This window comes from uncultured Pseudomonas sp. (assembly GCF_913777995.1).
GTDB lineage: Bacteria > Pseudomonadota > Gammaproteobacteria > Pseudomonadales > Pseudomonadaceae > Aquipseudomonas.
In genome coordinates, this window is record NZ_CAJYVE010000019.1 from 1 (window position 1) to 53608 (window position 53608).

Genomic DNA, 53608 nt, shown 5'->3' on the forward strand with positions numbered 1-53608 from the left:
CGAAGCCTTCATGCAACAGGTCGACGCGACGGTTGGTGCTTTCGATGAACAGCTCCACCTGTGGGTACTTGAGCATGTAGCGCGTGAGCATCGGCCCGACCCACGAGTTGAGCAGGGTAGTGGGGCAACTGATACGCACCAGGCCACGTGGTTCGCTGCGGTTGCGCTCGATGATCTCTGCCGCGCCCTCGGCTTCCACACGCATGGCCAGGCAACGGTTGTAGTAGGCCTGGCCGATCTCGGTCAGCGAGCAGTGGCGGCTGGTACGGTGCAGCAGGCGAACGCCAAGACGGTCTTCCAGGTCGGCGATGCGCCGGCTGAGTTTCGACTTGGGCATGTCCAGCGCCCGGCCCGCCGGGGCGAAGCCGCCATGCTCGACGACCTGGGTGAAGAAATAGAGGGAATTCAGGTCTTCCAAGATCGTTCTCCAGATAGAACGCTACAGACAATTTTTGCAGTCTACCGCATCAAAGGTGATGTTTTTAATCTGTACTCATCAACGCGCACTACCCCACCTACCGCACATCGAAGACACATTTGGGAGTACAGACCATGAGCCAATTCACCTACAACCGCCTGAACAAAGACGACGCCGCCGTACTGCTGGTGGACCACCAGGCAGGCCTGCTGTCGCTGGTCCGCGACATCGAGCCGGACAAGTTCAAGAACAACGTGCTGGCGCTGGCCGACCTGGCCAAGTTCTTCAACCTGCCGACCATCCTCACCACCAGCTTCGAGCAAGGTCCCAACGGCCCGCTGGTGCCGGAGCTGAAAGAGCAGTTCCCGGACGCGCCGTACATTCCACGCCCTGGGCAGATCAACGCCTGGGACAACGAAGACTTCGTCAAGGCGGTCAAGGCCACCGGTCGCAAGCAACTGATCATCGCCGGTGTGGTCACCGATGTCTGCGTGGCGTTCCCGACGCTCTCGGCCATTGCCGAAGGCTTCGAAGTGTTCGTGGTCACCGACGCCTCCGGTACGTTTAACGAAACCGTACAGCAGGCTGCCTGGGCGCGGATGACTGCCGCAGGTGCGCACCTGATGAACTGGTTCTCGGTGGCCTGTGAGCTGCACCGCGACTGGCGCAACGACATCGAAGGCCTGGGCAACCTGCTCAGCCAGCGCTTGCCCAACTACCGCAACCTGATGAACAGCTACTCGGCGCTCAGCGCTCGCTGATCTCGTCCGGCGGCGGCCCGCGCCGCTTCTGGAATACGCGGTCACAGGCAGACTGACAAGTTTTGTAGTGGTCTGAAATATTCACTACAAAACTTGTTGACGTCTGCCTTTTCGTTTTGCATGATGAGGCCATCTCCCCGATCGGGAGTGCTGCAAAGGTGTACAGAACAGGCCCGACAAGCCGTCGGGATGTTCCAGGATGTAGGCTGCCCACAAGGCAGATTGACGTAGATGACCCGGCCGACCGTCGTTACAGGCGAGAGCTGGCGAACCGACCTCATGACGCGCTTGTGGCTGATCTGTTCCCGATCGCCAGTCGAGTAATCGGCTTTCGCTGTTCTTCCTCTGGATCCGACGCCGCGCTGTAGTGGCTTCCCGTCAAGGCTACCTGCATCTCCTTCAAGCCCGGATGGTTCCGGTGGCACGCCACGTATCGTCGCGTTCACCGCCTGTTCGGCGCCGAGTCGATGTATCAAGCCATTTGATTTGAAACAGTGAACGAGCGAAGGAGCATCAACATGACTATCAACACCCTGACCATTGATGAACTGGCTCGTCTGTTTGCCGCCCGCAAGGACACCCTGGACAGCCACGTACTCTGGATCACCCGCGCGGGTGAAGTCCGCCTGGACCCCATGACACCGCATACCGAGGAACAGGCGTTCCGCGATGCCCAGCCGCAATTGTGCGCGGCATTGCCGATGTACCGGCGTGGTCTGGGCTATGTCGGCAAGAAGGCCGCCGCCGACCGGGACTTCATCGAGGAGCAGCTGGGCTGCCTGCGCCACGCTTGGCACCAGGCGCGTCCCAGTGCCCGCGTCGCCTAGTCCCGAGGGGACGGCGCCACGGTTCTGGTGGCGCTGTCTTCATTCTGTTGCAAAACCGGGACATGTAGCACGTGCCGGTTGTATCACCCGGCCATAATGGGATAGCGTTGATCTCATGGAGCCAGCGCGCGGCGCTGAAGTGACCAACGGGTCTAGACCACGTCGCTGGCTCTTCTGTCTATTTTCCCACCGAGCCTGCGAGCCTGCGAGCCCGCCCTCGACCGAACCCGGTCGCTGTCACAGTAACCGCTACCCGCACAACCTTGTGGCAAATGACGCCGGTCAGCCGCCGGTCATGTTCATGAAACGCACCACCTGTACTTCGTCATCGAGCCGGAAATCGTGGCTCCAGGGCTTGAGCTGCATGGCCTGGACGATGGCCTCGCGCAGCACTTGCGGCTGGCCGGGGTTGGCGCGCAGCACGGCTTTCAGATCGGCCGAATGCTCGTTGCCCAGGCACAACAGCAGGCGGCCTTCGACGGTGAGTCGTACGCGGTTGCAGGTGGCGCAGAAGTTATGGCTGTGCGGCGAGATGAAGCCGATGCGGATGGCCGGTGCCTCGGCGACGCGCCAGTAGCGCGACGGGCCCTGGGTCGACTCGGTGGAGGGCAGCAGCGTGTAGCGCTCGGCGATACGCTGGCGCACCGCTTCGCTGGAAAAGAAAGCTTCCTTGCGGCTGTGCTCGCTGATCGCGCCCAGGGGCATTTCTTCGATGAAGGAGATGTCCAGCTGGCGTTCGGCGGCAAACGCCACCAGGTCGTTGATCTCGTGATCGTTGCGGCCTTGCATGACCACGCAGTTGAGCTTGGTATGGGTGAAACCGGCGGCGATGGCGGCATCTATGCCGGCGATGACCTGCTGCAGGTCGCCGGTACGGGTCAATTCACGGAAGCGTTGCGGGTCGAGGCTGTCGAGGCTGATGTTCAGGCGCCGTACCCCGGCCTGATACAGCGGCGCGGCCAGTTTGCCCAGTTGAGAGCCGTTGGTGGTCAAGCACAGTTCGCGCAGGCCGGGCAGGGCGGCGATGCGCTCGCACAGGCCGACGATGCCGGAGCGTACCAGGGGTTCGCCGCCGGTCAGGCGGATCTTGCGGGTGCCCAGGGCGACGAAGCTTTCGGCAACCTGGTAGAGCTCTTCAAGGCTGAGGATCTGCTGGCGGGGCAGGAAGGTCATGTCTTCGGCCATGCAGTACACGCAGCGAAAGTCGCAACGATCCGTCACCGACAGGCGCAGATAGTCGACCTTGCGTGCAAAACGGTCCATCAGGACAGATTCAGCCATTTCACCCTCACCACTCATGACAACCGCCAGCTTGCGGGGCGCCTGCGCAATCGTCCAATCGCTTGTGACGATAGCATGATCGACCGGCTCTATGCCCGGCGTAGCGCCGCCTTTCAGGGAGTCTGACCCGCGTACTGGACGGAGGTTGTCGGTTTATTCGCCGGCCGCTTCGCGCAGCTGCACCACGTTGCCCTCTGGGTCGAAACCGTCGCAGGCCCTGAAGTTGCGTGCCTCCCACTCCTGGGCGGGGGTGCCAAGACCGCCGCCGCACTGTTCAGCCTGTTGCCGGGCGGCCGCCAGGCTGGCGACGGGGAACACCAGCTTGACCGGCAGGTCCTGGCGCAGCGCCGGCGGACGGGTGATCTCCAGGCGTTTGGCGACCTCTGCTGGCACCGCGTGCAGGACCAACTGATAGGTGGCCGATTCCATGACGATCAATCGCGCTTGCTGCACAGTGACCTGCAGGCCGGCGACCTGCCGGTAGAACTGTGCCAGGCCTGGCAGGTCCTTGCCGAACAACACGGCGCCGTGCTTGGGAAGCTGAGTCATGCTTGAAACTCCGGTTCGGTTGACGGTGCGTTCTCGTCCAGAGCGAAGACCAGCACCTTGAGGCTGCCATCGACACTGGCATCGGGAAACTCTGGCGGGTTGTCCAGGCGTTCGACGAACTGCAGCTGCGGCGCCTCGCGGGCCGTCTGCTCGATGAGAAATTGCGGGCCAATGGCCGGATCGTTCATGCACGCCAGCACCCGCCCATCGGGGCTGAGCAGCTGCGGCAGACGGCGCAGCACCCGCTGGTAGTCCTTGTCGAGCACGAAGCTGCCTTTCTGGAAGGACGGCGGGTCAACGATGATCAAGTCGTAGGGGCCGCTGCGGCTGACCTTGCCCCAGGAATTGAACAGGTCATGGCCGAGAAAACTCACCCGGCCCAGGTCGTGGTCGTTGAGCTTGTGGTTTTCCCGGCCACGGCTGAGCGCGGCCTTGGCCATGTCCAGGTTGACCACCTGCTGCGCGCCGCCGGCGATGGCGGCCACGGAAAAGCCGCAGGTGTAGGCGAAAAGATTGAGTACGCGCTTGCCTGCCGCCTGCTGGCGCACCCAGTCGCGACCAAGGCGCATGTCGAGGAACAGCCCGGTGTTCTGCTTGCGGCCCAGGTCCAGCTTGAAGCGCAGACCGCCTTCGCTGATCAGCCAATGCTCGACCGGCTCGCCGAGCAGCCATTCGCTGTCGCTTTGCGGTTTGTAGCGGTGCTGCAGCAGCAGGCTGTGCGCCTGGCTGTCCCGCCATGGCGCGGAGGTGGTCCACTCGTGCAGCTGCTGGCGCAGGGCATCCAGCTCGTGCGGCTCAGGCTCGCGGAACAGTGCCACCAGTACCACGCCCTGCAGCCAGTCCACGGTGATGTGCTCCAGTCCCGGCCATACCCGGCCACGGCCATGGAACAGGCGGCGAGTTTCGGTCGGTGCGGGGGACAGGGCATCGAGCAGATGCTGGTGCAGGACAGCGAGGGATTGCGGAGTCATGGCGGAAGTCGTCGACAAACAAGCCGCACATCTTAACAGCTCAGGCCCGCCGGGCGTCGCCCGCGGGCCGATGAAAAAGGAACGCAAGAAAAAGGGGAAGCGTCATGCTTCCCCTTGTGGGCCTGGCGGGCAGCCGCGCGTCAGAGGTTCTGCGCGCTGACGATCATTGCCTGGGCCATCTGTTCCTTCTGCGCTTCGCTCATGGTGTCCCAGATGTGCGTCTTGGCGTAGTAACCCAACCCACCCAGGCAGTAGGCGCTCAGAGCCACCACCAGCAGGATGCTCGACAGGCTCCAGCTGGCCTCGCGCTCCTGTTCGCGGGTGAAGTCGCGAGCATAGCGTTTGTCGGCATGGTGACGTGGGTCCTGTTCCGAGGAAAAACGTTTAAGCCATTGGGACAGGTGGGATACTACATACCGCAGCATGGAAATGGGCCTCGATGAGTTCGTATGAAAAGGATGGCCAGCCTGGCAACGCCGGGTCGACCGCAATTTGCAGATCCTGAAAACGCAAAAAGCCCGTCATAGGGACGGGCTTTCTTATTAGTCTGACGATGCACCGGATCTGCGGTCGCTGCCAGAAAGGCAGTTCGCGACACGGGGTCATTCGTCGAATTGGCAATATCTTAAAACAAATCAGGCCTTGATCTCCAGCGCTGAAGCACTGTTGTCTGACAACTGGTCGCCGCAGGACTGTGGCTTATTGTCGCAGCAGGGCCGTGATCGCGATCATCTCAGTGTCTCGGTCAAGCTTTGTAATACTTATCCGAACATTGAAATGTGACTCGCTGTTGTAGGATTTGCTCCCGTATTGAATTTCAGGATGCCATGAACACCCTCCAGGAACCTCCCAATCGCCGCAATCGCGTTTCCACGCCATTCTCGATCGCTCGCTGCGCCCGCAGCGACAGCTTGCGGCACGGCCAGTCGGCCTGCCTTTCCCGTATCAGCGTCTCTGTCCTCGAGCAAAGCCCGGTCCTGGCTGACCGCGTGCTGACGTCTGCCCCTCATATCTGCCAGAAGAACTGACCTCATGGAATGGATTGCTGATCCCACGGCATGGCTTGGCCTGCTCACTCTCATCGTGCTGGAACTGGTTCTGGGTATCGATAACCTGGTGTTCATCGCCATCCTCGCCGACAAGTTGCCACCGCACCAGCGCGACAAGGCGCGGATCATCGGCCTGACCCTGGCGCTGTTGATGCGTCTGGGCCTGTTGGCCAGTATCTCGTGGATGGTGACCCTCACCACGCCGCTGTTCGAAGTGTTCGGCCAGAGCTTCTCCGGGCGCGACCTGATCATGCTGTTCGGTGGTGTATTCCTGCTGTTCAAGGCCACGATGGAATTGCATGAACGCCTGGAAGGCCATGTCAGCCAGCGCGCCACCACCGGTAGCTACGCCCTGTTCTGGCCGATCGTCGCGCAGATCGTGGTGCTTGATGCGGTGTTCTCGCTCGACGCGGTGATTACCGCCGTGGGCATGGTCGAGCACCTGTCGGTGATGATGATCGCCGTGATCATCTCCATTGGTGTGATGATCGTCGCCAGCAAGCCGCTGACCAGGTTCGTCAACGCACACCCGACGGTGATCATGCTGTGCCTGGGCTTCCTGATGATGATCGGCTTCAGCCTCACCGCCGAAGGCCTGGGCTTCCACATTCCGAAAGGTTACCTGTACGCGGCCATCGGCTTCTCGATCCTCATCGAGCTGTTCAACCAGATTGCCCGCAAGCGCCGCAAGGCTTCGGCGCATGGCAGCCTGCCACGCCGCGAGCGTGCCGCCCACGCGGTGATGCGCCTGCTGGGTGGGCGCAAGCTGGAGGAAGGCTCGGTGGACGAAGAGATCAGCGACCTGGTCGAAGATGCCTCGGGCAGTGAAGAAGCGGTGTTCGACCGCCGCGAGCGGGTGATGATCAGCGGCGTGCTGCAGCTGGCCGAGCGCCCGATCCGTACGGTGATGACCCCGCGCGCCGAGGTGGAATACATCGACCTCAAGGATGACGCCGAGAAGATCCGCCTGAAGCTGATGCATTCTTCGGTGTCGCGCCTGCCGCTGGTGGGCGAGGGCGGCATCGACGAACCGCAAGGCTACGTGCACAAGAAAGAGCTGCTGCGTGAGCTGTTGGCCGGCAATGAGCCGGACATGGCCCTGATGGCGCGCAAGGCGATCAACCTGCTGGAGAACTTCTCGATCCTCAACGCCCTGGAGCAGATGCGCAAGGAGTCGACGCACATCGCCTTCGTGGTCAACGAGTTCGGTGATTTCATCGGCATCCTCAGCATGACCGACATCCTTGAGTCCATCGCTGGCCAGTTGCCCGACGCCAGCGAAATGGCCGGCCCGGATGTCGTCGTGCAAGGCGATGATTTCCTGGTCTCCGGTGCCCTCAACCTCAACCTGATCCGCGAGCGCACCGGTTTTCAGGCGCGTGTCACCGAGGACTACCAGACCCTTGCCGGCCTGGTGATGAGCCTGCTCGACCGTCTGCCGGTGATCGGCGACAGCCTTGAATACCAGGGCTGGAAGCTGCAGGTCGCCGCTGTCGAAGAGCGACGGGTCACCCGCGTACTGCTGCAGCCGCCCGCCGCGCTGCAAAGCACCCGATGATGGCCAGCCGCCCAGCCTGCAGGCCCCGGATGACGGGGCGTGCAGCTGGTCGGCTGGTTTAAACGGGAGGCCTTGAGGCCGGTCTATCCTGCCTCATTCCCCGTGGCTTCAACGTGCAGTCAGCCACCTCACCGCACACGGAGCCAGCCATGACTGCCGCAGCCCTGTTCAACCCCAACCTGACCTACGACGTGATCTCGACCCGCAAGGCCCATCCTGTGTGGCGCATCCGCGAGCGCAAGGTGTACGCCTACCTGGAGCACGATCCGCGCCGCGACTGGAGCGGTGAAATCGGGACCCTGAGTCTGGGCACGCCGCAACGCCTGGTCGATCACGACGGCCATACCATGGCCTGGATCGTCGGCAACGAGGTGCGCGACATCAAGGGCCAGCGTTTCGCGCTCAGCGAAGTCAAGGAGTGAACGGGTGTCACCTCGTGCCGGATAGCCACAGGGTGCAGGCGCGCTGGCCCGGTGGGACCGGCTTCAGCCCGGAAGCTTTTTGCGACTGAGGTCCCCTGTGCCGAAAAGAGAGGCGCGAACGACCGTGCGCTCAACGCCGCCGTGGCCGGGAGACCACCGACTCGATGTTCTTGCGCCCGATCAGCATCGGCCGTTCGGGTCGAGTGTCAGGGCCCAGCCACTTGTACATCACCAGGCAGTCCACCAACCCCTGCCGCGCATGCCGGTAGGCCTTGGGCAGACGCCCGACGGTCTCGAAGCCCAGACGGGTCCATAGCCCGACTGCCACCGTATTGCAGGCCACCACGGAGTTGAACTGCATGGCCTGGAAACCGCTCTGCCGCGCCAGCTGCTGCGAGTGCTCGCACATCAGCCTGGCCACACCGCGACCTCGTGCGGCCTCGGCGACCATGTAGCCGCAATTGCACACATGATTGCCGGGCCCGGCGGCGTTGGCCTTGAGGTAGTAGCTGCCCAGCAGTTGGCCGTCCTCTTCGGCGACCAGGGTGTGCAGCGGCAGGTCCAGCCACAGGGCGGCGGCCTGCTCGGCGTTCAGCGCGGGGTCGTAGGCGTAGGTTTCCTGAGCGGCGACGACGGCCTGGAAGGTTGGCCAGAACAGCGCGAAGTCTTCGCGGGTCATGGGGCGGATGCTGATCATGGAAGTCCTTGCAGTTTCAAGCGTGTGGCGCACCTTATGCGTCAGAGGCGCCGCCCTGCAAGCCTGGCTTGCCGAGCTTCGGGCTTGGCGTTACCGTCACGCCAGGAGTGCGCCATTCGTCATGCAAGGAAGACCATGCCCAGTCACGCTTCAGATTCCCCCTCCGTACCGTCCAGCGCCGCCGCAGGCGCGGGCCACGTATTCTGGCTGACCGGACTGCCGGCAGCGGGCAAGACCACCCTGGCCAGGGCGCTGGCGCAACGTCTCGACGCGCAGGGCCTGCGTGCCCTGGTGCTCGATGGCGATGAGTTGCGCCGTGGGCTGTGCGCCGACCTGGGCATGAGCGATGCCGACCGCCGCGAAAACATCCGTCGTGCTGGCGAAGTGGCGCTGCTGTTGCAGCGTGCCGGGCTGCACGTGATCTGCGCGTTCGTTTCACCGTTCGCCGAGGACCGTCAGCGGGTGCGCCGGCTGTTCGCGATCGGGCAATTTACCGAGGTGCATGTCAGCACCTGCCTGGAAGTGTGCATGGCGCGTGACCCCAAGGGGCTTTATGCCAAGGCGCGTCGTGGCGAGTTGCACAACCTCACCGGCTGGGACGCGCCGTTCGAGGCGCCTGTCGACGCGGAGTTTCGCTTCGACAGCCACAGCATGGCCATCGCGCCGCTGCTCGAGGCCTTGTGTGAACGCGCTGCGGCCAGCGCTCAGTCGGCCGGCTTGCCCCACTGTTCCAGCACGTAGTCGACGAAAGCGCGCAGTTTTGGCAATCGATAGCGATCCTGCGGGTAGATCAGGTGCATCGGGCGGCTGGGCAGGCCGTATTCGGGCAGCAGGGCGATCAGACGGCCGCGGGCCAGGTCCTCTTCGACAAGCGCATCGGGCAGCATCACGATACCCATGCCACTGCGCGCTGCCTGGTACAGCGCGGCGGTGTTATTGAGGGTCAGGGGGCCGGAAACCGGGACCTCGATCTCGCCATCCATGCCATGAAGCCGCCATTTTCGTTCGACGGTGCTCCAGTCGTCGCCGGCCGGGTAGGCGAAGGCCAGGCAAGCGTGCTGGCTGAGCGCTTCGGGGACCTGCGGGGTGCCGTGGCGCGCCAGGTAGGCGGGCGCGGCGCAGATGGTCAGGGTGTAGTCCTGCAGCGGCCTGGCCACAAGGCGCGTCGAGGAGGGCAGCGTCCCCATGCGGATGCCGGCGTCGAAGCCGGACTCCAGCAGGTCGGTGCGCTGGTTGCTGAGCATCACGTCCAGGCGGATGCGTGGATAACGCTGGTGGAAGCCATGCAGGGCCGGGGCCAGGCGCTCGGAGCCGAAGGTCAGCGGCGCGGTGATGCGCAGCGTGCCGATGGGTTCGCCGACGGTCTGCTCGGCGAGCTGCTCGGAGTCGGCGACCAGGCCCAGCACCTCGGTGCAACGCTGGTAATAGGCCTCGCCAAACTCGGTGAGACGCTGGCGGCGCGTGGTGCGCTTGAGCAGGCCGACCCCCAGGCGTTGCTCCAGCGCGCGCAGGTGATTACCCACCATTGTGGTGGAAATCGCACATTCGCGGGCTGCGGCGGTCATGCTGCCGGACTCGACCACTTTGACGAACACCGACATGGCCTGGAATAGATCCATTGACAACTCACACTTGAAAGATTTTGAAGTTTTGCCGGGTTTATCCAGCAAGGGTGGCTAACGATACTGCAAGGCAACCCCGTACCACCATGGAGCCCGCCGTAATGACCGCCGATTGCCTGATGAGCACCTACCAGCCGATGCCCTTGAACTTCGTACGTGGCCTCGATACGCGCCTGTGGGACCAGGACGGGCGTGAATACCTTGACGCGGTGGCCGGGGTCGCGGTGACCAACATCGGGCACGCACACCCCGCGCTGGTTGAGGCGATCAGCGAGCAGGCCGGGTTACTGTTGCACACCTCCAACCTGTACGGCATTGACTGGCAGCAACGTCTGGCGCGTGCCCTGGTACGCCTGTCCGGACTGGAAAAGGTGTTCTTTTGCAATTCCGGTGCCGAAGCCAACGAGGCGGCCCTCAAGCTCGCCCGGCTGCACGGCTGGTACAAGGGCATCGAACAGCCCCTGGTGGTGGTCATGGAAGACGCCTTCCATGGTCGTACCCTGGGGACCCTTGCCGCCAGCGACGGCCCGGCGGTACGTCTGGGATTCGCGAAGTTGCCGGGGGATGTGCTGCGCGTGCCGTTCGGCGACCTGGCGGCCTTCGACCAGGCCTGCGCCCGTCACGGCGCACGCATTTCGGCGGTGCTGGTAGAACCGGTGCAGGGTGAGGCCGGGGTGCGGGTCGCCCCGGCAGGTTATCTGCAAGCGCTGCAGGCGCGCTGCGCGCGGCGCGGCTGGCTGTTCATGGTCGATGAGATCCAGACCGGGCTGGGGCGTACCGGTCGGTGGTTCGCCACCGAGCACGCCGGCATCGTGCCGGATGTCATGACCCTGGCCAAAGGGCTTGGCAACGGCGTGCCCATTGGTGCCTGCCTGGCCAGGGGGCAGGCCGCCGGCCTGTTCACCCCCGGCAGCCACGGCAGTACCTTCGGTGGCAACCCCCTGGCCTGTCGGGCAGGCTGCACCGTGCTGGAAGTCATCGAGCGGCAACAATTGGTCAATAATGCCCGCGAGCAGGGCGAGTACCTGCTGGCGGCCCTGCAGGCGCGCCTGGCGGATTGCGCGAAGGTGGCCGAGGTGCGCGGGCTGGGGCTGATGATCGGCATCGAGCTGCACTCGGCCATTCCGGGTCTGGCCCTGGCGGCAGCCCGTGAGCAGGGCCTGCTGATCAATGTCACCCGTGGCCGGGTGGTGCGTCTGCTGCCGCCGCTCACCCTGGCGCGCGCGCAAGCGCAGAGGATCGTCGAAGCACTGCACAGCCTGCTGGCCTGAGGCACCACTGGCCGGGCGGGTGAAATTTGCGCTGTACCGAAAGGACTCACATGGGGTAGAAACCCACATGGGATTTGCGAATCACATCGCAACATGCCGACCCATGGATTTACAAGGAGCTCCCCATGCCTATCCGGTCACTGACCCTTGCCACCCTGTTGCTGGCCGCCGCGCCGGTGTTCGCCGCCGATGGCGACACGCCGCTGGCGCAGGAGCGCGGCAAGGCCAGGCCTCTGATCATCATCGCGCCCAGCCCCACCGACCCGACCCTGGTGCATCTCAAGAAGGCCCTGGAAGAACCGGCCAATCGCGAGGCGTTCGCGCAGCGCAACATGGTGCTGTACACCGTGGTGAACACCATCGGCGAGCGCAACGGCAAAGGTATGGACGCGCAAGCGACCATGGCGCTGATCCGTGAGCTGAAACTGGGCGCGGGCAACAAGACCCGCGTCATTCTGGTAGGCAAGGACGGCGAGAAGAAGATCGAGGCCGACAGCATCGAGCCCAAGGAAATCTTCGCCACCATCGACCAGATGCCGATGCGCGAGAAGGAAGCCGCTGCACCGGCTCCGGCCGCTGCGGCCCCAGAAGCGCCAGCTCCGGCGCCGAAAGCGGCGAAGAGCGGCAAGGGCGCTGCGGCGGCCCTCGACGACTGAGTTTTCCATCAAGCCTCGCCAGCACAGGTTCAGCCGCACTGGACTTGTGCCTGGGCCGGCCTTTCTTGCGGCCAGGCCGCTGCGCCGGATTCCGCTAGCGTCTGCACGACCCCAAGCAGCGGCCTCAGGTGGCGTCACTCCCCGCGAATATACTGCTCCAGCTGCTGAATCAGGCTGGCCTGTTCCGCGATCGCTTCCTTGACCAGGTCACCGATCGACAGCAGGCCGAGCAGTTCGCCGTTGTCGACCACCGGCAGGTGTCGCAGGTGGTGGTCGGTCATCAGGTTCATGCAGGTCTCGACGTTCTGCGCCGAGTCCACGGTGATCACCTTGCTGCTCATGATGGCGCTGACCGGTGTACCGACCGAGGAGCGGCCCAGCAGCACCATCTTGCGGGCATAGTCACGTTCGCTCACCACGCCGATGACGGCACCGTTCTCGACCACGGCCAGGGCGCCGATGTTCTTCTCGGCCATCAGGCGCAGCGCATCGATGACCAGCGCATTCGGGGCGATGCTGTGGACCTGGCGGTGCGCTTCGGGTTTGAGTTTGAGCAGTTGGGCAACGGTCTTCATGGTGCTCTCCGGGTACGGGGCTTGTTGTCGGTAACCTTGCCGGGCAAGCATCGGACAAGCCAGTTCGGGCCGCAAGCCTGAAAGCGGCGTATACCGGGAAGAAAACGTCAATCGGGTTGATAGGCGCTGTCACTTTGCCGGGCAATGGCCTCCAGCAGGGCCGCCAGGGGCATGGGGCGGCTCAGGAAGTAGCCCTGTGCTTCATCGCAGGCGAAGGAGGCCAACTGCTGCAACTGCTGTTCGGTCTCGACCCCCTCGGCCGTGACGCTCAAGGACAGTGCCCGGCCCAGGTCGATGATCGCCTGGACGATGCAGCGGCCCTGGGCGCTGCGGTCGATCTCGTTGATGAAGCTGCGGTCGATCTTCAGGGTGTCGAACGGGTAATCCTTGAGGTAGCTGAGCGACGAATAGCCGGTACCGAAGTCGTCCATCGACAGGCGCACGCCCAGGGCCTTGAGTGCCAGCATCAGCTCCAGGCTGGATGGCGCATCGTCGATCACCACCCGTTCGGTCAGCTCCAGTTCCAGCCGCGCCGCCGGCAGGCCGGTGGCGGCGAGTACCGAGCGGATGCGCTCCACCAGCCCGGCGGTGCGAAACTCCACGGCGGAAATGTTCACCGAGACACGCAGCTCGCCTGGCCATTGCAGCGCATCGGTGCAGGCACGCAGCAGCACCCAGTCACTGAGCGGCACGATCAGGCCCTTTTCCTCGGCCAGGCCAATGAACTGGTCGGGCATGCACAGGCCCAGTTGCGGATGTTCCCAGCGGATAAGCGCTTCGGCGCCGCTGATGCGGCCGCTGCGGATGTCATAGCGGGGCTGGTAGCGCAGGCTGAACTGGCCGTGCTGCAGCGCCTTGCGCAGATGTTTTTCCAGTTCGCGCTGGCGCTCCATGAGCTGGGTCATGGCGGGCTCATAGAAGCGCCAGGTATTGCGACCGCCTTTCTTGGCCTGGTACAGCGCCAGGTCGGAAAAGCGCAGCAGGTCTTCAGCCAGCGTGCCATGGGTCGGCGCGCAGGCGATACCGATGCTCAGACCGATGACCACTTCCTGGCCGCTGACCACGAACGGCTGGTCGATGGCGCCGATCAGGCGCTGACACAAGGCTTCGGTGGCTGCCTGGTCAGGCACCGTGTCGAAGAGCATCACGAACTCGTCGCCTCCCTGGCGTGCCAGCAGTGCACCCTCGGGTTGGCAGCGCGTCAGGCGCAGCGCCACCTCACGCAGGACCTGGTCACCGCCACTGTGGCCGTACAGATCGTTGACCGGCTTGAAATGGTCCAGGTCCAAGGTCAGCAACGCCAGCGACTCAGCCTCGCCCGTCAGACGCTCAAGACGCGCTTGCAGCGCCTCGCGCAGGCGCGAGCGGTTGGCCAGGCCGGTGAGGGCGTCATGCTCGGACAACTGACGCAGACGTGCCTCGGCTGCCACCTCACGGGTGATATCCGAGGCACTGCCCTGGTAGCCCACCACCTGGCCGGCGTTGAGCACCGGCCTGGCGGCGAGCAGGCTGGTCAGGGTGTCGCCGTGCAGCGTGACATGGGTACAGCGCAGCACTGCCCGCGGCCCGCCGGTATGCTGGTTGGCGATCCACGTGCCCAATGGCTGTTCCAGACTGTGCAGCAGGTGGTCGAGACGCTGGCCCAGCCAAGCCTGGGCCGGCTGTCCGGTGATGGTTTCGAAGCGCTCGGACAGGTAGAGCAACCGCAGTTCCAGGTCGGTTTCCCAGAACCAGTCGGAAGCGGCCTCGGCCAGATTGCGAAAACGCGCCTCGCTGTCGCCGAGGGCGGTGCGGCTGGCCTGGATGACGGTGTATTGATGATCGAGCAGGCGGGCGTTGTTGAGGGTTCGGCGCGCAATGCGCACGGCCATGAAGAGCAACACGACCAGTGAAACCAGCAGTGTCGGCAACAGGACCTTGAGCAGGCGGTTGCCCGGCTGCTCCGGGTTCCAGCGCAGCACCCACTGTGGCGCGATCCGCAGCTGTGGCTCGGCGGTCGTATCCGTGCTGTCGATGGCAGCACGCAGTTGATCGATCTCGTAGCTGTCACCCATTGCCCTGAGCTTGCCTGGATTGAGCAGATAGGCCAGGACCAGCACCGACTGCTCGCCGGTGACGTCTTCCACGTCGACCCTGTTACCGGGGCCGAGCCGGGCGGCGCTGAGCAGCACGGGCTGGCCATAGCGCTCGACGATACGCAGGGCGACATCGTCTTCGTCGTTGGCCTCGCGGGCCTCCTGTATGAGGTCTTCAGGAAAGACCTTGAGCCAGGCCTGCAGGCTGGCGTCACTGAGTTGACCTTGCTCGACGGCATAGGTGGTACGGTTGCCAGGGCCAATGACGAAGATGCCCTCGAAACCGAAGTGGTTGAATAACGACGGGCCGAGGTTGTCGCGGGTGAACGCCCAGTCCAAGTCGGTTCGCAGGTGCAGGGCACTGTAGGCGTCGCCCCAGTTGGCGTTGTCGCGGGTCGTGGTGGTCAGGCGCTGCTCGGTGGCTTGCCAGAGCTTTTCCGCCAGGCGCTGGCTGTGGGCGCTGGTCTCACGGTTGAGCTGCCAGGCGATCGACAGCACCATCGCGATCATCAGCAGCGAGATGGCGCCCAACAGCCCCAGCAGCACGAACAATGTGCGTCTGACCAGCAGGGCATTGCGCGAGGGCGCGGTGCCGAGCGTCGAGATGGCTGGAGATTGGGCTGCAGTCATAGTGCTATTACCGGGCGCTTTTAATGAACAGGTATAGACGGCTGCCCGTCGCCCTGCCGACTTCATGCCTCTTGCCCGGTTTATCGGCAGCACCGGGTGGTCCATGAGGTTTTCTGCGAATGCCCGGCGTGTGCCGCAGGTAGAATCCGTATCCAGTTCAAGCAGGCGAGGCAGCGTTGGATCTACAACAGGGTTTCATTCTCAGCCGCCACTGGCGTGATACGCCGGAAGGCACCGAGGTCGAGCTGTGGCTGGCCACCGACCAGGGGCCACGCCTGATACGCCTGGTCCCGCAGGTGCAGGTGGCGTTCGTGCCGGTCGTGCAGCGTGAACGCGCGCAAGCGCTGTTGCGCGACGAGGCCGGCATCGAGTGGCGGGAACTGGCGCTGCGCGATTTCCGTCAGCGCCCGGTAGTGGGCCTGTACTGCAAGCAGTACCGGCAGTTGCTGGCGGTCGAGAAGCTGTTGCGCAAAGGCAACCTGGATGTCTATGAAGCCGACATCCGTCCGCCGGAGCGCTACCTCATGGAGCGCTTCATCAACGCCCCCGTGCAGTTCAGTGGCCGTGACGACGGCAGTGGAGTACTGCTGCAGGCACAGCTACGTCCGGCGCCCGACTACCGCCCGCGCCTGCGGCTGGTCTCGCTGGACATCGAAACCACCGAGCGGGGCGAGCTGTATTCCATCGGCCTGGAAGGTTGTGGCCAGCGTGTGGTGTACATGCTCGGACCGGCCAACGGTGACGCCAGCGGCCTGGATTTCGAGCTGCACTACTGCGCCAGCCGCGCCGAGCTGCTGCACGCCTTGAACCGCTGGATAGCACAGCACGACCCCGACGCGATCATCGGCTGGAACCTGGTGCAGTTCGACCTGCGCGTATTGCAAGAGCATGCCCGGCGCCTGGGCATTGCGCTGATGCTCGGGCGCGGCGCCACGCCACTGGGCTGGCGCGAGCACGGCAGCCGCCAGCACTTCTTCGCCGAGGCTGCCGGCCGTTTGATCATCGATGGCATCGAGGCACTGCGCTCGGCCACCTGGAGTTTTCCGTCGTTCAGCCTGGAGTCGGTGGCGCAGACGCTGCTGGGCGAGGGCAAGGCCATCGATACGCCTTACCAGCGCATGGACGAAATCAACCGCATGTTCGCCGAAGACAAGCCGGCCCTGGCGCACTACAACCTCAAGGACTGCGAACTGGTCACGCGGATCTTCGCCAAGACCGAGTTGCTGAGCTTCCTGCTCGAACGCGCCACGGTCACTGGCCTGGCCGCAGACCGCAGCGGTGGCTCGGTGGCGGCGTTCTATCACCTGTACATGCCGCAGATGCATCGCCTGGGCTTCGTCGCGCCGAACCTTGGCGAACGCATGCCCGAGGCCAGCCCCGGTGGCTTCGTCATGGATTCGCGGCCTGGCCTGTACGAGTCGGTGCTGGTGCTCGACTACAAGAGCCTGTACCCGTCGATCATTCGGACCTTTCTCATCGACCCCGTGGGGTTGATCGAAGGCCTGCAGCATCCGACCGACCAGGACTCGGTGGCCGGCTTTCGTGGCGCACGTTTCTCGCGCACCCGACACAGCCTGCCGAGTATCGTCGAGCAGGTCTGGCAAGGCCGTGAGGCGGCCAAGCGCGAGGGCAATGCGCCGCTTTCGCAGGCGCTGAAAATCATCATGAACGCCTTCTACGGGGTGTTGGGTTCCAGCGGTTGCCGATTCTTCGACACGCGCCTGGCCTCGTCGATCACCCTGCGCGGACACCAGATCATGCAGCAGACCCGCGAGCTGATCCAGGCCAGAGGCTACGAAGTGATCTATGGCGACACCGACTCGACCTTCGTCTGGCTGGGCCGGCCGCACGGCGAGCAGCAGGCCGAGGCGATCGGCCGCGAGCTGGTGGCGGCCGTCAACCAGTGGTGGCAGACCCACCTGCGCGAGACCCACGGCCTGCACAGCGCCCTGGAACTGCAGTACGAAACCCATTTCAGCCGCTTCCTGATGCCGACCATCCGCGGTGCGGAGGAGGGCAGCAAGAAGCGCTACGCCGGCCTGGTGACACGCGCCGATGGTCAGCAGGAGATGGTCTACAAGGGCCTGGAGTCGGTGCGTACCGACTGGTCGCCGCTGGCCCGCGAGTTCCAGCAGCAGTTGTATCTGCTGATTTTCCAGCGCCGGCCTTACCAGGCGTTCGTGCGCGACTACGTGCAACGCACCCTGGCCGGCGAGCATGATCAACTGCTGGTGTACCGCAAGCGCCTGCGCCGCCCGCTGGGCGACTACGAGCGCAACGTGCCGCCGCATGTACGCGCCGCGCGCCTGGCCGACGAATACAACGACCGCCAGGGTCGCCCGCGGCAGTACCAGAACGGCGGCTGGATCAGCTACGTGATGACCACTGCCGGGCCTGAACCCCTGGAAGCTCGCCAGGCGCCCATCGACTACGACCATTACGTGACGCGTCAGCTGCAGCCGCTGGCCGATGCGATCCTGCCCTTCGTCGACGATGACTTCACCACGCTGGTCGGCGGCCAGCTCGACCTGTTCTGAAGGGCCGTAATGCCGAAGGCTGTTCGCTTCGGTTGCTTTTGATCCTGGTGGAGCGAGCGATCAGTATGGGGATCAGCCCAGGGCCTGTACGACGCTTGGCAGCAATAGCTCGCACGGCTGTGCCGTGCGTGCGGTGATCAGTGGGTCGGCGCGGGTCTTGCCCTGGTTGATGGCCAGAATCGGCTTGCCGTCTTCGGCCATCGCCTTGCACAGGCGAAACGCCGACCAGGCCATCAGCGAGCTGCCGACCACCAGCAGACCCGTCGCCGCGCTGGCCTGGGCCGCCGCCCGGGCAGCCGTGGCGCTGGCGACGTTTTCACCGAAGAACACCACATCGGGTTTGAGTCGCAAGCCTTGGCAGGCCGGGCAAGGCGGTACTTGGAAATCCGCCACGTAGACAGGGTCGAGCAGGGTATCGCCATCGGGAGCCTGCCGCGCCTGGACGTCGGCCATGTAGGGGTTGTCGGCAAGCATACGCGCCTGGATGTCGGCACGCGGAAAGCGCCGGCCGCAATCCAGGCACAGCACTCGATGCAGGCTGCCGTGCAGCTCGGTGGCGTCGCTGCCGGCGCGCGCATGCAGGGCATCGACGTTCTGAGTAATCAATCCGCCGATGCGCCCGGCCTGTTGCAGACTGGCCAGTGCCTGATGCGCGGCATTGGGCTGTGCGGCGAGGATGCGGGGCCACCCGAGCAGGGCGCGGGCCCAGTAGCGCTGGCGGGCGGCGGGGTCGTTGAGAAATTCCTGATACATCATCGGTTGCTTGCCGCGCCGCACGCCGTCGCGGTCGCGATAGTCCGGAATACCGGAGGCGGTGCTGATTCCGGCGCCGCTGATCACCAGCAACGGTTGCTGCAGGTAGTCACAAAGCCGTTCGAGGGTCAGGCTGTCAGGCATGGATAGGTACTCCTTCATCAGGCTGCTGAGAGCTTAACCGCTCACACATGGCTTTACCCGCCTGTCGTGGCTGTGACAGGCTCGCGGGTTCTGAATGGACGGGAGCTTCAGGATGCGCCGCTATGCCTTCAAACAACTCGATGTGTTCACCGACCGCCCTTTGCTGGGCAATCCGCTGGCGGTGGTGCTGCAGGCCGACACGCTGAGCGAGCAGCAGATGGCGGCACTGGCCAACTGGACCAACCTCAGTGAAACCTGCTTCCTGTTGCAGCCCACCGATCCACGTGCCGATTATCGGGTGCGGATCTTCACCACCGTCAAGGAACTGCCCTTCGCCGGGCATCCGACCCTCGGCAGTTGCCAGGCATGGCTGGAGGCCGGTGGCGTAGCCAAGGGCGAGGAAATCATCCAGCAGTGTGGTATCGGGCTGGTGCGCATTCGTCGCGATGGGTCCCGGCTGGCCTTTACCGCACCGCCCTTGCTGCGCAGCGGCCCGTTGCAGGCCGAGCTGCAGGCGCGAGTCTGCGCGGCGTTGGGATTGGCGACCGGACAGGTGCTCGACGCGCGCTGGGTTGACAATGGCGCCGGCTGGATGGCCTTGCGCCTGGCCAGCCGCGCTGAGGTGTTGGCGGTGAAACCGGACTTCAGCCAGCTCGACGGCCTGGCCGTGGGCCTATTCGCGGCCTGCGACCCGGCGACAGAGGGTGAGCAGGCGGACTTCGAGGTGCGCGCCTTCATCGGTGGCGACGGCATGCCGGAAGACCCGGTGACCGGCAGCCTGAACGCCGGCATCGCACGCTGGCTGTTCGACGAGGGGCTGGCTGCGGAGCGCTACGTGGTTTGCCAGGGTACGGCGATCGGTCGTGATGGCCGGGTGCACGTGCAGCGGGTGGGCGATGACATCTGGGTGGGCGGCGATGCCGTCGCGTGCATCGACGGCCATATCAGTCTTTAGCGCAATACAGTACAGGCTTCACCTTGCTGCCAGGCCGGACTGACTGGCCTTTAGCGCGGTGGACCGGCTGCGCGGATCCGTTTGCCGGGGCGCGCCGCAACGTCGCGGGCCTGGCCGTCGCGCTGCTTGCCGGTGCGCGCCTGGCTGATCAGCTCTGGAATCAGCGGGCCTTCCGGGAGGTTCTTCCAGAAGCGTGTCGGCAGGTGGCCTTGCATGACCTTGGGGTTCAGGCGTGCCGGGTTGAAGATGTTCTGGTAGTAGGTCAGCCACAGCTCACCGCCCGGATCGTCCGCCTGGCGGGCCATGGCCTGCCAGGCGGGTGGGCAGATACGTTCGTGGCGCAGGCGCTCGCCGTCGTAGAACACCCCGTCGCGGGGCGTGGCGATCATCCAGCGATGACGCCCCATGCGGCCGATGAAATGCCGACTGGCGCAGGCCAGGATGTCGTGGGCCGGCTCGTGCCAGGCCACGTACTCTGGCGGCAGCGCGTCGGCATGCGGTGCTTCGGCGGGCAGCGCCACGAAGCGCAGGAAGGCGTGCAGGTGATGGGCCTCGCGGTTGACCTGCTTGAGCCGCCGTTGCAGCTCGCTGCCCAGTCGGTCGCCAGCCAGCATGGCGGTGCGGTCGCCATGGCAGACCCGCCACAGCACTTCGTACAACAGGCTCCAGCGCTGCTCGCCACGATACTGCGACGCAGCCTGCAGCTGCTCGACCAGCGCCAGGGGCACCTTGGCCTGAAACGGACCGGCACCCTCTGGCAAGGCCTCATCGCTGCCGAACAGATCAATATCGTGCTCGCCGCCCCAACTGACCCGGCTGGGGTCTACCCCATGGCTGAGCAACCAGCGTGCCTGTTGCCGCCAGGTGTCGAACAGGTCGTCGCAATCCAGGCGGATCATGCCCACAGGCCCATTTGCTGGGGTTGCGGGCGGTCGCGCAATTGCTGGTACAGGTGGTCGCTGGACGACTCGGCCTGGGGCGGACGGTAGTCGCTGGTGATGATGAACGGCCGCGCCTTGGCCAGCACGCAGCGCATGCGCGCCAGGTCTTCATAGCGGATCCGCCGCTGGCGGCGCAATTCCACCAGCCGCTGTGCGGTGCGCAGGCCGATACCGGGAATGCGCGCGATGAGGTTGGGCTCGGCGCGGTTCAGGTCCAGCGGGAAGACCTCGCGATTGCCCAGCGCCCAGGCCAGCTTGGGGTCGATGTCCAGCGCCAGGTCCCCCGGCCCCTTGAGCAGCTCGCTGGCGCTGAAGCCGTAGCCGCGCAGCAGGAAATCCGCCTGGTACAGACGATGCTCGCGCAGCAGCGGCGGGGCGGCCAGGGGCACGCTGCCGGGGCTGTTGGGGATCGGGCTGAACGCCGAGTAATAGACCCGGCGCAGTTTATAGCTGCTGTAGAGGGTCTGCGCGCTGCGCAGGATGGTGCTGTCATCGGTGGCGTCGGCACCGACGATCATCTGCGTGCTCTGTCCGGCGGGGGCGAAACGCGGCGCGCGCGGTTCGTCGCGCACCTGCTGCTCGCCATCGTGGATGATGTGCATGGCCTTGCGGATGGAGACCACGTTCTTCTCCGGTGCCAGGGTCTGCAGGCTGCGGTCGGTGGGCAGCTCGATGTTGACGCTGAGGCGGTCGGCGTAGCGCCCGGCCAGGGCGATCAGCGCCGGATCGGCATCCGGGATGGTCTTGAGGTGAATGTAGCCGCGGAACTGGTGGTCTTCGCGCAACTGGCGGGCGACCTCGACCAGTTGCTCCATGGTGTAGTCGGCCGAGCGAATGATGCCGGAGCTTAGAAACAGTCCGCTCACGCAGTTGCGCCGGTAGAAGTCCAGGGTCAGGCGGACCACTTCCTCGGGGCTGAAACGCGCCCTGGGTACGTCGCTGGAGCGGCGGTTGACGCAATACTGGCAGTCGTAGAGACAGAAGTTGGTGAGCAGCACCTTGAGCAGCGACACGCAGCGGCCGTCCGGCGTGTAGCTGTGGCAGATGCCCATGCCATTGGTGGCGCCGAGCCCGGCCTTGCCCTGTGAGCTGCGCTTGGGGGCGCCGCTGCTGGCGCAGGAGGCATCGTACTTGGCGGCGTCGGCCAGAATGCTCAGCTTGTCGATCAACTGCATGAAAAAGCCCGATACTGTTTTTATGTACAGTATCGGGCTTCTGGCTATCACTCAATAGGGTGTGGACGGCTTGGTCAAGGTTGCGGATAGGCGGTCACATAGCGGCGGTTGATGCTCACGCAATCGGCGTACACCTTCAGCGAACGTCGGTATTCGTTGCCCGGCTTGCCAGGATCGGTCGACGGCTGTAGCGCCTGGCCCTCCCAGAACGGGCTGAAGTCGCTTTCCGCAGTGGTTTCGCAGTGAATGGTCTCGATGAACTCGTCGAGGGTGTACCACTGCGGCTGTCCATTGCTGTAGCTCATGATCCGGCTGTTGGGGTGCATGGTACGACGCAGCAGGGATTCATCGGCGAACACTAGGCCCGAAACCAGATTGCCTACGGCCTGTTCGATGTAGTCGTCTTCCAGTGGTGTCAGCATTTCAATAGTCCTTTAAGTTGAAAGGCAGGAAGGAAGTGGGTTGAAAAAGTGATGTCGTACACGACCGGCTAAGCATAGTTGCCGGTCACGGTCTGCCAGAGCCGTGCGACCAATGGCCGTTGGCAGAAAATTCAGATTGGCGGCGACGGGTAAGTTAAATAGAATTATTCGCATTTCAATAGCTGACTTCCTGGTGCCGCTGGCATGACCGACGCAGTCCATCCTCTCCAGCCTGGCCTGGACGCTTTCTATCGAGAACACAGCAGTTGGCTGGAGTCGTGGTTGCGCCGCCGCCTGGGCAATGCCTGGGATGCCGCCGACCTCAGCCAGGAAACCTTCCTGCGCGTGCTGCTGGGGCCGCAAGGCCAGGCCCTGGAGGCGCTGCGCGAGCCGCGGGCCTATCTGGCCACGGTGGGCAAGCGCCTGATGCTCAACCATCACCGCCGCCGTCAACTGGAGCAGGCTTACCTGGATGCACTGGCCACCTTGCCCCAGGAACTGATTCCCTCGCCGGAGCAACGCTGGATGCTCCTGCAGACTCTGCAGGCCCTCGACGAGCTGCTCGACGGTCTGGCGGGCGGGGTGCGCCGGGCGTTCCTGTGGGCCCAGCTCGAAGGCCTGGGCTACGCGCAGATCGCCGAGCGCCTCCAGGTGAGTGAGCGTACCGTGAAGCGCTATATGGCCCAAGCCTACGCCCACTGCCTGATGGCCGACCTGTGAGGCGGCCGCACGACGATCAGGCCCGTGAGCTGGCACAGGCTGCCGCACACTGGTTGGCACTCATCGAGTCGGGCGGTGCCAGTGCCGAAGACCACGCCCGCTTGCAGCAATGGCGGATGCAGTGTCCGCGCCATGAGCAGATGTGGCAGAAAGCTCAAGGGCTGCGTCAGCGCTTCGCGCAGGTTCCGGCGCAACTGGCGCTGGCCAGCCTCGATCGTCCATCTGCCGAGGCCGGGCGCCGCCGAATGCTCAAGCAGGCCCTGGTCTTGGCGGGCTGTATACCAGGCGCCTGGCTGCTCGGCACGCAAACCCCCTGGCGTGCCTGGACGGCCGATCTGCGCACCGCAACCGGCGAGCGGCGTACCCTGAACCTTCCGGACGGCAGCCGTCTGCAATTGAACACGGCGTCGGCGGTCAGCCTGAGGTTTCGCGATGGGCTGCGTGCCTTGAACCTGATCGAGGGCGAGGTAGCGCTGGACGTCGTCCCCGGTAACACGCCGCTGACGATCGCCACCCGCCAGGGCCAGGTGCTCGTTGACTCGGCGCGGTTGTGCATTCGCCTGGACGCGCAGCATTGCCGGGTCGCGGTGAACACGGGCAGCGCCCTGTTGCTGGCCGAGGCAGGGGCCAGCCAGTCTCTATTGGCGGGCCAGCGCGCAGCACTGAGTCATGGCGGCATCGGCGCTGTCGAGCGCTTCGACCCTGCGCAGCCTGACTGGCGCTCTGGCGTGCTGAGCGTGGAAAACCGTGCGTTAGGCAGCTTTCTCGGTGAGGTTTCACGCTATCGCCCCGGCATCCTGAACTGGAATGCGAGGGTCGAGAAGCTGAAGGTCACCGGCGTGTTTCGCCTCGACGACACCGAGGCGATCCTCGACCTGCTGGCCGCCAGCCTGCCAGTCAGCATCGAACGTCGCACACGTTACTGGGTGACCGTGGTGCCACGCTTGGCATGAGGGTGTGTGTTTCAGCCAATACTGATCAGTTAGACCGGGTGGGAGCGGCTTCAGCCGCGAAGCGATCGCATGTTCACAACAGATGCAGTAAGTTTCCTGGCGCTTTCGCGGCTAAAGCCGCTCCCACCGGGCCACATGCCGCTTAAGCGAACAGTATTGGTGTTTCAGTCGATGCTGGCCAGTGAGACCGTCGAAGCGAGCCTGCTGGTAATTCAGCGGGTTCTTGCCGTGTTGTAGATGAGCCTTACCGCCGCCAGGCTGATCGCCTCGGCGTCCTTGCACAGGTTCTGCACGTACTCGTGGTCGAAATCTTCGTCCTGGTCTTGCCGGGCCTCGAGCAGCCGCGCCAGCTGATAAAGGTGCTGGTTCATGCCGTGCAGGCTCGCATGCAGACCCGACACCGTCTGTTCCAGCAGGCTTTCGGATTCAGCGGTGGCGTTGTCGTTGGCGGGCGCCGGCATCTTGCGGCCGGTGATCACGTAGTTCACATCGATCCCGACTTCCGACAGCTTCGACAGGTAATCGGCGCGCGGTGAGCGCAGGCCGTTCTCGTAGTTGCCTTGGGCGTTGGCCTCCACGCCGCCTATGGCGCCGAGGGCGCTTTGGGAAAGTTTCAGGCGTACGCGTTCGCGTTTCAGGCGGGGACCGATCCCTGTCATCCGTTTGTCCTCGAAAATCTGCCGCATAGGGTGTAAGCCTTGCGTATAAATTGACGTAAGAAGAAGCGAACAGACCTGCTAGCTGGAACAGCAGCAACTGATGGTCGTATGTGGGAGTTCGCAGAACAATGTTACAGAGCGCGAACATTACCCGGAAATCAGCGAGGACAGTAGGGGGGATTTGAACTTTTTTGTACGATTTTGAACGCGGCCTGGTTAATTCTTGGTAACAGAAGTATTACACCCCTCGAGCGGCACCTGTTCCCGGGTATCGCTCGACGCTGCGACGCTCATGGGCAGCCTTTGGCCTGCTGGCTGACCCATGCCTGTGTGCCGCGGGCGATGCTGTCAGCTAGGCGCGAGATAGCCTTCTGATGCGCGATTACCAGACTGTCCAACCCGCTACCGGCCTGCTCGCGAATCACGCTGCTGCAGGTCAATGTCTGGCGTTTGCCGCCCTCTGCGCCACCACGCAGGCTGAGGTTCCAGACCACATCGAGCAGTGCATACTGGCCGGGCACCGACTCGAAGCGACGCACGTCGGTGCGCAGCGACAGCACCGGCAGGTCGCCTTCCTTCGGCAGGCCGGCCATGTCACGGCGGCCCCAGCGCTGTTCGAGCTGTGCGGTCAGGGCGTCATGGAATTCATCCCCCAACGGTGCACCCCAGCGTTCGGTATCGAGAATGGCCAGGCTGCCGTCACCCTGGCGCACCACCAGCGGTGGCTGGTCGACCTGGACGGGTAGCAATACGGGTAGCATCTCGAACTGGAACGGCGCAGGCGCGCCGCTGGTTGCTTCGCTGTGCAACGGCGCGACCAGCGTGTAGTAGTGCATGGTCGGTGAGGAACAGGCGGCCAGCCCCAGGGCCGTGGCCAGGACAGCGAGTTTCAGGCGCAGGGTCATTGTTGCGGCTCCAGGGTCTTGGTGCGTGACGAACTCTTGTACGACGCCGGCGCGGCATCGCCGCTACGGCCACGGATGAGCGATTCGGGCTGGCGGCTGAGGAAGTCGGTGAGCACGCGCATCGAGCGTGCGGCCCGTTGCACTTCTTCAAGCATCTGGCCGAGTTGCTGGCGGCCTGGCGAGTCCTCGGCCAGGCTGTCGTTGGCGCTGGCCAGGGTCTTCTCCGCCTGCTGCAGCGTACCGCGCACATGCGGCAGCACGCTGCCGTTGACGGTCTTGAGGGTCTTTTGCAGTTCGCTCAGGCTGCCGTTGAGGTTGGCGGCCAGTTCGTCGATCGGCACCCGGCCGAGCTTGTCGACGAAGGCCTGCAACTGCTCCTGCAGCTTGTCGAAACTGCCAGGCACCGTGGGAATTTCCAGAGGTCGTGCACGGGGGTTGAAGGTGACCTTGGGAGCCTTGGGATCGAACTCCATCGCGATGTACAACTGGCCGGTGAGCAGGTTGCCGGTGCGTACCTGCGCGCGCAGGCCGTTGCCGATGAATGAGCCGAGAATACGTGCCGACTGCTCGTCGGGATCGCCGTTGCCGGCCAGGTCGCGAAGTTTTTCTTCGGCGGCGCCCAGGCGCTTTGGGTAGATCAGCGCACCGACCACCCCAGGGAACGTGCGGGTATCGCCATCGTAGTCGAGGTCAACGGACAGCACCTTGCCGATGTTGACGCCCAGGAAGTCCACCGGCGCACCGACCGCCAGGCCACGCAGCGACTGCTTGAAGCGCATGCGGATATACAGCGGGTCGCCGTCTGGCGGCGCCAGCGCGGTGGCCTGGTCGTCGAAGATACGGAACTCCGCGTTCTCGGCGGCGGGCTTGGCGTCGGGGCTCCAGTTCGGTTCACGGAAGGCGATACCGCCCGATACGATGGACGCCAGTGACTGGGTGTCGATCTTCAGGCCCGCGGTACCGACCGTGACGTCCACGCCACTGGCGTTCCAGAAGCGCGTGTCGGTGGTGATGTATTTGTCGTTGGGAGCATTGATGAAGATCTGTACGTCGACACCCTTGCCGTCATCGGACAGGTTGTAACCCACCACCTGGCCGACCTGGATGCGCCGGTAATAGATCGGCGAGCCGATATCCAGTGAGCCGAGGTCGTCGGTGTGCAGGATGAAGCGCTTGCCCTTTTCCCCGAAGGTCACCGGCGGCGGGGTTTCCAGGCCGACGAACTCATGAGTGGTCTGCTCGGCGTTGCCGGCGTCGGCGTTGATGAAAGCTCCCGACAGCAGGGTGTCGACCCCGGAGATGCCGTGTGCGCCGATGCGCGGACGGACCACCCAGTACTGGCTGTCGACGCGGGTGAAGGGGCCTGCGGAGTTGTTCAGTTCGATGGTGGCCAGGACGTGCGTGCGGTCCTCGCTGAGGCTGATGGCGGTGACCATGCCGATCACCACGTTCTTGTACTTGACCTGGGTCTTGTTGGCTTCCAGGCCCTCGGCGGTCTCGAAGCTCACGGTGATCTTCGGACCCAGGTTCATCCAGTCGTGCAGAGCCATCGACAGGCCGATCAGGCCGGCGACGATGGGCACCAGCCATACCAGCGAGATACGCGCCTTGCGTTGCCTGATCTGCGGCTGAGGGGGTGTAGCGGCCGTTTTCGGGGGGGCATTATCAGACATCTTCAACCTCTGCGTCCCAGATGAGCCGGGGATCGAAACTCATGGCGGCGAACATCGTCATCACCACGACCAAACCAAAGAACAGGATGCCGATGCGCGGCTCGATGCTGCTGAGCTCGCGGAACTGCACCAGCGAAGCCACCAGGGCCACGACCAGCACGTCGAGCATCGACCAGTAGCCGATCAGCTCGATGAAGCGATACAGGCGGGTGCGTTCGACCATGGCCCAGCGGCTGCGTCGCTGGCAGGTCACCAGCAGCATGCCGAGCACGGCGAATTTCAGGCATGGCACCAGCACGCTGGCGATGAAGATCAGCAACGCGATGTCCCAGGAACCGTGATGGAAAAAGTCGATCACGCCGCTCATGATCGTGCTTTCGCTGCTGTTGCCGAGCATGTTGGTGTACATCACCGGCAACACGTTGGCCGGTATGTAGAAGATCATGCCAGCGATGAGAAACGCCCAGGTACGGGCAATGCTGTTCGGCTTGCGATGATGGACCGGCGCGTCGCAGCGTGGGCAGCAGTGGGCGTGCTCAGGGCAGGCATAGCCGCAGAGGTGGCACAGGTTGAGCCGATGCTGCCAGGCATAGGGGATGCGGCTCATGTCGGCCGTACCTCGAGCAGGTCCCAGAGGCGACGGATGTTGCGGTTGGCGATCAGCAGGATGAGCACCATGAGCATCGCCATGGCCCAGAGCCCGACGCCGGGATGCACGTCGAGCATGCCGGCCAGCTTGATGATCGCCACCAGGATCCCCAGCATGCACACTTCCAGCATGCTCCACGGTCGCAGGTGTTCGAGCGCCCGCATGCAGGCCTTGAAGCCCGGCGCGACGATGCCGCGTTGAGCATGCAGCAAGACCCAGAGCAGCAGGACGATCTGCAGCAGTGGAGCGAAGATGATCGATAGCCCGGCGACCAGGGCGATCAGAGTAATGCGGCCCTGGGCCAGGGCTTGCACCGATTGCCACAGGGTCACTTCGTTACTCAGGCCCTGCATGCTGATGCTGATGACCGGGAATATGTTGGCCAAGATGAACAGCATGGCCGCCGTGAGGGTGAGCGCCAGCCATTGTTCGAGCGACATGCGCTGGCCACGGCTGAGCAGCGCAGCGCAGCGCAGGCAATAGGCGGCTTCGCCGGCACGCAAGGGGTGGATCTCATACAGCGAGTCGCAATGTTCGCAGATGATCAGGCCCGCTGGCGGGTGGCTGGGAGGTTCGATACTCATCGGCACCGTGAATACTGGTTCTGAGAGAGTCATGCAGGGCAGGGGAAGATACCCTGTTACCGTGGTGACGGCTTGTAATTATGCACACAGGTTCATCACCGCGCGGGGGCGACTACATGATGGACCGCAGCCGCAGGGCGACGTTCGCCTGGCATCGGGCGGATATTCTGAACTGCCGGGCGGCGGACTGCCAGCCCGGCATGGGCCGCTCAGGGACGGTCCGGACGGGCCTGGCGTTGCAGAAAGCCCAGCAGAGGACGTACGGCTTGGGGAATGTTGTGCTCGTCGAACACCAGGCACAGGGTGTTGCTCTGGTCTTCGATGGTCAGCTCGTACTCCCGGGCATCGCGGTTCTGGCTTTCGGTGACCTGGTCCGAGGGCCGCAGGCCACTGTCCAGCACCAGTTGGCGCAGGTGCTGGGCCTGTTCGTCTGGCAACTGTTCCGTGTCGACCTCGTAGCGCCGCACCGCACCGACGAATCCGCCGGACTGGACGAAGCAGACTTTCATGAGCGGATTCCTCCTCGGAGTCAGGTCAGGATGCCGACTTCGCGCCAGGCGGCTGCCACTGCCTTGCGCGCTGCGGGCCCGTATGGCTGGCGACCGGCAATCTCGATACTGAGTCGCGCGCAGTCAATGAACTGACTGTCGGCCGGCAACTGCAGAAGTGTGTCATACCATATCCGCCCGGCTTCGTCCCAGGCATTACCGCCCAGCGCCTTGGCCACCAGCACGAAGGCGCGGTTGGGAATTCCGGAATTGATATGCACGCCGCCCCGATCTCGCGCGCCGGTGTAGAGCTCGTTCATGTGGGCCGGCTGCGGGTCGTCGCCCAGGTCGGGGTCCTGGCGGTAGGCGTGGCCCGGTTGTTCCATGTCGCGGATCCCGCGTCGTGTGGCGGCCGGCACCAGCAATTCGCGTCCCACCACCCAGCTTGCCTCGCGAGCCGGTGTGCCCTCGTGCCAGTGGCGCACCAGAATGCCGAACACGTCGGCGAAATGCTCGTTCAGTGCGCCGGACTGGCCCTGGTAGGTGAGGTTGGAGGTGAAGCTCTGCAGGCCATGGTTGAGTTCGTGGCCGATCACTTCCAGGCTGCCGGTAAAGCGCCGGAACACCTCGCCGTCGCCATCTCCGTAGGCCATCTGCCGACCATTCCAGTAGGCGTTGTTCAATGGCACCGTATCGCCTTGCAGGTCGACCTCGCCCACATGAACGGTGGAAACCAGCGCCATGCCCTGGCCGTCCAGCGAGTCACGCGCGAACAGCTTGTCATAGAAGTCATGGACCAGGCCCGACCCGTCGTAGGCCTCATCCACTGCCGGATCGCCGCTGTCGGGCTGGCCTTCGCTGCGCGCCAGGCGTCCGGGCAGCCTTGGCGTACCTTCCGCGTCGTAGATCAGGCGGTGTCTGCCGCCTGGGCCGGGCTGGACGGGCAGCAGGCCGGGGGTGGCCTGGGCGGTAAGGCGGCTGGCGAGAAACGCCGAGCCGCCGGCCAGGTTGGCGATTGCGCATTGGCTGACCCGGCGATGGGGGGACTGGGTCATGTGTTCGAGAATGTAGGGCGGTACGAAACAGTGAAGCGGGTCATGGTTGCACATCGATGGACTCCTGCCGACAGGCTTGAATGAAGCAGGTGCGCTGCTGAGCATAGACCGCCGTCACCGGCGCATTGCCCGTGCGGCCGTTTTACCGGCGTGTCGAAACATCCGATTACATCATTGTCGTTCCCGCTTCAGCCTCAGGCTTCCCGAGGCGCGGCGTGCTCGGCGCGCTATCCAGGGGCTGCGGCACCTTAACGCAGGGCGTCGAGCGACCCGTCAGGGGTGATAGACTCGCGCCTCTTCAATCAGGAGCGATCCCACGTGCGCAAGATGGTAATGATGATGGCGATGCTGGCATTGGCGGCGTGCGATGCCGGAAAGCCCGAGGCTCCGGCCCGTTCCGACACGGCCAATGCGCCAGCGGCGGCAGCGCCGGTCAGCGAGCCGAAGTGGTACATCCAGATGAATACCCGTGAGGCGGTGAGTGACACCAGCGCTTGGCTGTTGGAACGGCACTACGCACCGACAATCGTCAACATCGAAGGCAAGCAGCAGATCATACTCGGCCCCTACGCCACTGAAGCGGAAGGCCAGGCCCAACTCACCGAGCTGCAGGCCAAGGTGGACAAGTCGCACCGCTTCACCAAGCCGACCCTGGTACATCGCGCACTTTAGGACGTCAGGCCCGGACCGACCGTTCAGGTACTGGCTGGAGCGGCCTTGTGTTCATGGCAGATGCAGTGAACTTCGGGGCCTCTTCGCGGCTAAACCAATACTGTTCGCTTAAGCGGCATGTGGCCCGGTGGGAGCGGCTTTAGCCGCGAAAGCGCCAGGAAATGCACTGCATCTGTCATGAACATGCGGTCGCTTCGCGGCTGAAGCCGCTCCTACCCGGTCTAACTGAACTGTATTGCGGCCAAAGCCGCTACCTACCGAACGACATGCCGCTTGGCCGAACGGTAGGGCGGCTGAAGCACCCTCCGGTCAGCGACGGCCCAGCAGCAGGCCGACCACCAGGCCGAATCCGGCGGAGACCGCCACGGTCTGCCAAGGATGGCCGCCGATGTAGGTCTCGGTGGCTTCGACCACCGGGCGGGTACGCTCACGTACGCTGGTCACTGCATCCAGGGCCTGGGTGAGCTTCTGGCCCAGTTGTGCCTTGAGGGTCTCGGCGTCTTCGCCTACCAGCGATGCGCTGTCCTTGAGGAGTTTTTCCGATTCTTCGATAAGCGCCTGCAGTTCGCTGAATGCCTGGTCCTTGATCTGGTCGGCGGTGTTTTGCGCGTTGGTCTTGCGAGCCATGATGGTTTCCTTTCAGTGGATGGCATTTGAGCAATGGAGTAGGGCGGCAAGGCAAAAGTTGCAACGCGATGAACCTGCGCGCCACCCCGTGTAAGATTGCACCCGGTTTTAGTAGGAGGTAACCGCCATGAGTTTCAATCTCGCCAATCTCAGCCTGCCCGAACGTGCGGCGATCGAAGATGAAAAGGCGCGCCTGTTCGAGCTATGGCAGAGCAATCTGGGCAAGGCCAAGGGTGAAGCGGCACGCCTGATCGGGGAAAAATCCAAGCGCAAGGGCAAATGGGCCGAATGGGTACGTGCCGAACTCGACGCCATGAGCCCGCCAGAGTTCGCCAACATGGTGCGTAGCGAGGTCAACCGGCTCATGGCTGCGGCTCGCTGAGCCAGCGGCCGTCGGGGCTCGATGCGCGGGGTCTCAGGTCCAGGGTGCCGCTGGCTTCGAAGCGCTGGGTGGCGAACGGACCCGCGGAAAGCTTGCCGTGCAGCGTGTAGGGCAGTTGCTCGATCTGCTGTCCCTGGGCCAGCCCCAGCGCCTGGCGCAGGGCGGAAAAGGCGCTGATGCTCACCGGCACCACGACCAGGCTTTCCGAAAAGCGCGGCACCCGACCCGACCGATCACTGACCCCGGAGGCCAGCAGTCGGTCATTCACCTCCAGACGCAACGCCACGCCGTTGTAGTCGATGTCTCGGTCATTGGGGTTCTGCACCCGCAGCGTGACCGCCATCCGCACTTCCAGGTCCTGGCCCGGCAAGGGCTCGACCCCGGCCACGTCGATCAGCAGCGGGTCCTGGTCGGGCAACAGTGCACAGCCGCCGTTTCCGAGCATCAGCGTGGTGAGCAACAGGTAAAGTAATCGGCGCACGTCGAGTTTCTCCGCAATGGTCGTCAGGCATCTGACCGCAACGGGACGGCGCGATTCGCTGCCGGTGATGAGGCGTTCAGGGCCGTCTTCTTCCGCTACGCTCAAGACATGGCCATCGCATTGGTCGATGGCGTTGCTGTGTCGCCCGACGGCGGCATCGCTGCCCCATCTCGCAAGGAGTACAGCATGTCCGTTCAAGCTCAGCAGGATCCGGTGGTCATCGTCAGTGCGGCGCGTACGCCCATGGGTGGTTTTCAAGGTGACCTCAAGGGGCTCAGCGCGCCGCAGCTGGGCAGTGCGGCGATCCGCGCTGCGGTACAGCGGGCCGGCATCGAGGCCGGAGCCATCGAAGAGGTGTTGTTCGGTTGTGTGCTTCCGGCAGGTCTCGGCCAGGCCCCGGCGCGCCAGGCGGCACTGGGGGCCGGGCTGAGCCTGGCGACACGCTGCACGACGGTCAACAAAATGTGCGGTTCCGGCATGCAGACCGTGATCCAGGCTCATGACCTGTTGCTGGCGGGCAGTGCCAGCGTGGTGGTGGCCGGCGGCATGGAGAGCATGTCCAACGCCCCCTATCTACTGGACCGCGCCCGTGAGGGCTATCGCATGGGCCATGGTCGAGTGCTCGATCACATGTTCCATGACGGGCTCGAAGACGCCTTCGAACCGGGTCGACTGATGGGCACCTATGCCGAAGACTGTGCGCAACGTCACGGCTTCAGCCGTGAAGCGCAGGATGCCTACGCGCTGTCGTCGTTGGGCAGGGCGCAGGAAGCGATGGACAGCGGCTGGTTCGACGAAGAAATCGTGCCGTTGCAAGTGCCCCAGGGCAAACAGACGGTCACCATCAGCCGCGATGAGCAGCCCCCCAAGGCGCGGCCGGAACGTATCGCGACGCTCAAGCCGGCGTTTCGCGAGGGCGGAACGGTCACCGCGGCCAACTCCAGTTCAATTTCCGATGGCGCGGCGGCGCTGTTGTTGATGCGCCGTTCCGAAGCGCAGCGTCGCGGCCTGGCACCCCTGGCGGTGATCCATGGCCACGCTGCCTATGCGGATCAGCCTGGGCTGTTCACCACCGCGCCGATCGGCGCCGTGCGTGCGCTGTTCGCGCGTACCGGCTGGAGCGCCGAACAGGTCGATCTGTTCGAGATAAACGAGGCTTTCGCGGTGGTGAGCCTGGTGGCGATGAGCGTACTGGAGTTGCCCCATCACAAGGTCAATGTCCACGGTGGAGCCTGTGCGTTGGGGCATCCGGTAGGTGCCTCGGGCGCGCGGATCCTCGTGACGCTGTTGTCGGCACTGCGCCGCCGTGGCCTGAAGCGAGGTGTGGCGGCCATTTGCATTGGTGGTGGAGAGGCGACGGCAATTGCGATAGAAATAACCCAATAAATCAATTAGTTGTGGTTGTTTTTGAAGGTGATTTGTCTGATTTGCTGCATGACTAAGAAAAAGAAAAATAAGGAACTAATTCAATGAGTTACAAGGCTATTCTCACAGAGATTAGAGGAAGGGTCGGCGTAGTCACGCTGCATCGTCCACAGGCCCTGAATGCGCTTAACGCACAGTTGATCGAGGAGCTCAATCAGGCCCTCGACGCCTTCGAACGCGATGCCCAGATTGGCTGTATCGTCCTTACCGGTTCTGAAAAGGCCTTCGCGGCGGGGGCCGATATCAAGGAAATGGCCGAGCTGACCTACCCGCAAATCTACCTCGACGACCTGTTCGCAGCCAGCGACCGGGTCGCCAGTCGTCGCAAACCGCTCATCGCAGCGGTGGCTGGCCACGCGCTGGGCGGTGGCTGCGAGTTGGCCCTGATGTGCGATTTCATCCTTGCGGCGGACAACGCGCGTTTCGGTCAACCGGAAATCAATCTCGGTGTTCTGCCGGGCATGGGCGGCACCCAGCGGCTGACCCGCGCCGTTGGCAAGGCCAAGGCTATGGAAATGTGCCTCAGTGGCCGGCTCATGGACGCCGCCGAGGCAGAACGTGCCGGCCTGGTTTCGCGGGTGGTACCGCTCGGGCAATTGCTCGACGAGGCCGTGCGGGTGGCTGGGCTGATCGCGGAGAAATCCCTGCCGGTGGCGATGATGGTCAAGGAAAGTGTGAATCGGGCCTTCGAGGTCAGCCTGGCGGAGGGTGTACGTTTCGAACGTCGCGTGTTTCACGCGGCGTTCGCCAGCCATGACCAGAAGGAGGGCATGGCCGCGTTCATCGACAAGCGGCCACCCTCTTTCAAGGGCCGCTAGCGAGGTGAATCACGAGTCCGCCGCACAAGTGCGCCGTGATCTTCGTTGCGAAGCTGCGTTGCTACGCCTTGCGGCGGCGCTCTGCCTGACATCAAGAGTATCGCCCGAACTTGTGAGTCACCCCGCTAAGGAGCAGGCTGCAAACGCCCGACTTCCAGAAGCGCGACGTGCAGGTCCTGCTGCTCGCTGCGATGCAGGTGCTCGTACAGCGTCACACAGCGGCCCGGTTGGAGCAGGCACAACTGCCCCGGTGTACGGGCATACTCGACGGCCAGGCGCTGGCGATCGATGGGCGTCAGCCCCAGGCAGCCATTTTCGTCGCTGCGGCCCTCGAACAGCACATCCTCGGCATTCAGTCGCGAAAGGTGCTCCAGCCCCGGTTCGGCCATGCGCACGATGTACCAGACCTGTCGGCCTGGCGCGCATTCCGCTGTGTCGAGCCGCAGGTCCTGCAGGGCGGCCTGCAGAGGCTGCTGCCCCAGGCGCAGCGCCTGACTGCCCTGTACCCCGATACCCTGGTCGGTCATCGTCAGGGCTCCCGCCAGACCCTCCACGACCAGCTCCTGACAACCCCGTACCGTCAGGGACTGCCCGGCCTTCACTTGCAGCGCCTCGGGTAGCGTGCTCACTTCCTGGCCATCCAGCCACAGGCGTGGCGTAGCATGCTGCCCTGCTGCAGCGAGCAGGGCGCAGATCACCGGGCGGTCGGGGTCGTTGTCCAGGCAGGCTATCAGCACCCGGTCGCCCTCGCTCAGCCGGTGTCCCACAGGAATGCGTTCAACGGCCAGTTGTGCCCGTGGCCAGGTTGGCGGCATTGGTGCCGAGAGCTGCCAGTCGAAACGCACTGGCAGGCAACCGCTCGCATCAGGCGTACCGCCCATCAGCGTGGCAGGCTGCACACCGCTCGCCGGTGGCCTGGGGTGCTTGAGCTGGGGGCGGAAGGCATGCGTCCATTCGATCACTTCGAAGTGATTCACATAGTTGTCCAGGGCGTCCTCCTGCGTGCTCTCGGGTACTGCCAGCTGGGCAACGATCGCGGCGATGTCGTAGGGGTCATGGCCTTCGAAGACTTCAGGCTGGCGGCCGACGTGGCGCAGCCGGGTGACCAGCCAATGGTCATTGAAGCGCGGCTGCGAGTGCCCGACCACCCGTACCACCTGTCCGCAAGTCAGCGCCGCGTCGCGGCTCCACCCCTGCACTTGGCGGGTTTGCCCGCGAAGTCGTTCGAGACGCCGGGCACGACGTTGCAGGTCGCTGTCGGGACCCTGCCGTTCACAGGGCTGATTGTCAGCCTGTGCACAATGCTCGCCCGCTGGGCAGGCCAGTTCGCCAGGGCTGGCAGGCTCGGGCGTGGCGCTGCGGATGGTCAGGCTTTCGACGAGATCGCCAAGTGCCTGCCCGCTGGCCGGGCAGGGCCCTAGCGGCAAGGCGCTGGAGCGCTCGGCAAAGCTGCACGGGTCATCGGAAAACACCAGTTGTGTGTCGACGAAGCGGAAATAGAGTCCTTCCTCTTCGCACAGCCGCTGCAGCAGATGCAGGTCGCTTTCCCGATGCTGCATGCACAATGGGCGAGTCTGGTAGAGCCCTTGCAGGGCCTCGAAGCTGTAGTCCTGCACCGTGAAACCATGCTCGCCGAGCAGTCGTTCGATGATCTGCGGTGCGCTGAGATGGTGGAAAGCGCGCTGGCATGGCGGGCCATTCAGGCGCCCGAGTGCGGGACCCAGCGTCAGGCGGTAGTGGCTCAGGCAGGTGCCGGCGTAGACCTGGGTGACACGGGTGATCTCGCCTGACACGCCGGGGTGTCCGCCAGCGAGGGTCAGTCGGGCCTGGCGCCCGGTGAGGCGGGCGAGGTCCATGTGGGCTTCCCGGCTGATCAGCTCGACGTCGAAGCGCCAGGGTTCGTTGAGGGCTTCCTGGCCGGTGTAGCCGGCCACCTGCAGGTCGGGCAGGCAGCCGACGATCTTCAGGGTCATCGGCCAGGGGGGTACTTGGGTCATGCTGGGGACTCTGCATCCACGGGTTTTCAGGCTGCGAAGGGTACGAAATGCCGGGCGGCAAAAGCATGTTGGTGGGTTATTTCAGAAATGGACTACAGGTCTCGTTACGTGCCGGGTAATTGTCCAACACGACCCGGGCCGCTTTGCCAGGGGTTCCATCTGCGCGGCGGGCGTATAGAATGCTCGCCCTGTCCCCGGGTGTTCCGGGCAGTATCTTTTCAACGTCCTGTACCGAGGCGCGCCAAAGCGGTGCCCGAGCGGCGGGACGCCAGCGAATCAAGAGAGCAGACATGGGCGCACAGTGGAAAGCCAAACATAAAGAAGCGGCTGCCAATGCCAAGGGCAAGATTTTCGGCAAGCTGTCCAAGGAAATCATGGTCGCCGCCCGCGCCGGCGCCGATCCTGACATGAACTCGCGCCTGCGCCTGGTGGTGGAGCAGGCGAAGAAGGCTTCGATGCCGCGTGACACCCTGGAGCGGGCGATCAAGAAGGGTGCCGGCCTGCTGGGCGAGAGCGTGAGCTTCGAGCGCGTGACCTACGAAGGTTTTGCCCCGCACCGCGTGCCAGTGATCGTCGAGTGCCTTACCGACAACGTCAACCGCACCGTCGCGGAAATCCGCGTGCTGTTTCGCAAGGGGCAGCTGGGCGCTTCCGGCTCGGTGTCCTGGGATTTCCTGTACCAGGGCATGATCGAGGCCGTGGCCAACACCGAAGGCCTGGACCCCGAAGAAGCGGCCATCGAAGCCGGCGCTCAGGATTGCGAGATAGGCGAGGATGGGGTGGTGCTGTTCCTCACCGAGCCGACCGACCTCGACGCCGTGTGCAAGGCGCTGCCTGACCAGGGCTTCACCGTGCAATCCGCGCAACTGGGCTACCGGCCGAAGAACACCGTGGATGGCCTGAATGATGAACAGATGGCCGAGGTCGAGGCGTTTCTGGAAGCGCTCGACAACCATGACGACGTACAGAACATGTACGTGGGCCTGGCCTGAGGCCCGCTCACTGACACTTGGCGGTTTCGCTCACCAGGACCGTTGCGCTTGAAACCGCCGCCCCGCGCAGACAGGGTCTGTGGCGTCATGCCTCAGACAGTTGCAGCAGACGGCGATGTACCTCGTGCATCGCCGGTCGCGCCAGTACCTGGTCCTGTCGGCAGGCCTGTGCCAGTGCCTGCAGGCGGCTTTCGTCGCTGGCCGCCGGGCAGCGGTCGAGCAATTCCTGCAAGAGAATCCCGAAAGCCCTCACTTCGATCCGCTCCAGCGCCTGTGCCTGGGCAGCCGCAGGATGGAAGGCGGCTGCACCGAAATCACCCAGCAGGCACCGACCGTCTGGTTGCCAGAGAATGTTGTGTGCATACAGGTCGCCGTGGGTCAGCGAGCGCGCATGCAGGTGGGCCGTCACGGCGGCGATACCCGTGGCCAGGCGCATCAGCGCCGGCAGGTCGAGGGTCAGGTCCGCCGGGTAGCAGTCGCGGGTGCAGGAGTCCAGGCTGGGCGGCCCGGCCAGGTTGCTCCATTCCGGGTCGATCAGTCCCATGACCAGTCCGCGGCGCTGCTCGGGGTGATCGGTGATTTCTCCCAGAACGTCGATCAGCTGTGGATGCGTGGCGGCAGCCATGCAGGCCTGCATTTCGTCTAGAGGCGAGCCGTCACTGGTGAGCTCCCCTTTGTACAGTTTGATCGCGACCGGCCGTGAGCCTTCCTCGCTCTGCCACTGGCCCTGCTGGATGATGCCCGATGCGCCTTCCCCCAGCTGCTGGCTGACCGTCAACTGCCGCCAGGGTATGCGGCGAATGCGCGCCGGCGCCGGGCAGGTACTGAACGGATTGCCGGCGTGGGCAAGCCAGGCCAGTGCCGGCATGCTCAGCAGCCAGTCGGGCAGGGTGTACAGCCGATTGGAGGCGATGCGCAGCAGTTCCAGGCGGTGACAGTTCGCCAGGCTGGCCGGCAGGCTGCGCAGCCGGTTGCCCGCCAGCATCAGTTTTTGCAGGTCGCTGCAGTGGCCCAGTTGCTCAGGCAGGCTTTCCAGGTGGTTGTCGGTGAGGATCAGCCAGCGCAGGTGGGCGGGCAGCGCCTGGGGAGGTACATGTTCGATGCGATTGGCCTTGAAGCCGATCATGCTCAGCCGCTTGCAGCGTCCCAGCGCAGATGGCAGCTCGGTGAAACGGTTTTCCGAGGCGAACAGCACTTCGAGACGATGCAGTCGGTACAAGTCATCGGGTAGCTGATCCAGAGCGTTGCCGCTGAGGTTCAGCACGCGAAGCGTGTCGGCCAGCTCGAAGATTTCCGGCGGAAACTGCTCCAGGCCGCAGCTCAGGTCGAGGCGTTCGATACCGGCCAGGCGGCCGGCGCGCAGGTCTGCAAGGGTGTGCATCGGGCAAGTCGTCCAGCGAAGGAGGGCGGGGAATGCTGAGGGGCGGCCGGGGTCAGCGGCCGCCGCCTGATTCAGCGCAGGTCGTGCACCATGCGCGACAGTGTGGAGAGCACGTCAACGCCCAGCTTCTTCGAGCGCTCGCCAGACCAGCCGGTGCGCGGGTTGGGCGCATCGTCATGGTCCTTGAACGGCATTTCCAGGGTCAGTGCCAGGCATTGGTAGCGTTCGCCGACGCTATTGCAGGCCAGGGTCATGTTGGCCTGCCCCGGTGCACTGAGCGGGTACCCGTGCACGCTCTGGAAGTCCTTGGTGATGCTCTCCAGGGTTCTGCGGAACTGGGCTTCCAGCTCGGCCTGCTTCGGCGTGTAGCCAGGGTTGCCTTCGCAGGCGGCGGTGAATACATGTGGAATGTCTTCGTCGCCGTGGGCGTCGAGGAACATGTCGACACCATACTTTTCCATCTGCTGCTGGACGAAGTGCACCTCGGGAGTGTCTTCGGCATTGGCGTCCTGCCAGGCCCGGTTGAGGTCCTTGCCACGTGCGTTGGTGCGCAGGTGGCCGTGGAAGGCTCCGTCGGGGTTCATGTTCGGCACCAGATACAGATCGGCGGCGCTCAGCAGCTGCTGCAGGCTGGTGTCGGCAGGCGCTTGCAGGCGTTCGATGATGCCTTCCATGAACCACTCGGCCATGTGCTCGCCAGGGTGCTGCTGGGCGATGATCCAGATCTTGCGCTTGCCCGGTGCGCCATCGCCTTTGCGCAACAGCGGGATGCTGCGGCCCTCGACGCTCTGCCCGGTGGCCAGACGTTGGCAGCCGGCCTGTTGTTCTGCCTGGGTGATCAGCCGGTCATGGCGCGCGCGGCTATAGGGTTCGAAATAGGCGAACCAGACCTGCGGCCCCTCAGCCTCGTAGGTGAATGTCAGTGCCTGGCCGTCGAAGCTCGATGGCACGCGGAACCAGTCGTATCCGTTGGTGGAGGCGACGGCGTTGTAGCCGCGCCAGGCGTGGCCATAGCTGGAACCGCCGGCATTGCCGAGCCTGAAGGTGTAGCGCTGGCCTGGCACCAGGGCCTCGACCTTGAAGTGGAACCATTGGTAATGCGCGCTGTGGGTATCCGGGCGGATAGCCAGCTCGATGGCTGCCGGGTTACCGGCGTCGATGACTTCAATGTTGCCGCTGTCGAAATCGGCACGGATGATCGGACTCACGTGGTCTCCCTGTAGGCGCATGCACAGAACATGGCGGTTACTTTACAGGGATTGAGCCGCGCGGTTCAGTCGTGAATGGGTCATTGACGATCAGCTGAAGGTTTCCACGGCCGTCAGAAGGCTGCAGACGAACGTGACGGCCAGGCACCAGGCCAGTGTTCCCTTGGGTTTGCGGCGATGCCAGCCGCTGGCGCCCAATAGTGCCGCTGGGGTACGCAGGCGCTGCCACAGCCGTTCGCTGGCCTGAAAGGCGGCCAGGTGGGCCGGGTCGGCGTCCAGCCAGTGACGGAATTCGATTCGCTGGCTGGGTGTGGCCGAAGGGTTCTGCAGGTGGATGTACCAGGCATCGGCGCTGTCGTGGATGGCCAAGGGTGCAGCCGGATCTGCCAGGTGGCGATGGGCATGGCGCATGGCGCGCAGCATGGCGCGTTCCACCTTGGCGGCGTCTACCTGCATGAAGGCGGCGACTTCGGCATGCGAACGCTGCTCCAGCCGACAGAGCAGGAAGATCTGCCGGGTACGTCGCGACAGCTTGCGCAGTCGGCGGGCGAGTGCAAGGTCCTGCGTGCTGACGTCGGAGGCGGCCGGCCTGGAGCCCGGCAATGCAGACAAAATCTGGCTACTCATGGGCATCGCTCGTGGAGGGTCCTGGAAGAAAGGTCATGCCGAGGAGGTGGCATCCATAATTAAAACAGGCTAGTGCAACCGATAAGCATTCTCAAGTGTTAGACATGAACAATTGCCTGATTCCATCGTGTCGTGAGGAAGATTCTATGACCCGACAGGGTGAGCCTTTGTTATGCTGCGCGGCATATGCAGCACCTTCCGACTTCATTAGCCTGAAGCAGCGAAAAACCAAAAAAAAGACCCGGCAAAAAGCCGGGTCAAAAACCGTGATTAGCCTGATGAGGAGATAATCCTGGAGTCGACCTGTGACTCCGGGGTTACCCGCCAGTCTCGCGACCAGCGAGATAAATAATAATCATTATCATTTTTCGTTCAAGGCTTTTTCCGCATTGATTGAAATATACAATCCATCTGGCGTGATCGATGGAGTGTGTCTTTTCTAAAGTGGCGTGATGCCACTGCTTCCCCCTTCACTTTTTTCCTTATACCGCCTTGCGCTTCGCCGGGCGCTGCCCGCTGCCGCGCGTGGCTGGCGGGATGGGGTGCAGAAAGGGAATGACGAAAAGCACGAAGGGGAGCCTGGGCTCCCCTTCAAGGTTTCTTGGTATGCTCTTTTTGTTTTTCGGGTGGCCTGTTGTTGTTCTTGGTAGCCTGGCCCGTTCCTGCTTTGGCGACCCCCATGCGGGGTCAAGAGCAAACGTATTTTTTTGAGCGCTGATCGATCTTCGGTGAAAGATCCAACCTGTCGTGTAGCTGCCTTGGGCAGTCTTGTTGTTCTGTGACCGGTCGTGGGCACGCGGCCCGTGAAGCGATCGACTTCAAAAAAATCAGTTGGCTGCGTCTCTGTCCGTGTTGTTCTTGTTATGTCAGAGCCGGTGCATCTTGTTTTTATTGGGTTGCTGCGTTTCTTGTTCTTGTTATGCCTGTATCTAAGCAGATGCCGTGCCAGTTTTTTAAAATCCCCGAAAACCGGGGGCTTCACGCCACTCTCATCGGCTCTATCAACCTGTTCATCTGTCTGAAATGTTTCCGTGCTACCCGAACACCTGAGCAGATGCGTATGCAGGGTAACACCCTGTGACAAGCTGTCGCACGGCTAGCCCGACAGGCGTAGCGATGTCAAGGTGCTGCTTGCTCTTCGTTGATGGGAAAACGCTGGGAGGGGTTCGACATCCGGGGGCCTGATGTGCATCGGTGACCGGGCTTGGTGAAGATGTGCCGAACGGTCGGTCTCTTGTCGGCGTGGGGGTGTAAGGTAAGTGATGCAACACATCCGCTTTCTGGAGGTGAACATGAGCACTGCGATGCTGCACAAGATGCAAGTCAACGGCTACCAGGTGATCAGTGTGAACAACGGACCCTGGCGGGTCTGCACCGACCATGACCGGCTGGCCACTTTCAATACCCGCGATGAGGCGATGGCCTACGCGGTGTGTCTGCCGACCCGGACAGCCCGGCCAGATACCCATCACTGATCGCTAGGCCCCGGTCGTGGCAGTGGCCGGGGCCTTGGCAGATTTTCAACCGTTGCGGAACAGGAAGCTGTAGGCATTGAGCGCCGGCACGCCACCCAGGTGTGCATACAGCACGCGCGAGCCTTCGGGGAACTCGCCGTTGCGTACCTTATCGATCATCCCGTGCATGGATTTGCCCTCGTACACCGGGTCGGTCAATACGCCTTCGAGTCTGGCGCACAGGCGGATCGCCTCGAGCGTGCCCTCGTTCGGCAAACCGTATTCCGGTCCACCATAACGGGTGTCGAGTATCACGTCCTCGGCGGTGATGGGCTGGTCCAGCTCCACCAGTTCCGCGGTGTGCCGGGCAATGCGCAGGATCTGCGCATGGGTCTTCTCGGGCTTGGCCGAAGCGTCGATGCCGATCACGCGTCTGGCCCGGCCGTCTGCCGCGAAGCCGGCGACCATGCCCGCCTGGGTGCTGCCGGTCACCGAGCAGACCACGATGTAGTCAAAGGTGAACCCCAGAGCCTGCTCCTGGGCACGCACTTCTTCGGCGAAACCGACGAAACCCAGACCGCCATAAGGGTGTTCCGAGCAACCGGCCGGGATAGGGAACGGCTTGCCACCGGCAGCCCTGACATCGGCCATGGCCTGTTCCCAGCTGGGGCGGATACCGATATCGAAGCCTGCGGCGTCGAGCCTTACATCAGCCCCCATGATCCTGGACATCTCGATATTACCCACCCGGTCATAGACCGCATCGGAGTAGTTGACCCAGTTTTCCTGCACCAGTACGCACTTCATGCCCAGGTGCGCGGCAACCGCTGCGACCTGCCGGGTCTGGTTGGACTGGATGCCGCCGATCGACACCAGCGTGTCGTAGCCACCAGCCAGAGCCTCGGGAATCAGATATTCCAGCTTGCGCGTCTTGTTGCCGCCGAATGCCAGCCCACTGTTGCAGTCTTCGCGTTTGGCATACAGCTCGACCTTGCCGCCCAGATGTTCGCTCAGGCGCTTGAGCGGGGTGATTGGCGAAGGTCCGAAGGTGAGGGGATAGCGCGGGAATTTCTCAAGGTTCATGGCACGGCTCCATCGTCTGATTGCGATGCCTTGAAGCCTAGAAAAGATCGTCAAAAAGCGGATTGCAAAAAATGCGATGAAAAAATAACAAAAGTCAGCTTATCTTTGATTGACGAAATATAAGTTCGTGGAAAGGCTAATGAAAGCAACAAATGAAACTTCCGTGGCTTTGGATCGCACGGACAAGGCCATCCTGCGGCTGCTGCAGCGCGATGCCTCGATCTCCAACGTGGCGCTGGCCGCCAAGGTCAATCTCAGCCCACCTGCCTGTCTGCGACGGGTCGAGCGCCTCAAGGAGACCGGGGTTATCCGCAGCACGGTCGCGCTGCTCGATGGTGAGCGCCTGGACGCGGGCATGGTGGTTTTGATCGGCGTAGTACTGGATCGCTCCACACCTGAGTCGTTCGCGCAATTCGAGGCCGCCGTACAGAAGGTCTCCGGCTGTATGGAAGTGCACGTGGTGACGGGGGAGTTCGATTACTTCGTGCTGTTGCGCACCCGCGACAACCAGAGCTTCAACCGTCTGCATGCCGAGCAATTACTTTACCTGCCCGGTGTCCGGCAGATCCGCTCGTTCATGGGCTTGCGCCAAGTGCTGTCGACTACCCAGCTGTCGTTCTGAGCGAACAGGTTTGCGGGGGAGGCAGGGCGATCAGCATCGGGTGCTGGCAGAGCATGGCGCAGGTTCGGGCTGTCGCTCAGCTGCAGGCTTCGCTGGCGATATAGGCAGCTGTCGAATCGGGAATGACCGGCAGCATGCCAACAGAGGGGCTTGCAGCGTGCAGGGCCTGTAGGCTTTCACCGGTGCCCAGCAACGCTACGGTATGGCGCTCGCAGTTGTACATCAGGCGTGAATACAGCGTCCCCAGTAACCCATCGCGACGAGTGACCACCACGCGCTGCTGGGCATGGCCGGATTTCTCCAACAGGGCATGCCGGGCATTCGGGTCGTGGGGAACGTCGATATTGCGTTCGCTCGCCTGGACGGCCAGACCTGGCATAAGAAGGGTCAGGGTGAGAATCAGGGCTTTCATCGGTGCCTCCTGCGGATGAGATGACGCGCCGTGCGTGGTTAGAAAATATGGGATCCAAAACACTGGGCGCAGTACCGTTCATCGGCGCTGTCGCGTGCGTTCTTGAGCGACTCGCAGCCTTGGAGTCTTTTCTTCGAACAGTCAGCGAGTTAGCTGTGCAAGACGATCTGCGACGGACCGTTGGAGCTGCAGTGGCGCGGCGATTTCCGATGGATGGCAGATTGCCTTGCCTGCATGTCGGTGATGACCGCTCGTCAGGGGTTCAGGGCAACGTGCTGAACGATGCCGGGGGGCGCAAGGCCACAAACAGGGTCACTCCCACCTTTGAAAGGAGCATTCCCATGGCTGACTATCCTCGTCCACCCTTCCCGAAACAGACCCAGCCGGTGCCCGGTAGCCAGGGCCGCATGGATCCTTACCCCGACTGCGGCGAAGAGCGTTATGTAGGCGCTGGCAAGCTGCAGGGCAAGGTCGCGCTGATCACCGGTGCCGACAGCGGTATCGGTCGTGCGGTGGCCATCGCCTTCGCTCGTGAAGGTGCCGATGTCGCCATCGGTTATCTGGATGAGCATGAAGATGCCCAGGAGACCGCCCGCTGGGTGGAGCGGGCAGGGCGCCAGTGCCTGCTGCTGCCGGGCGACCTGGCCGACAAGGCGGTGTGCCGAGAAATCGTCGACAAGACCGTTGCGCAGTTCGGCCGCCTCGATGTGCTGGTCAACAACGCCGCGTTCCAGATGACCCATGAGCGCTTCGAAGACATTCCTGACGATGAATGGGTGCGCACTTTCGATATCAACATCACCGCGATGTTTCGCATCTGCCAGGCAGCCGTACCACACATGCAGCCTGGGGCGTCGATCATCAACACCAGTTCGGTGAATTCCGATATGCCCAAGCCGAACCTGTTGCCCTACGCGACCACCAAGGGCGCCATCGCCAATTTCACCGGCGGGCTGGCGCAACTGCTAGGTGAACGTGGCATCCGGGTCAACAGTGTGGCGCCCGGGCCGATCTGGACACCGTTGATTCCGGCGACCATGCCCGCCGAAGAGGTCGAGCAGTTCGGCAGCAATACACCGCTGGGGCGCCCCGGTCAGCCTGTGGAAGTGGCGCCGTTGTATGTGCTGCTGGCCAGCGACGAGGGCAGTTACTTGTCTGGCGAGCGCTTCGGGGTGACCGGTGGGCGGCCGATTCTCTGAGTCCACTTGATCTGCGTGGCAACGTCCCCATGTAGAGAAAGACACGCGATTCTACTTGCAACCTGCCAATGGAGATGTGCGATGTATCCTGATGTACAGCTGTATATAGATGGCCAGTGGCGTGCCGCTCGCGAAGGCCGAACCCAGCCTGTAGTCAACCCGGCCACCGGGAAAGTCATCGGTCAGGTCGCCCATGCCGACATCGCCGACCTGGACGACGCACTCGCCGCTGCCGAGCGCGGTTTCGCCACCTGGCGTGCCACGCCGGCTTTCGAGCGCTACAAGATCATGCGCCAGGCCGCCGTGCTGATGCGCGAGCGTGCCGACGCCATAGCCAGGATTATGACCCAGGAGCAGGGCAAGCCGCTCGCTGAAGCACGTGCCGAGACCCTCTCGGCGGCCGATATCATCGACTGGCTGGCCGAAGAAGGCCGGCGCAGCTACGGTCGTCTGGTTCCGTCGCGCAATGCCAGCGTCGAGCAGAAGGTCATCAAGGAGCCGGTAGGCCCTGTCGCGGCGTTCACGCCCTGGAACTTCCCCATCAACCAAGTGGTGCGCAAGCTGTCGTCGGCCCTGGCGGCCGGTTGCTCGATCATCGTCAAGGCTCCGGAAGAAACCCCGGCATCGCCGGCTGAGCTGATCCGTGCGTTCCATGACGCCGGTGTGCCGGCTGGGGTGATCGGTCTGGTGTATGGCGACCCGGCGCAGATCTCCGGCTACCTGATTCCTCATCCGGTCATCCGCAAGGTCACCTTCACCGGCTCCACGCCGGTGGGCAAGCAACTGGCGGCATTGGCCGGACAACACATGAAGCGCGCGACCATGGAGTTGGGGGGCCACGCCCCGGCACTGGTGTTCGCCGATGCCGACCTGGATCTGGCTGCACGTACCCTGGCCACCGCCAAGTTCCGCAATGCCGGGCAGGTCTGCGTGTCGCCAACGCGCATACTGGTGCAGCGCCCGGTTTTCGAGCAATTCGTCGAGAAGTTCGTCGGCCTGACCCGTGAGGTACAGGTGGGCGATGGTTTGGACAGCACCACCACCATGGGGCCGTTGGCCAACGAGCGTCGGGCGCCGGCGCTGCGCGAGCTGGTCGAAGATGCGGTCCGCCAGGGCGCGAAGCTGGAGACCGGCGGCAAGGCCATCGAGGGCGATGGCTGGTTCTTCGAACCGACGGTGCTCAGCGGGCTGACTCCCGCGATGCGCATCATGAACGACGAGCCGTTCGGTCCCGTGGCCTTGCTGGTACCTTTCGACAGCGTGGAGGAAGCGATTGCCGAATCCAACCGCGTGCCATACGGGCTGGCGTCCTACGCCTTCACCACTTCGATCAAGACCGCCCAGGCGCTCAGCTATGGCATCGAGGCCGGTATGCTGAGCATCAACCATCAGGGTATCGGCCTGCCGGAGGTGCCGTTCGGTGGCATCAAGGATTCCGGTTATGGCTCTGAAGGGGGGACCGAGGCCATCGAGGCCTACCTAAACACCAAGCTGGTCACGCAGTTCGGCTGACCGCCAGCGTAAAACGCCAGCGGCCCGGGGAGTGAGGCTCCCCGGGCCGCTGGCGTTTCAGAACAGGATCATTCCTTGGCCTGTTGCAGGCCGTTCTGGCGGATCGACAGGTTCTTTTCCTTCTTGTATTGCAGGGCCACCGCCGGCACCGGGCCGCTCTGTCCGGTTTCCAGCCAGCGGCGCAGGCGTGCTGCATCGGCGAAGTGAGTCTGCTTGCCGAATGCGTCGAGGATCACCACCGACACCGGACGCTTGGCCATGCTGGTCAGCAACACCAGACAATGGCCGGCCTGATTGGTGAAGCCGGTCTTGGTCAGGCGAATGTCCCAGTTGTCACGATGCACCAGGTGGTCGGTATTGCGAAAACCCAGGGTGTAGGTGGGCTTGGTGAAACGCACGGTCTTCTCTTCGGTGGTGCTCAGCTCGCTGAGCAGCGGGTATTTGCGCGCCTCCATGATCAGTTTGGTAAGGTCGCGTGCGGTCGACACGTTGTACACCGACAGCCCGGTCGGCTCCACGTAGGCGGTGTGCTTCATGCCCAGGGCCTTGGCTTTGGCGTTCATTGCCTGGATGAAGGCGGGGTAACCGCCCGGATAGCTGTGCGCCAGGCTCGCTGCTGCGCGGTTTTCCGAGGACATCAGGGTGATCAGCAACATGTCGCGCCGACTCAGTTGGCTGCCCAGCTTGACGCGGGAAAATACGCCTTTCATTTCCTTGGTCTGGGAAATGTCGACGGGAATGACTTCATCCATCGACTGCTTGGCATCCAGCACGACCATGGCGGTCATCAACTTGGTCACTGAGGCGATGGGTACCACGACATCGGGGTTGCTGGAATAGATGACCTTGTTGGTCTGCAGGTCGACGACCATGGTGCTGCCCGAGGCCAGATGCAGATTGGCCGGGTCGCGATTCAGTGCAGCAGGCTCGCTGGCCTGTGCGCTTGCGAACAGGGGGCTGGTAACGGCAAGCAGGATGCTCAATACACAAATACGGATTTTCAAGAACAACACTCACTCGGTAGTGTGCGTGGATGCACGACGGCAGGGGCATAAGGCGTGCATTCTAGAAGCAGCCTTCGACTAAAGTCGATGGGCGTAGCCTGCAATTGCCGCGCTGCCGGATAAATAGCCTGTTCATTCAGACACTGTTAAGTAGGCAACAAGTATTTGCTCACGATAGCCGCTTATTACCTGGGCCGCCGGCCATGGCCGCGATCCAGACCCGTGGCGGTCGGCACAGTCGGGGTATTGCAATAAGCACGCGGGTATTTCGATAGTCATGGCGCGCGGCACCTGCAGCGATTAGCATCCACGCCATTCGAAGAACTTGGAAGTAAGGAGTCGGGTAATGCCCAAAGGGTTGGTCGGCAAGGATTACATGCTCCTGGTCATCGCAGCGATAGCTTTGACGGTACTCATGCTGGGAGCGGGCTTTTTCATCAAGCCGGTGGACTGGGCGGGCTGGGTGCAGGCCACGGGCGTGGTCGTCGCGCTGCTGATGGCCGTGGCGGTACCGGCGATTCAACGTGCCCAGCAGGCCAGGGAAGCGCAGCGACAACTGCGCGAACGAGAAATCGGCTATGCCCGGCGGGTCCAGTATCTGTGTGCGGAGCTGACCGAGATGCAGGGGCGCATCAACCTTAACCTGATGCACCTGCGGGCCAGTGACCGGCATCATCTCAAGTTCATGCTGCAGGATTATCTGCACCGTCTGTTCGAGTCCCACAAGCACGATCTCAACGACGACCGTATTGTCGTGGTCCACGAGTTGCGCCAGGTGGCTGGAGACCTGATCGACGAACTGGAAAGCGGTCGTAGCGACCGCACCGTGTACGCCGCTGTGGAGCGGCGTCTGCAGAAGCTGGCACAGCGTTGTCAGATCATCGTGGTCATCGCCGAGCGTCTCTAGCGGGCGTGTTCAGCTGTTCAGCACGTGGCTGGCCAGCTGCAGGTGCCGGGCCTGGGCGACCGGCAGCGAGGTGAATGGACCGTCGACGGGCTCGCCGTCACGCATCAGGTACCAGCAGGCCAGCAGCCCCCGTTCACGCAATGAGGCGGGGACGGCGCTGCCGACCACCGACATGATTTGAACCTTGCTCATGGATGCCTCCGTCAATCGATGGCTTCACTCTACGCAAGGGTCCCGGCAGGCAGAAATCAACCTGCTCGATAGTGGTCATTGATCCATGTATTGGCCCGCGGACGGTCAACGGTAAGTGTTGTCTGACGCCGCAGGAACGGCTTCAGCCGTCCGGCCTGATTGACGGTCGTGCGGCTGAAAAAGGAAACCCCGCCAGAGGGCGGGGTTCCAGGGTGTCTTCACCAGCGGTGAGGAGGGCCGTAGTAGGCCGGTGGTGGTGGCGGACCGTAGTGACGGTAGTAGACCGGCGCTGGATAGCGTTCCACGACCTCGTATACCGGTGCCGGCTGATAATAGACCGGTGGAGGCGGCGGTGCGTAGTACACGGTGCGCGGCTGGACGTAGACCGGCTCGCGCTCGACGTAGACCGTACGGTCGTGGCTGTTGGCCACGGCGGCACCCACCACGGCGGCGCCGACAATCGCTCCCGCTATCGCCGGACCTCCCCAGCCTCGGCCGCCCGCATTGGCTTGAGTCGCCAGAGCGAGGGCACCTACTAACAGGGCGATCTTGGGTAAATGACGAATCATGACGGTAGTTCCTCGGCTTTCGACCCGTTGTCGCACGGCACCAGGCTCTGGTGCTGCCACGGGGTTAATACTAAGACCACGAAAGTGTTCAATCTGCGAAGCCGTAAAGTAAAGTTTGTGTAAGGTCGTGGGACAGGTCGACAAACGGCTGTCTGCTTCGTTCGTCGCTGCCAGTTTACGCCTGCGCCGCAGCTTTAATCCAATACCGTTCGGGAGATTCATATGCCCATTACTGCCAGCAGGGACACCGTGCTCTGTATGTCCCTCGCCGCTCGCCCGGGCAACTTCGGGGTGCGTTTTCACAACTTCCTGTACCGCGAACTGCAACTTGACTATTACTACAAGGCCTTCGCCCCCCACTGACTTGCCTGGCGCAGTGGCCGGCATGCGCGCATTGGGTATCCGGGGCTGTGGTGTGTCCATGCCGTTCAAGGAAGCCTGCATCGAACTGGTCGATGAACTGGACGCGTCGGCGGCGGCCATCGACTCGATCAACACCATCGTCAATACCGCTGGTCATCTCAAGGCCTACAACACCGATTACATCGCTGTGGCGCAGTTGCTCGACAGCCATGCGGTGCCGCGTACGCCCTTCGCCTTGCGTGGCAGTGGCGGCATGGCCAAGGCCGTGGCCTGCGCCATGCGTGATGCCGGCTTCGACGAGGGTCTGATCGTCGCTCGCAATGAGCGCGCTGGCCGGCAGCTGGCCGAGACCTGCGGCCTGCGCTGGCAGCCGACGCTGGGCGATGAGTGCCCGCCGTTGCTGGTGAATGTCACGCCCTTGGGGATGGCTGGGGACTGTGCCGACGAACTGGCCTTCGAGATGCAGGCCATCGAGGCGGCCGATACGCTTTTTGACGTGGTCGCCACGCCAGCGTTGACGCCACTGATCCAGGCAGGCCAGCGACTGGGCAAGCGCCTGATCACGGGTGACCAGGTGGCGGCCATTCAGGCGCTGGAGCAGTTCGTTCTGTACACCGGCGTGCGTCCGAGCGACGAGCAGTACCAGCGGGCGGCAGCGTTCGCTCGCGGCTGAATTCAGCCTTCCAGGCGTGCCAGGCGTTCTTCGAGCGCCGCAATGCGCGCCTCTAGCTCATCGAGGCGGTCGCTGCTGGCTGAGGCAAAGCGTTCCGGGGCGCTCTGCCGCTGACTGAGCAGTTCCTGCAGGTCTTCTTCGCTGCCCAGGCTGTGCATGTAGCGGTCTTCACGCTGGCCGCCCTGGCGCGGCAGGAGAATCGCCAGGCCACGGGCGATCAGGCGTTCGAGTTGGTGGACGACCTGACCGGCATCGTCGAAGTCGTGCATGCGCTGGCTGCGGGTCAGCAGTTCGTTGACGGTCTGCGGGCCGCGTAACAACAGCAGGCCGGTGAGGATCAGTTGGGCCGGCACCAATTCCAGGTGCCGATCGACGCGGTGCTCCCAGCGGTCGGCGCGGCTACCCATGACCAGGCGCGCCAGCCCGAGGTTTTCGAGGCTGCGCAGCGCCTGCCCGACCTGCGCCTGGGTCAGGTTCATCACCGGCTCGCGGCTGGTCTTCTGATTACAGGCCAGCATCAGAGCGTTGAGCGTAAGAGGGTAGTTTTCCGGGCTGGTGGCCTGCTTTTCGATCAGGCTGCCGAGAATCCTGACCTGGACGGCGTCCAGTTGCAGGGCTTCGGTGGTTTCGGCTGGGATGGACGGCGTGGACATGGGCGCTTCCTGAGCAGTTGCAGGCTGCCAGTCTATTGCAAAGGCGCAGCCGTGTGCAGTTTGGAAAGGGGGCTGAAAGGGCTGCGTCATAAGGGGGCTGCAGATGACTCTCGCGCAGAGGCAGCGTGAATGAGGCGAAATGACCTGTTCCAGGGTGTTGCGCTAAAGTGGGGCGGCGATTTGGCGTGACGGGATCGCCCCCCCCCTTGTTGTCGGACTCAGCGAGTCAGGGCATCAGTCGCGTTCAAAGCGCCATTTGTCATTGACCAGGTTTTTGCCTTCAATGTGCATCGTGCCGTTGAAGGTCATGCCAGTGAAAATCACATTGTCGCCGCTGACCTCGTAAGTGCCGCTGGCGCCTGTTTCGAAGGAGAACTTTTCCTTGCCCAAGGTCAGCTTGACGCCCTTCACCGGGCCGGAAGCGACGGTGTAGGTGCCCTCGACGGATTTGCCGCAGGCGGCCAGAAGCAGGGAAGTCAGGAGAACGGCGGAGATTTTCAGGCGGGAAGCGACTTTCATCGTGCTTTAGTTCCTTTTAGTAAATAAGTTGCAAATTGTAACAGAATGGACAGCGAGTAGAGGCGCTTCGCAAGGTACGAGGGCCGACCCGATCGCAGGTACCCTGATTCATCGTTCCTTGCCGGGCGCTTGTTCCCGACGTCTGTGTTAAGGGTGTTCCTGGATGCCGAGCGCGTCGATGCGTGGCGGTCATACCGACAGCATCGCCGAGCCGCATGTTCCACCTGCCGTTCTTCGCCGGGCTGCGTGCCTGGCGTTTCACCTGACGCCCTCAACCGGGTGGTGTCTGTATCTGGAGTTTTTCCATGTTGCCCGTCTATCTGTTGTCGGCCGCCGGCTTTACGGTGGTGACCACGGAGTTCGTCATCGTTGGGCTGTTGCCGGCCCTGGCCAGGGACCTTGAGGTGTCGATTTCCCAGGCCGGTCTGCTAGTCACCCTGTTCGCCTTCACCGTTGCAGCGCTCGGCCCGCTGTTGACCGCCTACTTTTCCCGTTTCGAACGCAAGCGGTTGTTCATCGGTATGCTGCTGGTGTTCGGGGCGTCCAACCTGCTCGCGTCCTCGGCCCCCAGTTATGGGGTCATGGCCCTGGCACGGCTGCTGCCGGCCTTGGCCTTACCGGTGTTCTGGTCGCTGGCCAGCGAAACGGTCGTTAACCTGGCCGGCCCGGACCAGGCCGGACGCGCTGTGGCGCGATTCGGCGTAGGCATCATCCTGGCCATGGTGTTCGGCATTCCGGTCGGTACGCTGATCAGCGATGCCTTCGGCTGGCGCGCAGCGTTCGCGGTAGTGGGCGCGCTGGCGCTGCTCAAGGCCTGCTCATTGGTGATCTGGCTGCCTGCCAGTCAGCCTTTTGCGCCCGCCTCGATGCGCAGGCAGCTCGGGCTGTTGCGCAGTCCGCGACTGCTGGGGCACGTGTTGTTGTCGGTGCTGGTATTCAGCGGCATGTTCACGGCGTACACCTACCTGGCCGACATCCTCGAACGCCTGGCGGGTTTCGATGGTGCGTTGGTGGGGTGGTGCCTGATGGGTTTCGGTGCGGTGGGCCTGTTGGGCAACGCCTGGGGTGGGCGGATGGTCGACAGGCACCCGTTGCTGGCCAGCCTGTTCTTCTGCGTGCTGCTGGCCACCGGTGTGCTGGCGGTGGTGCCCAGCATCGGTTCGCTACCGGCACTGGCGGCGACGCTGGCCCTGTGGGGCATCACTCAGGCTGCGCTGTTTCTCGTCTGCCACGTACGGCTGATGAAGGCCGCGCCCCAGGCGCCGGCCTTTGCCGCTTCGCTGAATGTGGCCGGGGGTAATCTGGGCATCGGCCTGGGGGCGCTGATCGGTGGTCGGGTCATCGACAACCTGGGGCTGGCCAGCGTCGGTATGGTGGCGGCGCTGATCATCGGCCTGTCGGTGCTGCTTGCCCTGGCCATGCTCAAAGACGCCGGGCGCCTGCCGGCGTAACGCCAGGTCAGTCGCTGAACAGCTCGCTGCGCGCCGCCTCGGTGATCGCGACCACGCCGGGGTGACTGACCTTGCGCTCCACGGTGATGGCGTAGAACGACTCGCTTACCGCATCGGTCTGGCCGATCAGCCGTACGCCGTATTGCGCCTGCACTTCGCTGGCAATCACGCTAGGCGCCACAAATACGCCGCTGCCGGAGCGGCCGAAGGCTTGCATCAGCGCGCTGTCGTCGAACTCGCCGATGATTCGCGGCCTGAGTTTGTGTTCCGCGAACCAGCGCATCAACCGCCCGCGTACCACCGTGTCCTGGCCGGGGATCAGCAGGGGAGCGTTGTCCAGGTTCGCCGGGAAGTCGCCGGCAAGGCGTTGCTCGACCGCTTCGGTGGCGAAGAAGCTCACCCCGCATTCA

At 63.6% G+C, this 53608-nt stretch carries 56 protein-coding genes and 1 pseudogene (1 of these 57 cut by a window edge); 23 read left to right on the top strand and 34 right to left on the bottom strand.

The features are described 5' to 3' along the window. On the bottom strand, nucleotides 1–418 hold a 418-nt coding region (locus QZ497_RS07865), incomplete at its 3' end, for a LysR family transcriptional regulator (protein WP_295472867.1). 134 nt (nucleotides 419–552) lie between these two features. Here QZ497_RS07865 and ycaC point away from each other — a divergent pair. Both ycaC and QZ497_RS07875 read left to right on the top strand, forming a co-directional pair. Continuing rightward, on the top strand, nucleotides 553–1179 hold the full coding sequence (gene ycaC, locus QZ497_RS07870) for an isochorismate family cysteine hydrolase YcaC (RefSeq protein WP_295472869.1): 627 nt from the start codon (nucleotides 553–555) through the stop codon (nucleotides 1177–1179). A gap of 518 nt (nucleotides 1180–1697) precedes the next feature. Then, nucleotides 1698–2006 carry a hypothetical protein gene (locus QZ497_RS07875; RefSeq protein ID WP_295472871.1) on the top strand — a complete coding sequence of 103 codons (309 nt, stop codon included), beginning with the start codon at nucleotides 1698–1700 and terminating at the stop codon, nucleotides 2004–2006. 282 nt (nucleotides 2007–2288) lie between these two features. Here the strand turns inward: QZ497_RS07875 and moaA are convergent, their stop codons facing one another. The 4 genes from moaA to QZ497_RS07895 form a co-directional block, all read right to left on the bottom strand. Continuing rightward, complete coding sequence (moaA, locus tag QZ497_RS07880) at nucleotides 2289–3287, bottom strand: GTP 3',8-cyclase MoaA (RefSeq protein ID WP_295472873.1); 999 nt, start codon at nucleotides 3285–3287, stop codon at nucleotides 2289–2291. A 153-nt stretch (nucleotides 3288–3440) separates the two neighbouring features. Next, nucleotides 3441–3836 (bottom strand): VOC family protein, encoded by a 396-nt coding sequence (locus QZ497_RS07885; protein WP_295472875.1) that lies wholly within the window; start codon nucleotides 3834–3836, stop codon nucleotides 3441–3443. After that, the gene (locus QZ497_RS07890) at nucleotides 3833–4807 is read right to left on the bottom strand and encodes a class I SAM-dependent methyltransferase (RefSeq protein ID WP_295472877.1); all 975 of its coding nucleotides are present in this window, start codon (nucleotides 4805–4807) and stop codon (nucleotides 3833–3835) included. The genes QZ497_RS07885 and QZ497_RS07890 overlap by 4 nt, the downstream gene beginning before the upstream one ends. Before the next feature lie 140 nt (nucleotides 4808–4947). Further along, nucleotides 4948–5232 (bottom strand): hypothetical protein, encoded by a 285-nt coding sequence (locus QZ497_RS07895; protein WP_295472879.1) that lies wholly within the window; start codon nucleotides 5230–5232, stop codon nucleotides 4948–4950. Between the two features lie 607 nt (nucleotides 5233–5839). On the opposite strand from QZ497_RS07895, the gene QZ497_RS07900 reads away from it, so the two are divergent. Next, nucleotides 5840–7414: a TerC family protein gene (locus tag QZ497_RS07900; protein WP_295472880.1), complete on the top strand. Its 1575-nt coding sequence runs from the start codon at nucleotides 5840–5842 to the stop codon at nucleotides 7412–7414. Between the two features lie 149 nt (nucleotides 7415–7563). Beyond that, a complete protein-coding gene (locus QZ497_RS07905) occupies nucleotides 7564–7836 on the top strand; it encodes a hypothetical protein (RefSeq protein WP_295472882.1) in 273 nt (90 codons plus the stop codon). A 130-nt stretch (nucleotides 7837–7966) separates the two neighbouring features. Here QZ497_RS07905 and QZ497_RS07910 read toward each other — a convergent pair whose 3' ends face one another. Continuing rightward, nucleotides 7967–8533, bottom strand: a complete 567-nt coding sequence (locus QZ497_RS07910; protein ID WP_295472883.1) for a GNAT family N-acetyltransferase — start codon at nucleotides 8531–8533, stop codon at nucleotides 7967–7969. A gap of 135 nt (nucleotides 8534–8668) precedes the next feature. On the opposite strand from QZ497_RS07910, the gene cysC reads away from it, so the two are divergent. Continuing rightward, nucleotides 8669–9274 (top strand): adenylyl-sulfate kinase, encoded by a 606-nt coding sequence (cysC, locus tag QZ497_RS07915; RefSeq protein ID WP_295472885.1) that lies wholly within the window; start codon nucleotides 8669–8671, stop codon nucleotides 9272–9274. Here cysC and QZ497_RS07920 read toward each other — a convergent pair. After that, a complete protein-coding gene (locus tag QZ497_RS07920) occupies nucleotides 9238–10152 on the bottom strand; it encodes a LysR family transcriptional regulator (RefSeq protein ID WP_295472887.1) in 915 nt (304 codons plus the stop codon). The genes cysC and QZ497_RS07920 overlap by 37 nt on opposite strands. A gap of 104 nt (nucleotides 10153–10256) precedes the next feature. Here QZ497_RS07920 and QZ497_RS07925 point away from each other — a divergent pair, with 104 nt between their 5' ends. Then, nucleotides 10257–11426, top strand: coding sequence for an aspartate aminotransferase family protein (locus QZ497_RS07925; RefSeq protein ID WP_295472889.1), 1170 nt, complete (start codon nucleotides 10257–10259; stop codon nucleotides 11424–11426). Nucleotides 11427–11551: 125 nt separating this feature from the next. Then, entirely contained in the window at nucleotides 11552–12082 is a 531-nt protein-coding gene (locus tag QZ497_RS07930; protein WP_295472891.1) for a DUF4174 domain-containing protein, read from the top strand. A gap of 134 nt (nucleotides 12083–12216) precedes the next feature. On the opposite strand, the gene QZ497_RS07935 is transcribed toward QZ497_RS07930, so the two are convergent. Next, nucleotides 12217–12657, bottom strand: a complete 441-nt coding sequence (locus QZ497_RS07935; protein WP_295472893.1) for a CBS domain-containing protein — start codon at nucleotides 12655–12657, stop codon at nucleotides 12217–12219. Nucleotides 12658–12764: 107 nt separating this feature from the next. Continuing rightward, nucleotides 12765–15362 carry an EAL domain-containing protein gene (locus tag QZ497_RS07940; RefSeq protein WP_295472894.1) on the bottom strand — a complete coding sequence of 866 codons (2598 nt, stop codon included), beginning with the start codon at nucleotides 15360–15362 and terminating at the stop codon, nucleotides 12765–12767. 176 nt (nucleotides 15363–15538) lie between these two features. Here QZ497_RS07940 and QZ497_RS07945 point away from each other — a divergent pair, with 176 nt between their 5' ends. Continuing rightward, nucleotides 15539–17899, top strand: coding sequence for a DNA polymerase II (locus tag QZ497_RS07945; RefSeq protein WP_295472896.1), 2361 nt, complete (start codon nucleotides 15539–15541; stop codon nucleotides 17897–17899). Nucleotides 17900–17971: 72 nt separating this feature from the next. Here the strand turns inward: QZ497_RS07945 and QZ497_RS07950 are convergent, their stop codons facing one another. Further along, nucleotides 17972–18796: an NAD-dependent protein deacetylase gene (locus QZ497_RS07950; RefSeq protein WP_295472898.1), complete on the bottom strand. Its 825-nt coding sequence runs from the start codon at nucleotides 18794–18796 to the stop codon at nucleotides 17972–17974. A 112-nt stretch (nucleotides 18797–18908) separates the two neighbouring features. Here QZ497_RS07950 and QZ497_RS07955 point away from each other — a divergent pair, with 112 nt between their 5' ends. Next, nucleotides 18909–19751 carry a PhzF family phenazine biosynthesis protein gene (locus QZ497_RS07955; protein WP_295472900.1) on the top strand — a complete coding sequence of 281 codons (843 nt, stop codon included), beginning with the start codon at nucleotides 18909–18911 and terminating at the stop codon, nucleotides 19749–19751. 50 nt (nucleotides 19752–19801) lie between these two features. Here QZ497_RS07955 and QZ497_RS07960 read toward each other — a convergent pair whose 3' ends face one another. The 3 genes from QZ497_RS07960 to QZ497_RS07970 form a co-directional block, all read right to left on the bottom strand. Continuing rightward, nucleotides 19802–20650, bottom strand: coding sequence for a TIGR03915 family putative DNA repair protein (locus QZ497_RS07960; protein WP_295472902.1), 849 nt, complete (start codon nucleotides 20648–20650; stop codon nucleotides 19802–19804). Further along, entirely contained in the window at nucleotides 20647–21867 is a 1221-nt protein-coding gene (locus QZ497_RS07965) for a putative DNA modification/repair radical SAM protein (protein WP_295472904.1), read from the bottom strand. Before QZ497_RS07965 ends, QZ497_RS07960 begins: the two co-directional genes overlap by 4 nt. 74 nt (nucleotides 21868–21941) lie before the next feature. Then, nucleotides 21942–22289, bottom strand: a complete 348-nt coding sequence (locus QZ497_RS07970; RefSeq protein ID WP_295472906.1) for a nuclear transport factor 2 family protein — start codon at nucleotides 22287–22289, stop codon at nucleotides 21942–21944. 204 nt (nucleotides 22290–22493) lie between these two features. Here QZ497_RS07970 and QZ497_RS07975 point away from each other — a divergent pair, with 204 nt between their 5' ends. Further along, the gene (locus QZ497_RS07975; protein ID WP_295472908.1) at nucleotides 22494–23009 is read left to right on the top strand and encodes a sigma-70 family RNA polymerase sigma factor; all 516 of its coding nucleotides are present in this window, start codon (nucleotides 22494–22496) and stop codon (nucleotides 23007–23009) included. Further along, a complete protein-coding gene (locus QZ497_RS07980) occupies nucleotides 23006–23962 on the top strand; it encodes a FecR domain-containing protein (protein ID WP_295472910.1) in 957 nt (318 codons plus the stop codon). Before QZ497_RS07975 ends, QZ497_RS07980 begins: the two co-directional genes overlap by 4 nt. Before the next feature lie 212 nt (nucleotides 23963–24174). Here QZ497_RS07980 and QZ497_RS07985 read toward each other — a convergent pair whose 3' ends face one another. The 7 genes from QZ497_RS07985 to QZ497_RS08015 form a co-directional block, all read right to left on the bottom strand. Beyond that, the gene (locus QZ497_RS07985) at nucleotides 24175–24621 is read right to left on the bottom strand and encodes a helix-turn-helix transcriptional regulator (protein ID WP_295472912.1); all 447 of its coding nucleotides are present in this window, start codon (nucleotides 24619–24621) and stop codon (nucleotides 24175–24177) included. 290 nt (nucleotides 24622–24911) lie between these two features. Then, on the bottom strand, nucleotides 24912–25526 hold the full coding sequence (locus QZ497_RS07990; protein WP_295472913.1) for a membrane integrity-associated transporter subunit PqiC: 615 nt from the start codon (nucleotides 25524–25526) through the stop codon (nucleotides 24912–24914). Further along, the gene (locus tag QZ497_RS07995) at nucleotides 25523–27199 is read right to left on the bottom strand and encodes an MlaD family protein (RefSeq protein WP_295472915.1); all 1677 of its coding nucleotides are present in this window, start codon (nucleotides 27197–27199) and stop codon (nucleotides 25523–25525) included. Before QZ497_RS07995 ends, QZ497_RS07990 begins: the two co-directional genes overlap by 4 nt. Next, nucleotides 27192–27806 (bottom strand): paraquat-inducible protein A, encoded by a 615-nt coding sequence (locus QZ497_RS08000; protein ID WP_295472917.1) that lies wholly within the window; start codon nucleotides 27804–27806, stop codon nucleotides 27192–27194. Before QZ497_RS08000 ends, QZ497_RS07995 begins: the two co-directional genes overlap by 8 nt. After that, entirely contained in the window at nucleotides 27803–28432 is a 630-nt protein-coding gene (locus QZ497_RS08005) for a paraquat-inducible protein A (protein WP_295472919.1), read from the bottom strand. Before QZ497_RS08005 ends, QZ497_RS08000 begins: the two co-directional genes overlap by 4 nt. A gap of 209 nt (nucleotides 28433–28641) precedes the next feature. Beyond that, nucleotides 28642–28941, bottom strand: coding sequence for a protealysin inhibitor emfourin (locus QZ497_RS08010; RefSeq protein WP_295472921.1), 300 nt, complete (start codon nucleotides 28939–28941; stop codon nucleotides 28642–28644). A 20-nt stretch (nucleotides 28942–28961) separates the two neighbouring features. After that, nucleotides 28962–30029, bottom strand: a complete 1068-nt coding sequence (locus tag QZ497_RS08015) for a M4 family metallopeptidase (RefSeq protein WP_295472923.1) — start codon at nucleotides 30027–30029, stop codon at nucleotides 28962–28964. 264 nt (nucleotides 30030–30293) lie between these two features. Between QZ497_RS08015 and QZ497_RS08020 the strand changes: the two genes are divergently transcribed. Further along, the gene (locus QZ497_RS08020; protein ID WP_295472925.1) at nucleotides 30294–30647 is read left to right on the top strand and encodes a hypothetical protein; all 354 of its coding nucleotides are present in this window, start codon (nucleotides 30294–30296) and stop codon (nucleotides 30645–30647) included. 309 nt (nucleotides 30648–30956) lie between these two features. Here QZ497_RS08020 and QZ497_RS08025 read toward each other — a convergent pair whose 3' ends face one another. Then, nucleotides 30957–31274, bottom strand: a complete 318-nt coding sequence (locus QZ497_RS08025; protein WP_295472927.1) for a DUF883 family protein — start codon at nucleotides 31272–31274, stop codon at nucleotides 30957–30959. Nucleotides 31275–31401: 127 nt separating this feature from the next. On the opposite strand from QZ497_RS08025, the gene QZ497_RS08030 reads away from it, so the two are divergent. Further along, nucleotides 31402–31656: a hypothetical protein gene (locus QZ497_RS08030; protein WP_295472929.1), complete on the top strand. Its 255-nt coding sequence runs from the start codon at nucleotides 31402–31404 to the stop codon at nucleotides 31654–31656. On the opposite strand, the gene QZ497_RS08035 is transcribed toward QZ497_RS08030, so the two are convergent. Further along, on the bottom strand, nucleotides 31637–32101 hold the full coding sequence (locus tag QZ497_RS08035) for an LEA type 2 family protein (protein WP_295473011.1): 465 nt from the start codon (nucleotides 32099–32101) through the stop codon (nucleotides 31637–31639). The two genes, QZ497_RS08030 and QZ497_RS08035, sit on opposite strands and share 20 nt — an antisense overlap. Before the next feature lie 222 nt (nucleotides 32102–32323). On the opposite strand from QZ497_RS08035, the gene QZ497_RS08040 reads away from it, so the two are divergent. Further along, nucleotides 32324–33523: an acetyl-CoA C-acyltransferase gene (locus QZ497_RS08040; RefSeq protein ID WP_295472931.1), complete on the top strand. Its 1200-nt coding sequence runs from the start codon at nucleotides 32324–32326 to the stop codon at nucleotides 33521–33523. 83 nt (nucleotides 33524–33606) lie between these two features. Continuing rightward, nucleotides 33607–34380, top strand: coding sequence for an enoyl-CoA hydratase (locus QZ497_RS08045; protein ID WP_295472934.1), 774 nt, complete (start codon nucleotides 33607–33609; stop codon nucleotides 34378–34380). Between the two features lie 125 nt (nucleotides 34381–34505). On the opposite strand, the gene QZ497_RS08050 is transcribed toward QZ497_RS08045, so the two are convergent. Beyond that, a complete protein-coding gene (locus tag QZ497_RS08050; protein ID WP_295472936.1) occupies nucleotides 34506–36377 on the bottom strand; it encodes a type VI secretion system Vgr family protein in 1872 nt (623 codons plus the stop codon). A gap of 290 nt (nucleotides 36378–36667) precedes the next feature. Between QZ497_RS08050 and QZ497_RS08055 the strand changes: the two genes are divergently transcribed. After that, a complete protein-coding gene (locus tag QZ497_RS08055) occupies nucleotides 36668–37369 on the top strand; it encodes a YebC/PmpR family DNA-binding transcriptional regulator (protein WP_295472938.1) in 702 nt (233 codons plus the stop codon). Between the two features lie 85 nt (nucleotides 37370–37454). Here QZ497_RS08055 and QZ497_RS08060 read toward each other — a convergent pair whose 3' ends face one another. The 3 genes from QZ497_RS08060 to QZ497_RS08070 all read right to left on the bottom strand — a co-directional run bounded on the left by QZ497_RS08060 (nucleotide 37455) and on the right by QZ497_RS08070 (nucleotide 40585). Further along, nucleotides 37455–38750 carry a leucine-rich repeat-containing protein kinase family protein gene (locus QZ497_RS08060; RefSeq protein ID WP_295472940.1) on the bottom strand — a complete coding sequence of 432 codons (1296 nt, stop codon included), beginning with the start codon at nucleotides 38748–38750 and terminating at the stop codon, nucleotides 37455–37457. A gap of 71 nt (nucleotides 38751–38821) precedes the next feature. Further along, on the bottom strand, nucleotides 38822–39958 hold the full coding sequence (locus QZ497_RS08065; protein ID WP_295472942.1) for a M14-type cytosolic carboxypeptidase: 1137 nt from the start codon (nucleotides 39956–39958) through the stop codon (nucleotides 38822–38824). A 90-nt stretch (nucleotides 39959–40048) separates the two neighbouring features. Then, the gene (locus QZ497_RS08070) at nucleotides 40049–40585 is read right to left on the bottom strand and encodes a DUF4880 domain-containing protein (protein ID WP_295472944.1); all 537 of its coding nucleotides are present in this window, start codon (nucleotides 40583–40585) and stop codon (nucleotides 40049–40051) included. Between the two features lie 1292 nt (nucleotides 40586–41877). Between QZ497_RS08070 and QZ497_RS08075 the strand changes: the two genes are divergently transcribed. After that, complete coding sequence (locus tag QZ497_RS08075) at nucleotides 41878–42060, top strand: DUF2188 domain-containing protein (protein WP_295472946.1); 183 nt, start codon at nucleotides 41878–41880, stop codon at nucleotides 42058–42060. Between the two features lie 45 nt (nucleotides 42061–42105). Here the strand turns inward: QZ497_RS08075 and QZ497_RS08080 are convergent, their stop codons facing one another. Beyond that, complete coding sequence (locus QZ497_RS08080) at nucleotides 42106–43122, bottom strand: 1-aminocyclopropane-1-carboxylate deaminase (protein WP_295472948.1); 1017 nt, start codon at nucleotides 43120–43122, stop codon at nucleotides 42106–42108. A gap of 139 nt (nucleotides 43123–43261) precedes the next feature. On the opposite strand from QZ497_RS08080, the gene QZ497_RS08085 reads away from it, so the two are divergent. Continuing rightward, a complete protein-coding gene (locus QZ497_RS08085) occupies nucleotides 43262–43744 on the top strand; it encodes an Lrp/AsnC family transcriptional regulator (protein WP_295472950.1) in 483 nt (160 codons plus the stop codon). Between the two features lie 76 nt (nucleotides 43745–43820). Here QZ497_RS08085 and QZ497_RS08090 read toward each other — a convergent pair whose 3' ends face one another. After that, complete coding sequence (locus QZ497_RS08090) at nucleotides 43821–44156, bottom strand: hypothetical protein (protein ID WP_295472952.1); 336 nt, start codon at nucleotides 44154–44156, stop codon at nucleotides 43821–43823. Nucleotides 44157–44497: 341 nt separating this feature from the next. Here QZ497_RS08090 and QZ497_RS08095 point away from each other — a divergent pair, with 341 nt between their 5' ends. Together QZ497_RS08095 and QZ497_RS08100 are read left to right on the top strand one after the other, a co-directional pair. After that, nucleotides 44498–45355, top strand: a complete 858-nt coding sequence (locus tag QZ497_RS08095; protein ID WP_295472954.1) for an SDR family oxidoreductase — start codon at nucleotides 44498–44500, stop codon at nucleotides 45353–45355. Nucleotides 45356–45436: 81 nt separating this feature from the next. Beyond that, on the top strand, nucleotides 45437–46867 hold the full coding sequence (locus QZ497_RS08100) for an NAD-dependent succinate-semialdehyde dehydrogenase (protein WP_295472956.1): 1431 nt from the start codon (nucleotides 45437–45439) through the stop codon (nucleotides 46865–46867). A gap of 68 nt (nucleotides 46868–46935) precedes the next feature. On the opposite strand, the gene pbpG is transcribed toward QZ497_RS08100, so the two are convergent. After that, the gene (gene pbpG / locus QZ497_RS08105) at nucleotides 46936–47877 is read right to left on the bottom strand and encodes a D-alanyl-D-alanine endopeptidase (protein WP_295472958.1); all 942 of its coding nucleotides are present in this window, start codon (nucleotides 47875–47877) and stop codon (nucleotides 46936–46938) included. 340 nt (nucleotides 47878–48217) lie between these two features. Between pbpG and QZ497_RS08110 the strand changes: the two genes are divergently transcribed. Further along, nucleotides 48218–48778, top strand: coding sequence for a hypothetical protein (locus QZ497_RS08110; protein ID WP_295472960.1), 561 nt, complete (start codon nucleotides 48218–48220; stop codon nucleotides 48776–48778). A gap of 9 nt (nucleotides 48779–48787) precedes the next feature. Here the strand turns inward: QZ497_RS08110 and QZ497_RS08115 are convergent, their stop codons facing one another. Both QZ497_RS08115 and QZ497_RS08120 read right to left on the bottom strand, forming a co-directional pair. After that, a complete protein-coding gene (locus QZ497_RS08115; RefSeq protein WP_295472962.1) occupies nucleotides 48788–48970 on the bottom strand; it encodes a hypothetical protein in 183 nt (60 codons plus the stop codon). 218 nt (nucleotides 48971–49188) lie between these two features. After that, nucleotides 49189–49539 (bottom strand): hypothetical protein, encoded by a 351-nt coding sequence (locus tag QZ497_RS08120; protein ID WP_295472964.1) that lies wholly within the window; start codon nucleotides 49537–49539, stop codon nucleotides 49189–49191. Nucleotides 49540–49761: 222 nt separating this feature from the next. Here QZ497_RS08120 and QZ497_RS08125 point away from each other — a divergent pair. Beyond that, nucleotides 49762–50575 (top strand): annotated as a pseudogene (locus QZ497_RS08125) (shikimate 5-dehydrogenase). A 2-nt stretch (nucleotides 50576–50577) separates the two neighbouring features. On the opposite strand, the gene QZ497_RS08130 reads toward QZ497_RS08125, so the two are convergent. After that, complete coding sequence (locus QZ497_RS08130; protein WP_295472966.1) at nucleotides 50578–51228, bottom strand: DUF480 domain-containing protein; 651 nt, start codon at nucleotides 51226–51228, stop codon at nucleotides 50578–50580. 234 nt (nucleotides 51229–51462) lie between these two features. Next, nucleotides 51463–51747 carry a hypothetical protein gene (locus QZ497_RS08135; protein WP_295472968.1) on the bottom strand — a complete coding sequence of 95 codons (285 nt, stop codon included), beginning with the start codon at nucleotides 51745–51747 and terminating at the stop codon, nucleotides 51463–51465. A gap of 305 nt (nucleotides 51748–52052) precedes the next feature. Between QZ497_RS08135 and QZ497_RS08140 the strand changes: the two genes are divergently transcribed. Further along, complete coding sequence (locus QZ497_RS08140) at nucleotides 52053–53198, top strand: MFS transporter (protein WP_295472970.1); 1146 nt, start codon at nucleotides 52053–52055, stop codon at nucleotides 53196–53198. 7 nt (nucleotides 53199–53205) lie between these two features. Here the strand turns inward: QZ497_RS08140 and nhaR are convergent, their stop codons facing one another. After that, nucleotides 53206–53608 carry the final stretch of a transcriptional activator NhaR gene (nhaR, locus tag QZ497_RS08145; RefSeq protein ID WP_295472972.1) on the bottom strand. 494 nt of this gene lie beyond the right edge of the window, so the window shows 403 of its 897 coding nt (coding positions 495–897); its start codon lies beyond the right edge, outside the window; it ends in the stop codon at nucleotides 53206–53208.

What these genes read in the sequence shown, in the direction of transcription:
- ycaC (WP_295472869.1), top strand. Translation starts at nt 553, where the DNA reads ATGAGCCAATTCACCTACAACCGCCTGAACAAAGACGACGCCGCCGTA.
- QZ497_RS07875 (WP_295472871.1), top strand. Translation starts at nt 1,698, where the DNA reads ATGACTATCAACACCCTGACCATTGATGAACTGGCTCGTCTGTTTGCC.
- moaA (WP_295472873.1), bottom strand. Translation starts at nt 3,287, where the DNA reads ATGGCTGAATCTGTCCTGATGGACCGTTTTGCACGCAAGGTCGACTAT.
- QZ497_RS07885 (WP_295472875.1), bottom strand. Translation starts at nt 3,836, where the DNA reads ATGACTCAGCTTCCCAAGCACGGCGCCGTGTTGTTCGGCAAGGACCTG.
- QZ497_RS07890 (WP_295472877.1), bottom strand. Translation starts at nt 4,807, where the DNA reads ATGACTCCGCAATCCCTCGCTGTCCTGCACCAGCATCTGCTCGATGCC.
- QZ497_RS07895 (WP_295472879.1), bottom strand. Translation starts at nt 5,232, where the DNA reads ATGCTGCGGTATGTAGTATCCCACCTGTCCCAATGGCTTAAACGTTTT.
- QZ497_RS07900 (WP_295472880.1), top strand. Translation starts at nt 5,840, where the DNA reads ATGGAATGGATTGCTGATCCCACGGCATGGCTTGGCCTGCTCACTCTC.
- QZ497_RS07905 (WP_295472882.1), top strand. Translation starts at nt 7,564, where the DNA reads ATGACTGCCGCAGCCCTGTTCAACCCCAACCTGACCTACGACGTGATC.
- QZ497_RS07910 (WP_295472883.1), bottom strand. Translation starts at nt 8,533, where the DNA reads ATGATCAGCATCCGCCCCATGACCCGCGAAGACTTCGCGCTGTTCTGG.
- cysC (WP_295472885.1), top strand. Translation starts at nt 8,669, where the DNA reads ATGCCCAGTCACGCTTCAGATTCCCCCTCCGTACCGTCCAGCGCCGCC.
- QZ497_RS07920 (WP_295472887.1), bottom strand. Translation starts at nt 10,152, where the DNA reads ATGGATCTATTCCAGGCCATGTCGGTGTTCGTCAAAGTGGTCGAGTCC.
- QZ497_RS07925 (WP_295472889.1), top strand. Translation starts at nt 10,257, where the DNA reads ATGACCGCCGATTGCCTGATGAGCACCTACCAGCCGATGCCCTTGAAC.
- QZ497_RS07930 (WP_295472891.1), top strand. Translation starts at nt 11,552, where the DNA reads ATGCCTATCCGGTCACTGACCCTTGCCACCCTGTTGCTGGCCGCCGCG.
- QZ497_RS07935 (WP_295472893.1), bottom strand. Translation starts at nt 12,657, where the DNA reads ATGAAGACCGTTGCCCAACTGCTCAAACTCAAACCCGAAGCGCACCGC.
- QZ497_RS07940 (WP_295472894.1), bottom strand. Translation starts at nt 15,362, where the DNA reads ATGACTGCAGCCCAATCTCCAGCCATCTCGACGCTCGGCACCGCGCCC.
- QZ497_RS07950 (WP_295472898.1), bottom strand. Translation starts at nt 18,796, where the DNA reads ATGCCTGACAGCCTGACCCTCGAACGGCTTTGTGACTACCTGCAGCAA.
- QZ497_RS07955 (WP_295472900.1), top strand. Translation starts at nt 18,909, where the DNA reads ATGCGCCGCTATGCCTTCAAACAACTCGATGTGTTCACCGACCGCCCT.
- QZ497_RS07960 (WP_295472902.1), bottom strand. Translation starts at nt 20,650, where the DNA reads ATGATCCGCCTGGATTGCGACGACCTGTTCGACACCTGGCGGCAACAG.
- QZ497_RS07965 (WP_295472904.1), bottom strand. Translation starts at nt 21,867, where the DNA reads ATGCAGTTGATCGACAAGCTGAGCATTCTGGCCGACGCCGCCAAGTAC.
- QZ497_RS07970 (WP_295472906.1), bottom strand. Translation starts at nt 22,289, where the DNA reads ATGCTGACACCACTGGAAGACGACTACATCGAACAGGCCGTAGGCAAT.
- QZ497_RS07975 (WP_295472908.1), top strand. Translation starts at nt 22,494, where the DNA reads ATGACCGACGCAGTCCATCCTCTCCAGCCTGGCCTGGACGCTTTCTAT.
- QZ497_RS07985 (WP_295472912.1), bottom strand. Translation starts at nt 24,621, where the DNA reads ATGACAGGGATCGGTCCCCGCCTGAAACGCGAACGCGTACGCCTGAAA.
- QZ497_RS07990 (WP_295472913.1), bottom strand. Translation starts at nt 25,526, where the DNA reads ATGACCCTGCGCCTGAAACTCGCTGTCCTGGCCACGGCCCTGGGGCTG.
- QZ497_RS07995 (WP_295472915.1), bottom strand. Translation starts at nt 27,199, where the DNA reads ATGTCTGATAATGCCCCCCCGAAAACGGCCGCTACACCCCCTCAGCCG.
- QZ497_RS08000 (WP_295472917.1), bottom strand. Translation starts at nt 27,806, where the DNA reads ATGAGCCGCATCCCCTATGCCTGGCAGCATCGGCTCAACCTGTGCCAC.
- QZ497_RS08005 (WP_295472919.1), bottom strand. Translation starts at nt 28,432, where the DNA reads ATGAGTATCGAACCTCCCAGCCACCCGCCAGCGGGCCTGATCATCTGC.
- QZ497_RS08010 (WP_295472921.1), bottom strand. Translation starts at nt 28,941, where the DNA reads ATGAAAGTCTGCTTCGTCCAGTCCGGCGGATTCGTCGGTGCGGTGCGG.
- QZ497_RS08015 (WP_295472923.1), bottom strand. Translation starts at nt 30,029, where the DNA reads ATGTGCAACCATGACCCGCTTCACTGTTTCGTACCGCCCTACATTCTC.
- QZ497_RS08025 (WP_295472927.1), bottom strand. Translation starts at nt 31,274, where the DNA reads ATGGCTCGCAAGACCAACGCGCAAAACACCGCCGACCAGATCAAGGAC.
- QZ497_RS08030 (WP_295472929.1), top strand. Translation starts at nt 31,402, where the DNA reads ATGAGTTTCAATCTCGCCAATCTCAGCCTGCCCGAACGTGCGGCGATC.
- QZ497_RS08035 (WP_295473011.1), bottom strand. Translation starts at nt 32,101, where the DNA reads ATGCTCGGAAACGGCGGCTGTGCACTGTTGCCCGACCAGGACCCGCTG.
- QZ497_RS08040 (WP_295472931.1), top strand. Translation starts at nt 32,324, where the DNA reads ATGTCCGTTCAAGCTCAGCAGGATCCGGTGGTCATCGTCAGTGCGGCG.
- QZ497_RS08045 (WP_295472934.1), top strand. Translation starts at nt 33,607, where the DNA reads ATGAGTTACAAGGCTATTCTCACAGAGATTAGAGGAAGGGTCGGCGTA.
- QZ497_RS08050 (WP_295472936.1), bottom strand. Translation starts at nt 36,377, where the DNA reads ATGACCCAAGTACCCCCCTGGCCGATGACCCTGAAGATCGTCGGCTGC.
- QZ497_RS08055 (WP_295472938.1), top strand. Translation starts at nt 36,668, where the DNA reads ATGGGCGCACAGTGGAAAGCCAAACATAAAGAAGCGGCTGCCAATGCC.
- QZ497_RS08060 (WP_295472940.1), bottom strand. Translation starts at nt 38,750, where the DNA reads ATGCACACCCTTGCAGACCTGCGCGCCGGCCGCCTGGCCGGTATCGAA.
- QZ497_RS08070 (WP_295472944.1), bottom strand. Translation starts at nt 40,585, where the DNA reads ATGAGTAGCCAGATTTTGTCTGCATTGCCGGGCTCCAGGCCGGCCGCC.
- QZ497_RS08075 (WP_295472946.1), top strand. Translation starts at nt 41,878, where the DNA reads ATGAGCACTGCGATGCTGCACAAGATGCAAGTCAACGGCTACCAGGTG.
- QZ497_RS08080 (WP_295472948.1), bottom strand. Translation starts at nt 43,122, where the DNA reads ATGAACCTTGAGAAATTCCCGCGCTATCCCCTCACCTTCGGACCTTCG.
- QZ497_RS08085 (WP_295472950.1), top strand. Translation starts at nt 43,262, where the DNA reads ATGAAAGCAACAAATGAAACTTCCGTGGCTTTGGATCGCACGGACAAG.
- QZ497_RS08090 (WP_295472952.1), bottom strand. Translation starts at nt 44,156, where the DNA reads ATGAAAGCCCTGATTCTCACCCTGACCCTTCTTATGCCAGGTCTGGCC.
- QZ497_RS08095 (WP_295472954.1), top strand. Translation starts at nt 44,498, where the DNA reads ATGGCTGACTATCCTCGTCCACCCTTCCCGAAACAGACCCAGCCGGTG.
- QZ497_RS08100 (WP_295472956.1), top strand. Translation starts at nt 45,437, where the DNA reads ATGTATCCTGATGTACAGCTGTATATAGATGGCCAGTGGCGTGCCGCT.
- QZ497_RS08110 (WP_295472960.1), top strand. Translation starts at nt 48,218, where the DNA reads ATGCCCAAAGGGTTGGTCGGCAAGGATTACATGCTCCTGGTCATCGCA.
- QZ497_RS08115 (WP_295472962.1), bottom strand. Translation starts at nt 48,970, where the DNA reads ATGAGCAAGGTTCAAATCATGTCGGTGGTCGGCAGCGCCGTCCCCGCC.
- QZ497_RS08120 (WP_295472964.1), bottom strand. Translation starts at nt 49,539, where the DNA reads ATGATTCGTCATTTACCCAAGATCGCCCTGTTAGTAGGTGCCCTCGCT.
- QZ497_RS08130 (WP_295472966.1), bottom strand. Translation starts at nt 51,228, where the DNA reads ATGTCCACGCCGTCCATCCCAGCCGAAACCACCGAAGCCCTGCAACTG.
- QZ497_RS08135 (WP_295472968.1), bottom strand. Translation starts at nt 51,747, where the DNA reads ATGAAAGTCGCTTCCCGCCTGAAAATCTCCGCCGTTCTCCTGACTTCC.
- QZ497_RS08140 (WP_295472970.1), top strand. Translation starts at nt 52,053, where the DNA reads ATGTTGCCCGTCTATCTGTTGTCGGCCGCCGGCTTTACGGTGGTGACC.